Here is a 54,910-nt window from a genome sequence, read left to right as displayed (position 1 = left end):
GCCGGCTTCTGCGCGACGACCCCGCCCGCGTAGCCGACGGCGGCCAGCAGGCACAGGCCGACACCCAGCACCGAGGAACCGCCCCCGCCCGACATCGACACGCCCACGGTGACCGCGCCGGCGAAGGAGACCGCCATCCCGGCGAGCAGCCGCGGCGGCATCGGGTCGCCGAGCAGCCGGGCGCCCAGCAGGGCGATGAGGAGCGGCCCCACGTTCACCACGAGGGCCGCGGTGCCCGCGTCCACCTCCTGCTCGCCCCAGTTCAGCACCACGCTGTAGAGGCCGAACCAGAGCAGGCCCGATATCGCGACACCGGGCCAGGCGGCGCGCGGCGGCGGTCCCTCGCGCCGGACGAGACACAGGGCGCCCAGCACCGCCGCGCCGACGAGCAGCCGTCCGAGCGCCAGCGCGCCCGGCGAGTACTCCTCGCCCGCGCGGCGGATCGACACGAACGCCGAGGCCCACAGCACGACGGTGACGGTGGCGGCGCCCGCGGCGAGCAGCCCGGCGCGGCGGGACGGGGAGGCGGGGGAGGAGGTCATCATGCTCCGAGTCTCGGGACGGGGTGGGTGTGGATCGTGGACCGGGATCGGGGCCCGGCGAAAGTGGTTTTCGGTCACCGGCCTTGAGGACGGCGGCCTTCAAGCACGGGCTTCAGGCACCGGCTTCAGTGCAGGGCGTCCGCCTCGACGCCGAGCAGGTCCTGGAAGGCCCGTTCCCCGGCGGCGGTCACCTTCACGGCCCGCTCCGAGCCGATCCGTACGCACCACCCGGCGTCCAGCGCGTGCCGGCACAGGGCGGCGCCCGCGACCCCGGCGAGATGCGGCCGGCGTTCGGTCCAGTCGAGGCAGGCGCGGGCCAGCGGCCGGCGCCCGGTCCGCTCCAGCGGGATGCCGGCGGCGGCGAACCAGCCGACGCCCGCGTCGGTCAGGGCGAACCCGGTGTCCTGGCGCAGCAGCCCGCGCGAGGTCAGCGCGTCGGTGAGCGCGATGCCGAGCCGCCCGGCGAGATGGTCGTAGCAGGTGCGGGCGCGGGCCATCGCCGAACCGGCGCCGGCCTCCCGCAGCGTCCGGGGCGCCGGCCGCGCTCCCGGGCTCACCTGTGCCACCAGGTCCTCCACCAGCTGGGCCGTCCGCGCGTCGGCCAGCCGTACGTACCGGTGCCGTCCCTGCCGCTCCTCGGTGAGCAGTCCGCCCGCGACGAGCTTGCCCAGGTGCTCGCTCAGGGTCGACGCGGCGACCCCGGCGTGCCGGGCCAGCTCACCGGCGGTCCAGGCCCGCCCGTCCAGCAGCGCCAGCAGACAGGCCGCCCGGGTCTCGTCGGCGATGAGCGCCGCGAGCCGGGCGAGGGACGGTGCCTGGGGTTCTCTGGAGGCCATACGTCCCAGGATGGGGCACGGACGCTTCGGTGGGGGCCGAAGAGTGCCCCGCCTCAGCTCTCGCCGGTCAGCCGCATGTACTGCTGGGCCAGTCCGTCGAGCAGGGCGGCGAGGCCCGTCTCGAAGGCCCGCTCGTCGACCTTCTCCTGCTGCTCGGCGAGGAGGTGGGCCTGGCCGAGGTGGGGGTAGTCGGCGGGGTCGTAGGCGTCGGCGTCGTCCACGAAGCCGCCGGCGAAGGAGCCGAGCGCCGAGCCCATGATGAAGTACCGCATCAGCGCGCCGATGGAGGTGGCCTGCGAGGCCGGCCAGCCCGCCTCGACCATCGCGCCGTAGACGGCGTCCGCGAGCCGCAGCGCCGCCGGGCGGCGGCCGGGGCCCCGGGCCAGCACCGGGACGATGTTGGGGTGGTCGCGCAGGGCCGCCCGGTAGGAGACCGCCCAGTCGTGCAGCGCCGTCCGCCAGTCCCGGCCGTCCTCGAACATCGACAGATCGACCTGGGCGCTCACCGAGTCCGCGACCGCCTCCAGGATCTCGTCCTTGGTGCGGAAGTGGTTGTAGAGGGACGGGCCGCTGACGCCCAGTTCGGCGGCGAGCCGGCGGGTGGAGAGGGCGGCCAGGCCCTCCGTGTCCACGAGTTCGCGGGCCGTCGCGACGATCCGGTCGTAGCTGAGGAGGGGCTTGCGCGGTCGGGCCATGGCGCACATAGTAGGGCTGCCCGATAGAAACTAGCAGCGTTAGTTTAACGGTGAGGTGTCCGCCGCATGAACCTGGAGCTCAGCGAGGAGCAGTCCGCCGTCCGCCGGCTCGCCCGGGACTTCGTGGACCGCGAGATCGCGCCGAACGCCGTCGCGTGGGACCGCGCGGAGGAAGTGGACCGCTCGATCGTCAAGAAGCTCGGCGAGGTCGGCTTCCTGGGCCTGACGATCGACGAGGAGTACGGCGGCTCCGGCGGCGACCATCTCGCGTACTGCCTGGTCACCGAGGAGCTGGGCCGGGGCGACTCGTCGGTGCGCGGCATCGTGTCGGTCTCGCTGGGCCTGGTCGCCAAGACGATCGCGGCCTGGGGGAGCGAGGAGCAGAAGCGGCGCTGGCTGCCCGGGCTCACCGGGGGCGACCTCGTCGGCTGCTTCGGCCTCACCGAGCCGGGCACCGGCTCCGACGCGGGCAGCCTCGCCACCCGGGCCGTACGCGACGGCGACGACTATGTGATCTCCGGCTCCAAGATGTTCATCACCAACGGCACCTGGGCCGACGTCGTGCTGCTCTTCGCCCGCTCCACCGACGCCCCCGGCCACAAGGGAGTCTCCGCCTTCCTGGTGCCCACGGACACACCCGGCCTGACCCGCCGCACGGTCCACGGCAAGCTCGGCCTGCGCGGCCAGGCCACCGCCGAACTGGTCCTCGACGAGGTCCGCGTGCCCGCGTCCGCCCTGCTGGGCGAGGAGGGCAAGGGCTTCTCCGTCGCCATGTCGGCGCTGGCCAAGGGCCGGATGTCGGTCGCCGCGGGCTGTGTGGGCATCGCCCAGGCCGCGCTGGACGCCGCCGTGCGGTACGCCGGGGAGCGCGAGCAGTTCGGCAAGCCCATCGCCGGGCACCAGCTGGTCCAGGAGCTGATCAGCGACATCGCCGTCGACGTGGACGCGGCCCGGCTGCTGACCTGGCGGGTCGCCGATCTGATCGACCGCGGGCTGCCCTTCGCCGTGGAGTCCTCCAAGGCCAAGCTGTTCGCCTCCGAGGCCGCCGTGCGGGCCGCCAACAACGCCCTGCAGGTCTACGGCGGCTACGGCTACATCGACGAGTACCCGGTGGGCAAGCTGCTGCGCGACGCCCGGGTGATGACCCTCTACGAGGGCACCAGCCAGATCCAGAAGCTGGTCATCGGGCGGGCGCTCACGGGGGTCTCCGCGTTCTGAGCACCGGCTGAGGCGTTCCGCGCACCGGCGGAACGGTTCTGAGCACCGGCTGAACCGTTCTGAGTACGGGCTGAGTACCCCGACGGATACCGGACCGGCCGCGGTGGCCCGAGCATGGGCCCATGAGTGACGCATCGGGCAAGTCCCAGAACACCGCGGCCTTCTACGGGCAGGCCGTCGCCTCCTTCGCCGTCGCCATGGCCGCGACCGCGATCGGCATCTTCAAACTGAACGCCGACGCCTGGGTGCGCGCCTTCCTGGCGATCGCCGTCCTGTACCTCGTCACGTCCGCGTTCACCCTCGCCAAGGTGATCCGCGACCGGCAGGACGCCACCGCGCCGCCCGCCTACCCGCCCTTCCCCAAGCACTGAGCGGAACGCCGGCCACCGCGCGCTAAGCGCCCGCTCACCTGGGGCGGTATGGTGGAGCCTCTGTCAGCGAGAGGGGCGAGTGAGCGATGAGTACGGCGGAGGACACGGCCGGCGGCGAGACGTCGGCGTGGGGTGAGGTCACGCCCGACGCGGCCCGGCGGCTGCTGATCGCCGCCGTGGAGGCCTTCGCCGAGCGCGGCTACCACGCCACGACGACCCGGGACATCGCGGGCCGCGCGGGCATGAGCCCGGCAGCGCTCTACATCCACTACAAGACCAAGGAGGAGCTCCTCCACCGGATCAGCCGCATCGGCCACGAGAAGGCGCTGGACATCCTGCGCACGGCGGCCCGGCGGGAGGGCACCCCGGCCGAGCGGCTCGCCGACGCGGTGGGCTCCTTCGTCCGCTGGCACGCCGGCGGGCGCACCACCGCCCGGGTCGTGCAGTACGAACTCGACTCGCTCGGCCCCGACGCCCGCGCCGAGATCCTCGCCCTGCGCCGGCAGTGCGACGCCGAGGTGCGCGGGATCATCGAGGAGGGCGTGGCGGCCGGCGACTTCGACGTCCTGGACGTCAAGGGCACCACCCTCGCCGTGCTGTCCCTCTGCATCGACGTGGCCCGCTGGTTCAACGTGTCCGGCCCCTGGACGCCGGACGAGGTCGGCGCGCTCTACGCCGACCTCGTGCTGCGGATGGTCGGGGCGTCGAAGTAGCCCCGGTTTTCTACAGGTAGTACCGGGAGACGGACTCGGCCACGCAGACGGGCTTGTCCCCGCCCTCGCGCTCCACGGTGAAGGCGACGCAGACCTGCACACCGCCCGGCACATCCGTGACGTCGGTGATGACGGCGGTGGCGCGCAGCCGTGAGCCGACGGGCACCGGGGCGGGGAAACGCACCTTGTTGGTGCCGTAGTTGACGCCCATCTTCACACCCTCGACCGCGATCAGCTGGGGGCCGAACAGCGGCAGCAGCGACAGCGTGAGGTAGCCGTGGGCGATCGTCGTCCCGAACGGGCCGGAGGCGGCCCTCTCCGGGTCGACATGGATCCACTGGTGGTCGCCGGTGGCCTCCGCGAACGTGTCGATCCGCTTCTGGTCGACCTCCAGCCAGTCGGTGTACCCCAGCTGCTCGCCCACCGCCGCCTTCAGGTCGTCGGCGCCGGTGAAGATCCTCGGCTCTGCCATGTCCAGGCCTCTCGCGTCACATGTCTCGGAAGGGCAACTCTAAGCAACTGCTTAGCATGCTAGGCCGCAGGGTGCCTGTCAACGGACCGGGGGAGTGACACGGTGGGTAGGTTGGGGGCGTGCCCCAGATTCCCGAGAAGATCCACGAACTCACGGTCGGCCAGCTGTCCGCCCGCAGCGGCGCCGCGGTGTCCGCCCTGCACTTCTACGAGTCCAAGGGCCTGATCACCAGCCGCCGCACCTCCGGGAACCAGCGCCGCTACACCCGTGACACCCTGCGCCGGGTCGCCTTCGTCCGGGCCGCTCAGCGCGTCGGCATCCCGCTGGCCACGATCCGGGAGGCGCTCGCCGAACTCCCCGAGGAACGCACGCCCACCCGCGAGGACTGGGCGCGGCTGTCCGAGGCGTGGCGCTCCGAGCTGGACGAGCGCATCAGCCGGCTCAACCGGCTGCGCGACCATCTCACCGACTGCATCGGCTGCGGCTGTCTCTCCCTGGACGGCTGTGTCCTGTCCAACCCGGACGACATCACCGGTGAGCGGCTGACGGGCTCGCGCCTGCTGGCCGAGCAGCGGGGGAACAGACGGCGGCAGGACGCCGAGCGCTCCTGACCGCACGTCACTCCGCTTGCGTCATACGAGAGTTCGCGAGCAGCCTCAGGGCCTCCGTCACCAAGTCGGCGTTGGAGCACGCCCGTTCACCGTCCGGCAGGACCAGTGTGTCCTCCAGGCCGATACGGGTCGCCAGCCCCAGCCGTCCCGCCAGCCGCAGCACCGGCCACGCGCCCCCCTCCTCCCCGTGCAGCAGTACCGGGCGGCCGTGGGCCGGGCCCAGTTCGGCGAGGAGCGCCCGGGCCGTCGTCACCGCGCCGTCCGGGTCGGGGTCGGTCACCTCCGCCAGTACGCGCAGCACACGCGGCCCGAGCGGGGACGCGGCGAACCGCGCGGCGCCGTCCGTGCCGGACCAGATGCCCGCCTCCACGCCCACGCCCCGCTCCAGCAGCGCGGCGGCCACCTCCTCGGCGCCCGGCTCGTGCCAGTTGACCGAGGCGTGGTCGGGCAGGACCGTCCACGCGCGGACGCGTGCCACCCGCGCCGCCGGGTCCGGTTCCGCCCAGGCGCCGGTCGTCACCCCGACCGTCACCCGCACCCGCTCCCGCAGCGCGGTGAGCACGGGCGTGAGCACTCCCGGCGACAGACTGTCCCGGCCGCAGGGGGACTTGGGGTGGACGTGCACATCCGTGGCCCCGGCGGCGACCGCGGAGGCGGCCGACTCCGCGACGGCCGACGGCGTGAGCGGCACGGCCGTACCGTCGCCCGCTCCCCGGGAACCGTTCAGACAGACCTGAAGCATGAACCCGATGGTGCCAGGCGGCACCGACAACGCGAGGACGCGGTCACGCGTCCCGAAGGAGGGGGTGCGGCATCCCCGGCGCACCCCCGACGTGCTGAGAACCCCGACGTATCGAGGACCTCGGACGTGCCGAGGCCCCCCGCGGGGGCTTCCCCCTACGCGGACACGAGCAGTCGCCGTCCGCGGCGCGCCGTCGCCAGCGCTTCCGGTGTGAGCACCGGGCGCGGCACCACGATGCCGCAGTCCGTGCAGACCGGGCCCGACGACGGTTCATGGGCCAGGTCGTACTTCCAGACCAGCCGGTCCCCGTCGCACACCGGGCAGTGCGAGCCCGGTTCGCGCTCCAGCGCGGAGATCAGCTTGCGCAGCACGTCGGCCAGCGGCTCGCGCGGATGCACCCGGGGGTCGTCGCACCAGGCGACGCCGAACCCGCCCCAGGTCAGCCGGTGCCAGTCGTCCACACTGCCCGGCCTGCGCAGTCCGTCGTGCTTCTCCTTCTTGCGACGCTCGGCGAACGCGACCTCGTAGGCCAGCCAGACCGAACGCGCCTCCTCCAACTCCTCCAACGCGGCCACGAGCCGCGCCGGCTCAGGAGAGCGGTCCTCCGGACCGAATCCCGCCCGGGAGCACAAGTGGTCCCAGGTCGCCCTGTGCCCGTACGGAGCGAACCGCTCAAGGCACTTGCGCAGTGAATAACGCCGCAGTGCCAGGTCGCACCGCGGATCGCGCACCTGTCTCGCCAGACTCCGGAAACCTGCCATCGCCCTGCACCTCCGTCACACCTGCACCTGTACTTCGGTCACTTCGGCGACACCGCGCCTCCTTCCCGCGCGGCGTTGACGAATAGACGTATCGACAAGCGATTCGGCTCCATCCGATGTCCGACGACCTCCCCTACGAGTCCTGGCGACCCGAATACCTGACGCATGTTCATCTTCAATCCCGGGGATACCGCCGGTAACGTCCCGGCCCACCCTCGTCGGTAGGAGCTGCCATGCCACGGCGTACCCCACGCAACGCCCCAGCCGCTCTGAGAACTCCCCGCGGATTCCCCGGGTTCCTGAAGGCCGCATCCGTATGCACGTTGATTGCCGGACTTTTGTCGCCTCTTTCCCCGGCGGTGACCCTGTCCGAGGCCGCAGCGGCCGAGCCGGCCGCCATCACCGACCACTGCGGAAGCCGGTGTTCCGACATCCTGCCGCCGGGCCAGAACGGCAACGCGACCCTGGCCCAGATCCTGCTCAACCAGGCGTTCGGCACCCTGCCCGAGCACGCGTCCGACCAGCTCGGGCCCTATGCCGCCCTGGCGAAGGGCCACACGGGCCTCACCGACGCGACGATCAGCTCCTTCTTCGACGACGCCTCCTTCGGCGTCCCCGCCGACCAGGTCGCCTCCACCGTGAAGCCCGGCGGGCGCGACGACGTGACGATCGTGCGGGACAAGAAGACGGGTGTGCCGCACATCATGGGGACGACCCGCTACGGCACGGAGTTCGGCGCCGGCTACGCGGCCGCCCAGGACCGGCTGTGGCTGATGGACGTCTTCCGGCACGTCGGACGCGGCCAGTTGACGTCCTTCGCGGGCGGCGCCCCCTCCAACCAGGGCCTGGAACAGCAGTTCTGGCGCAGCGCGCCCTACACCGAGGCCGAGCTGCGGGCGCAGATCGACAGCGCGGTCGCCAAGGGCGGTGAGCGCGGCCGGCAGGCCCTCGCCGACGCCACCGCCTACCTCGACGGCGTCAACAGCTATATCGACGCCTCCGACAGCGGCCGCTACTTCCCCGGCGAGTACGTCCTGACCGGCCACAAGGACTCGATCACCAACGCCGGCACCATCGAGCACTTCAAGCTGACGGACCTGGTCGCGCTCGCCTCCGTCATCGGCGCCCTCTTCGGCTCCGGGGGCGGCGGCGAGGTCGACAACGCGCTCACCCTGCTCGCCGCGCAGGAGAAGCACGGCGTCGTCGAGGGCACCCGGCTGTGGGAGTCGTTCCGGCAGCGCAACGACCCCGAGGCCGCCGTCACCGTCCACGGCAAGAGCTTCCCGTACGCCACGAAGCCCGCCGACCCGCAGGGCACGGCCCTCCCCGACGCCGGCTCGGTGACCGAGGAGCAACTGGTGTACGACCGGACCGGCAGCGCGGCCGGCGCCGCCGCGGGCGATGCCTCGACGACGGCCGCCGCCACCGCCCTCGGCTCGGCCCGGCGGGGCATGTCCAACGCGCTCGTCGTCAGCGGCGAGCACACCGCGAGCGGGCATCCGATCGCCGTGTTCGGGCCCCAGACCGGCTACTTCGCGCCCCAGCTGCTGCTCCTCCAGGAGATCCAGGGCCCCGGCATCAGCGCGCGCGGCGCCTCCTTCGCGGGCCTGAGCATGTACGTCGAGCTGGGCCGCGGCCAGGACTACGCGTGGAGCGCCACGACCTCGGGCCAGGACATCATCGACACCTACGCCGTCGAGCTCTGCCAGGACGACCACCACTACCTGTACCGCGGCACCTGCACGGCGATGGACCAGGTCGAGCAGAAGAACGCCTGGAAGCCGACGACCGCCGACGGCACCGCCGCGGGCTCGTACACGATGCGGGTGTGGCGGACCAAGTACGGCCCGGTGACGCACCGCGCGACCGTCGGCGGCAAGAAGGTCGCCTACACCAGCCTGCGCTCGTCGTATCTGCACGAGGTCGACTCGATCATCGGCTTCCAGATGCTGAACGACCCCGACTACGTCAAGGGCCCGGCGGACTTCCAGCGGGCCACGCAGCACATCAACTTCACCTTCAACTGGTTCTACGCCGACTCCGCGCACACCGCCTACCACAACAGCGGTGACAACCCGGTCCGGGCGGCCGGCGTCGACCCGGACTTCCCGGTCTGGGCGCGCCCGGCGCACGAGTGGCAGGGCTGGGACCCCGCCGGGAACACCGCGCGGTACACCCCGCCGTCCGAGCACCCCAACTCCGTCGACCAGGACTACTACATCTCCTGGAACAACAAGCAGGCCGCCGACTACAGCACCGCGCCCTGGGGCGACGGCTCCGTCCACCGGGGCGATCTGCTGGACGACCGGGTGCGCGCCCTGGTCGACCGGGGCGGCGTGACGCGGGCCGCGCTGGTCAAGGCGATGGCCGACGCGGGTCTCGCGGACCTGCGCGCCGAGGACGTCCTGCCCGGTCTGCTGCGGGTCGTCACCAGCTCACCGGTGACCGACCCGACGGCCGCCGCGGCGGTGACCAAGCTCCAGGCATGGGTGGCGGCGGGTGCCCGGCGCACCGAGACCTCGGCCGGCTCGAAGAAGTACGCCGACGCCGACGCGATCCGCATCCTGGACGCATGGTGGCCGCGGCTGGTGAAGGCCCAGTTCGAACCCGGGCTCGGCAGCGCCCTCTACACGGCGATGCAGCGCAACCTGCCCGTCGACGAGGCCCCGTCCGCCGGGCACGGCCCCACCGGGTCGCACGCCGGCAGCTCCTTCCAGTACGGCTGGTGGAGCTATGTCGACAAGGACATCCGTGCGGTGCTGGGTGAACCGGTCCGGGGCCCGCTCGACCGCGTTTACTGCGGCGGCGGCAGCCTCAGCGCCTGCCGGGATCTGTTGATCGGCACCCTGAAGGAGGCGGCGGGCCGAACGGCGGCCCAGGTCTACCCGGGCGACGAGCAGTGCGCGGCGGGCGACCAGTGGTGCGCCGACGCGATCGTGCAGCGCACCCTGGGCGGCATCAAGCACGGGAAGATCAGCTGGCAGAACCGGCCGACCTACCAGCAGGTCGTGGAGTTCACCTCGCACCGGTGACCCGGAGAGGCCCCGGCGCGGGGGCCGTGACCCCCGCGCCGGTCGCCTCACCGGTACAGCAGATACTCCCCGCGGACCCGGCGGAAGGCCGCCAGCTCGTGCTGCCAGCCCGCCACCACCTCGTCGGTGTCCGCGCCCGCGTCGATCATCGTGCGCACCTGGGTCGACCCGGTGAGCTTGTCGATCCAGTTGTCCGCGCGCCAGGCGAAGCCGCTCCAGGTCCGCTTCGCCGTCACCAGCAGCGCGACACCCGTGCGCACCGGGTCGAACGCGGCCCGGTCGTGCACATGGAGCTGCACCCCGCCGATGGTCTTCCCCTGGAACTTGGAGAAGGTCGGCGCGAAGTACGCCTCCCGGAACCGCACGCCGGGCAGCTCCAGTTCGTTCACGGCCGCCGCCCAGCGCCGGTCGACGCCCTCCGCGCCGAGCAGTTCGAACGGGCGGGTCGTGCCGCGCCCCTCCGACAGGTTGGTGCCCTCGAACAGACAGGTGCCCGCGTACACGAGCGCGGTGTCCGGGGTGGGCATGTTGGGGCTCGGCGGCACCCAGGGCAGCCCCGAGGCGTCGTAGAAGTCCGAGCGCTTCCAGCCCGTCATCCGCACGGTCTCCAGCGGGACGGGGGTGTCCAGGAACTCCCCGTTGAACAGCAGCGCCAGCTCGGCGACCGTCATGCCGTGCGCCTGCGCGATGGGCTGCCGCCCGACGAAGGTGGCGAACTCCTTGTGCAGGACGGGCCCGAGAGCGGCCCGGCCGGTCACCGGGTTGGGCCGGTCCAGCACGACGAAACGTTTCCCGGCGAGCTGGGCCGCCTCCATGCAGTCGTACAGGGTCCAGATGTAGGTGTAGAAGCGGGCGCCGGCGTCCTGGATGTCGAAGACGACCGTGTCGACGCCGGACGCCGTGAAGATGTCGGCCAGCGGCCGGCCGCTCTTGAGGTAGGTGTCGTAGACCGGCAGGCCGGTGGCCGGGTCGTCGTGGCGGCCCTCCGAGCCGCCCGCCTGCGCGGTGCCGCGGAAGCCGTGCTCGGGGCCGAAGACGGCCGTCAGGTCCACCCGGTCGTCGTCGTGCATGACGTCCACGATGTGGCGGACGTCCCGGGTCACGCCGGTGGGGTTGGTGACGATCCCGACCTTCTGGCCGTCGAGGAGCGCGTAGCCGTCCGCCGCGAGCCGTTCGAAACCGGTGCGCAGCCGCGTGGTGCGCGGTGCCGCCGAGGCCGGGGAGGAGACGGAGGCCGCTGTCGCCGCCGTGGTCGCTGCGAGAAGAGCTCGTCTGGAGAGGCGCATGGGGTGCACCGTATTGCCCGTGCGGAGCGCAGGGAAGGTGCCGGAGCCGGGTGGCGCAAGCCCTTTCACAGCCCTTCCCTGGAACATACCGACCGGTTAGTCTGACCTCGCCAGGAGCCGCAGTCGAAGGAGACCGATGGTGCAAGCCGTGCAGGACGCCGCAGTCGTCGTCACCGGGGCCGGAGGGGGCATCGGCGCCGCGCTGGCCCGGCGGTTCGCGGCCGCCGGGGCCCGGGTCGCCGTCAACGACCTGGACCCCGCGAAGGCGCGGGCGGTCGCCGAGGAGATCGGAGGCCTCGCCGTCCCCGGCGACGCCTCCGCGATCGTCGCCGAGGCCCGTGACGCGCTCGGCGGCACGATCGACGTCTGGTGCGCCAACGCGGGCGTCGCCTTCGCCGGGGACGACCCCGGCGCACCGCTCGACGAGCAGGCGTGGGCGACGTCCTGGGACGTCAACGTCATGGCCCATGTGCGGGCTGCACAGGCCCTGCTGCCCGACTGGCTGGAGCGCGGCAGCGGCCGTTTCGTCTCCACCGTGTCGGCCGCCGGACTGCTCACCATGATCGGCGCCGCGCCCTACGCCGTCACCAAGCACGGCGCCCTCGCCTTCGCCGAATACCTGTCGCTGACGTACCGGCACCGCGGGATCAAGGTCCACGCCATCTGCCCGCAGGGTGTGCGCACCGACATGCTGGACGCCACGGGCAGCGCCGGCGACCTGGTGCTGAAGCCCACCGCCATCGCCCCCGAGGACGTGGCGGACGCCCTGTTCAAGGGCATCGAGGAGGACCGCTTCCTGATCCTCCCGCACCCCGAGGTCGCCGGGTACTACGAGTCGCGGGCCGCCGCCCCCGACCGCTGGCTGGCCGGGATGAACCACCTCCAGCAGCGCTGGGAGGAGGCCCGGTGACCGCCTCCCGCTACGCCGCCAAGCCGTGGCTGGCCCTGCTCACCGAGGCCCAGCGCGCCCCCGTCGCACCGGACGACTCCCTGGTGCACGCCCTGCGCCGGGTCGCCGCCGAGACCCCCGACCGGGTCTGCCTCGCCTACTTCGACGGGCGTCTGACGTACCGCGAGGTCGACGAGCTCAGCGACTCCGTCGCCGGGCACCTCGCCGCCCGCGGCCTGGAGCCCGGCGACCGGGTCGCCATCCTGCTGCAGAACTCCCCGCACTTCGTGCTCGCCGCGCTCGGCGCCTGGAAGGCCGGCGCGATCGTCGTCCCCGTCAACCCGATGTACAAGTCGGCCGAGGTCGGGCACGTCCTGCGGGACGGCGAGGTGGCCGCCCTCGTCTGCTCCGGCCGCGCCTGGGAGACGTATCTGCGCACGACGGCCGCGGACTCCCCGGTGAAGATCGTGCTCACCGCCTGCGAGGCGGACCTCCAGACCCGCGACGACCCCCGGGTGAGCGGCCTCGACCGGCTCCCGGCCCCCGCGGACACCGACGACCTCACCGCCGTCGCCCGCGCCGGGCACCCCGCCCCCGAGGGCCGCGCCCCGGAGCCGTCCGGCACCGCCCTGATCAGCTACACCTCGGGCACCAGCGGCACCCCCAAGGGCGCCACCAACACCCACCGCAACATCCTCTACAACGCCGAGCGGCAGCGGACCGGACTCGAACTGCCCGACCCGCCCGTCTACTTCGCGCTCGCCCCGCTGTTCCACATCACCGGCATGGTCTGCCAGTTCGGCGCCTGCCTGGTCAGCGGGGGCACCCTGGTGCTCGCGTACCGCTTCGAGGCGGGCGTCGTCCTCGACGCCTTCGCGGAACACCGGCCGCACTACACCGTCGGCCCCTCGACGGCCTTCATGGCGCTCGCCGCCCACCCGGCCGTCACCCGCGAGCACTTCGCCTCGTTCCGCATGATCTCCTCCGGCGGCGCCCCCCTCCCGCCGGCCCTGGTCGAGCGGTTCCGGGACGCCCTCGGGCCGTACATCCGCAACGGCTACGGCCTCACCGAGTGCACCGCCCCCTGCGCCTCCGTGCCGCCCGGCCTCGAAGCCCCCGTCGACCCCGCCTCCGGGACCCTCGCCGTGGGCCTGCCGGGCCCCGACACGGTCGTACGGATCGTCGACGACCGGGGCGAGGAGGTGCCCTTCGGCGAGCAGGGCGAGATCGTCGTCCGCGGACCCCAGGTGATCCCCGGCTACTGGCGGCGGCCCGACGCCACCGCCGAGACCTTCCCGGACGGCGAACTGCGCACCGGAGACATCGGGTTCATGGACGCCGACGGCTGGCTGTACGTCGTCGACCGCAAGAAGGACATGATCAACGCGTCCGGCTTCAAGGTCTGGCCCCGCGAGGTCGAGGACGTACTGCACGCCCACCCCGACGTCCGGGAGGCGGCCGTCGTCGGCGTGCCCGACGGCTACCGCGGCGAGACCGTCAAGGCGTACATCAGCCTCCGTCCGGGTGCCGGGACCGACCCCGGTGAACTCGTCGCCCACTGCAGGGAGAGACTGGCCGCCTACAAATATCCGCGGCAGGTGGAGATCCTGCCCGACTTGCCCAAGACGGCTAGTGGGAAGATCCTCCGTCGGGAACTGCGTTCCCGAAGCAACGACGGATAGACACAGCAGGCGCACTTCTCGGAAGGCAGGTGGCGGCACAGTGGCCAGGACGACGGACGGTGACGGCACGCCCGTCCCGCAGCGGCTGCTCGCCGCCGCCACCCGGCTCTTCGCGGAGCAGGGCTACGACCGCACCTCGGTGCAGGAGATCGTGGAGGCGGCCGGCGTCACCAAGGGGGCGCTCTACCACTACTTCGGCTCCAAGGACGACCTTCTGCACGAGGTGTACGCCCGGGTGCTGCGCGTCCAGCAGGAGCGCCTGGACGCCTTCGCGGACGCCGACGAGCCCGTGGAGAAGCGGCTGCGGGGCGCCGCCGCGGACGTGGTGGTGACGACGATCGAGAACCTCGACGACGCCTCGATCTTCTTCCGCTCGATGCACCATCTGAGCCCCGAGAAGAACAAACTGGTGCGCGCCGAGCGCCGGCGCTACCACGAACGCTTCCGTGCGCTCATCGAGGAGGGCCAGCGCACCGGCGTCTTCTCCACGGCGACCCCGGCCGACCTCGTCGTCGACTACCACTTCGGCTCGGTCCACCATCTGTCCACGTGGTACCGGCCCGACGGCCCGCTCAGCCCGCAGGAGGTCGCCGACCACCTCGCCGACCTGCTGCTGCGCGCCCTGCGCCCCTGAACATGCCCGTGCGGGGCCCCGGTGGACTTCCACCGGGGCCCCGCACGCGTGCCGCTACAGGTACTTCTTCAGCTCCCGCCGCGCCAGCGACCGCTGGTGCACCTCGTCCGGCCCGTCGGCGATCATCAGCGTCCGCGCCGAGGCGTACAGCTCCGCGAGCGGGAAGTCCTGGCTGACGCCGCCCGCGCCGTACAGCTGGATCGCCCGGTCGATGATGTCGACGACCGCGCGCGGAGTGGCGATCTTGATGGCCTGGATCTCGGTGTGGGCGCCCCGGTTGCCGACGGTGTCCATCAGCCAGGCCGTCTTCAGCACCAGCAGCCGCAGCTGCTCGACGGTCACCCGGGCGTCCGCGATCCAGTTCTGCACCACGCCCTGCTGGGCGAGCGCCTTGCCGAACGCCGTACGGGACGCCGCCCGCCGGCACATCAGCTCGATCGCCCGCTCGGCCATGCCGATCAGCCGCATGCAGTGGTGGATGCGGCCGGGGCCGAGCCGGGCCTGGGCGATGGCGAAGCCGCCGCCCTCCTCGCCGACCAGGTTGGCCACGGGCACGCGCGCCTGGTCGAAGACCACCTCGGCGTGGCCGCCGTGCGAGTGGTCCTCGTAGCCGAAGACCCGCATCGCGCGCTTGACCGTGACGCCCGGGGTGTCCCGGGGCACCAGCACCATGGACTGCTGACGGCGGATGTCCGCGCCGTCCGGGTCCGTTTTGCCCATCACGATGAAGATCGCGCAGTCGGGGTTCATCGCGCCGGAGATGTACCACTTGCGGCCGGTGATGACGTACTCGTCGCCGTCCCGCTCGATCCGCGTGGTGATGTTGGTGGCGTCGGAGGACGCCACCTCCGGCTCGGTCATCGCGAACGCCGAGCGGATCTCGCCCGCGAGCAGCGGCTCCAGCCACTGCTTCTTCTGCCGCTCGTCGCCGAACTGGGCCAGCACCTCCATGTTCCCGGTGTCCGGCGCCGCGCAGTTCGTCGCGGTGGGCGCCAGATGCGGGGAGCGGCCGGTGATCTCGGCGAGCGGCGCGTACTGGAGGTTGGTGAGACCGGCGCCGTACTCGGTGTCCGGCAGGAAGAGGTTCCACAGGCCCTGCCGGCGGGCCTCGGCCTTCAGCTCCTCCACCACGGCCGGGGTGTCCCACGGCGAGGCCAGCAGGGCGCGCTGCTCCTCGGCCACGGCCTCGGCCGGGTAGACGTGCTCGTCCATGAAGGCCAGCAGTTTCGCGCGGAGTTCCTCGGTGCGCGCGTCGAACGCGAAGTCCATGTCCTCAGCCTTCCTGGATGCCGTCGATGCCGTCGCGGAGCGTGGTCAGACCGTGCTGGATGAAGACGGGGACCAGGTCGCCGATGCGGTCGAAGCCGCGACCGACCGTCTGGCCCAGGGTGTAGCGGTAGTGGATGCCCTCGAGGATCACGGCGAGCTTGAACCAGGCGAACGCCGTGTACCAGGACACCGCCGAGACATCGCGGCCCGACCGCTCGGCGTACCGCTCGATCAGCTCGCGGGGTGAGGGGTGGCCGGGGGCCTCGGCGGTCGTGGAGACCGGGGAGTCGGGCATCCCGAGCGGCATGCCGTACATCACCAGCAGGCCCAGGTCGGTCAGCGGGTCGCCGAGGGTGGACATCTCCCAGTCGAGGATGGCCTTGATCCGGTCGTCGGTGCCGATCAGCACGTTGTCCAGGCGGTAGTCGCCGTGGATCACGGTCGCGGCGGGGGAGTCCGGCAGCCGGCGGCCCAGCGTCGCGTGCAGCTCGTCGATGCCGGCCAGGTCGCGGTTGCGGGAGGCGTCCAGCTGCTTGCCCCAGCGGCGCAGCTGCCGGTCGAGGAAGCCCTCGGGGCGGCCGAAGTCCTCCAGGCCCACCGAAGCGGGGTCCACCGCGTGCAGCCCGACGAGGGTGTCCACCAGGGACAGCACCGCGCCCCGGGTGCGCTCCGGGCCGAGCGGGGCCAGCTGGCCGGCCGTGCGGTACGGGGTGCCCTCGACGAACTCCATCATGTAGAACGGCGCCCCGAGCACCTCCTCGTCCTCGCACAGCAGCAGCGGGCGCGGAACCGGCACACTGGTCGGGTGCAGCGCGCTGATCACGCGGTGCTCGCGCTTCATGTCGTGCGCGGTGGCGAGGACGTGACCGAGCGGCGGGCGGCGTACGACCCAGCGGGAGGTGCCGTCCGAGACGGTGTAGGTGAGGTTGGACCGTCCGCCCTCGATCAGCCGGCCGGTCAGCGGACCCTGCGCCAGACCGGGCAGCTCGCGCTCGAGCAGGCCGCGCAGCCGGTCGAGATCGAGTCCGGGCGGATGGTCGGGGCTCATCGGTGCTCCTCGGGACGGGTGAACGTGACCCGACTTATGATGCCGACCAGTCGGTATGCCGTCCAGAGGGGCGCCCCAACGTGATCGGTCCCACGTCACGGCGGCAGCTCCCCGGGCGGAGCGCCGGGGAGCTGCGGGGTCTGTGGGGCCGGTCGTGCGCCGGTGGGCTCAGTGGTCGTCCCAGTGGCCCTCGTGCGCCGCGTGCCGGTGCCCGTCGTGCAGATAGTCGACGTGGTCGCCGTGCAGGACGCTCTCGTGCCCGCAGCCCTCGCCGTGCCGGTGGGTGTGCTCGCCGTGCGGGACGTGCTCCTCGCTGACGCACTCGTCCCAGTGGCCCGCGTGCTCGCGGTGCAGATGCCCGTCGTGCGCGTAGTCGGTGTGGTCGCCGTGCGGCACCGGGGTGTGCCCGCAGCCGGGACCGTGGGCGTGCGGATGGGCGGCGGAGTGTGCGACGTGCTGGGTGGTCATGGTGCTCACCTTCGGGAGGTGCGGGATCCGACGGCGCCCAGGCTGCCACGCGAACGGCGCATATCAGGGCATTCCGCTTGCGCGGCGAGGTGCCGCCCCGGAGGGTCGGACCCATGAAGGGCATCAGCTACTCACGCTACGGCGGGCCCGATGTGCTCGCATACGGGGAGGTCGACGACCCCCGGGTCGGCCCGGACTCCGTGCTGGTCAAGGTGCGGGCGGCGGCGGTCAACCCGGTCGACTGGAAGTGCCGCGAGGGTCATCTGGACCAGCTGATCGAGCCCGTCTTTCCGGTGGTGCCGGGCTGGGACGTCTGCGGTGTCGTCGTCCAGCCCGGACTCGCCGTCACCGAGTTCCTCGTCGGCGACGAGGTCATCGGCTACGTCCGCCAGGACGTCCTCGCGCACGGCACCTTCGCCGAATACGTCGCCGCGCCCGTGCGCACCCTCGCGCGCAAGCCCCGCAACCTCACCTGGGAGGAGGCGGCCGGACTGCCGCTCACGGGCCTGACCGCCTACCAGGTGCTCACGAAGACCCTCCAGGTCAGACGGGACGAGACCATCCTTGTGCACGCGGCGGCCGGTGGGGTCGGCTCCCTCGCCGTCCAGCTCGCCCGGCACGCGGGCGCCCGGGTGATCGGCACCGCGAGCCCCGGCAACCACGACTTCGTACGCGGACTCGGCGGAGAGCCCGTCGCGTACGGGGACGGGCTGGCCGAGCGGGTCCGGGGGCTCGCGCCGGAAGGGGTGACCGCCGTGTTCGACACGGTCGGCGGCGACGCCCTGAAGATCTCGGCCAACCTGCTGGCCCCCGAGGGACGCCTGGTCTCCATCGCCGACCCCGACGTCGTCGACTACGGGGGCCGCTACCACTTCACCCGCCCCGACCCCGACGACCTGTTCCGGCTCTCCGAACTGGCCGAACAGGGCGTCGTCTCGGTCCGCGTCGCCCGCACGCTCCCCCTGGACCGGGCGGCCGAGGCCCACCGCCTCAGCGAGGAAGGCGGAACCCCCGGCAAGATCGTGGTGACGGTGGACTGGGAAACCGTCATGCCGACGTAGCAGCGGGCAGTCGTGCCGCCGGGGCGGCGCGGGTGGGCGCAGTGGCAGCCGTCCGCGGCTCGGGTCAGCCGTCCGCGCTGCCCCGAGCCGCGGACGGCCTCACAGCAGCAGCCCCGCCCCGCACACCGCCAGCGCCACCGTCACCACAACCGTGGCCGTCGCGTGGCGCGGGGCCAGGGCCCGGGGCTCGGAGAACGCGGCCAGCAGCCGGATCCGGCGGTGGGCGAGCGCCAGGAACCCCAGCCACAGGACACAGCACAGGGCACCGCCGACCGCCCCGCTCACCGAGACCCCGCCCCGCAGCGCGCTCTTCGCGGCGAGCACGGCGGCCACCGTGGCCGCCAGCGTCGTCCGCCGCCACGCCAGCCGCGTCCGCTCGGGCTGGAGCCCGGGGTCCCGTACGGGCCCGGCCGCCGGCCCGCCGCTCATGTGTCCCACCCGACGAGCACCACGAACACCATGGCCACGGCCACCAGCGCGACCACGACCCCGAGCAGCGCCGGGAACCGCGACACCGGAAGGTCCTCGCCCCGGCGCATCGCCCGCTCGCAGCGCACCCAGTGGTTCACCGCGCGCAGCGCGCACAGCACCCCGGCGGCCAGCAGCGCGAGCGCCAGTCCGACCCGCCAGCCCCAGCGCAGGTCGGGCAGGAACTGGTCCACCGCGAAACCGCCGCCGACCAGCGCCAGCGCGGTCCGCAGCCAGGCGAGGAAGGTGCGCTCGTTCGCCAGCGAGAACCGGTAGTCGGGCGTACCGCCCTCCTGCCGGATCCGCTCCGGCGCGAACCACAGCCGGACGTTGCGCACGAGTTCGATCACACGCACGACCCTAACCGGGCGCCGGTCCACCGGCGCGGCCGGTTCCGCCCGCGGGCCGCCCGCAGGTCAGCGGCCCGCCCGGTGCGCCCGCAGCCGCTCGTACGCCGCCAGGCCGTCCGGCACCCACGGCCACTCCGGGAGCCGCCGCTCCAGCTCCTCGTCGGTCAGGAAGCCGTGCCAGGCGACCTCCTCGACCTGGGGGTCCACCGGCGGCGCGCAGCGCACCTCGTACACCGCCGACCACCAGGTCTGCCCGGCGCCGTCGTCGTAGAGGAACTTGAAGAGGAACACGGGCCGGGGCAGGCCGCTCACGCCGAGTTCCTCCTCGGCCTCGCGCAGCGCGGCGTCGTCGTACGACTCGCCCGCGCCGACCACGCCGCCGACGAACATGTCGTAGTGCGAGGGGAAGACCAGCTTGGTGGGGGTGCGCCGGTGCACGAAGAGCCGGCCTTCGGCGTCCCGGGCCTCGATGAAGACGCAGCGGTGACGCAGCCCCCGGGCGTACGCCTCACCGCGCGGGGCCCGCCCGACGACCCGGTCCCGCTCGTCGACGATGTCGAGGATCTCGTCAGCAGCGCTCATGGGGCCATCCAAGCAGGGGCCCCCGGGTAAGCAGGAGGGGCCCCCGAGCAAGCAGGAGGGCCCCCGAGGACTGCGGCGGGTCAGCTCAGCGGAGCCGGGACCACGGCCGCCGCGCGCTTGGTCTGCTGCGCGCCGCACGGCATGGCCTGGTGCGTGCCGAGCAGGATGATGCCGACGACGATGCCCGCGAGGCCCGCCGACTCCCACGCCAGTGCGCCCGCGTCGGTGCGCAGCCGGTCGCCGAGGAAGCCCACCCCGCACAGGATGCCCGCCAGCGGCTGGGCCGCGGTCAGCGCGGGCAGGGACATGCGCAGCGACGCCGTCTCGAAGGCGCTCTGGACGAGCACCAGACCGGTCAGGCCGAGCGCGACGATGGCGTACGGCTGCCAGCTGGTCAGCACCGCGGAGAGGCCGCCGTCCGCGAACCGCTCCCCGGTCATCCGGGTCAGGGCGTCCTGGACGCCGTAGAGAAGCCCCGCGGCCGTGGCGAGCAGGGCGGGGCCGGCGTTGAGCCGGGAGCGTTTCGCGTACCCCGTCAGCAGCAGGGCCGCCCCGACCATGACGCCGATGATCAGCCACTGCCGGAACGAGTCGCCGCTCGCCGAGCCGCCGTGGGGCTGCCCGGCCACGATGAACGCCGTCACACCGCCCGCGAGCAGCGCGAGGCCCGCCCAGCCCTGGCGGCCGAGGGGCTGTTTGGTCTGGCGGCGGGAGAGCATGAGCGCGAAGAGGAGGTTCGTGGCGAGCAGCGGTTCCACGAGGGAGACCTCGCCCTGGCCCAGCGCCGCTGCGCCGAGCGCCATGCCGACCACCATCAGACCGATGCCGCCGAGCCAGCGCGGGACCTTCATCAGGTCGAGCAGCAGCCGGGGGGAGAGATAGTCGTTGAGCGGCGCCCGCTGGGCGACGTTCTGCTGGAGCACGAAGCCGAAGCCCAGACAGGACGCGGCGGCGATGGCGAGTATGAGGATCTGGAGCGACACGCTGCGTACCTCGATCATCCTGCCGGGGGAGGGGGACGGGGTGCGTAGAGGCCGACTGTAGCGACCTCATTCCCGGCATGCGCGTCCTGCAAGTGTGAGGGACCGGGTACCCCGCCGCCATGACCTACGCCACACACTCCCATCAAATCGTGCCAATCCGGACACCCCCCTAGTAACAACTACCCCACAGATCACGCCAGTTGACGCGTGTAACACGCCGACGACTCTTGACGAGGACCCTTGGTGGAGGGTTTGCTGTGCGTGACCACACGATGACAGCCCACGACGCGCTCCCAGGACCCAGACCGGTGTCCCCACCCCCACCCCCCCTCGGCCGCGGCCGCAAGCGCTCCGGCCACACCTTCGACGCGGCACTGGACGACGCCGAGCTCGCCGCCGCCCGTACCGCCCTCTCCCAGGGCCGTTGGCAGACGGTCCGCTCCCTGCTCGCCCGGACGGGCGACGACTGGGACCGCAGAGGACACCGTGTGACCGTCCTCGCCGTCGAGCCCTACTGCGCCGCCTGGACCCGTGACTGGCTGCTCGCCGAGCCCGACTCCGGCGACGCGGCCGTCCTGCTCGCCCACGCCCAGGTGCGGCTCGCGCTGCGCGGGAAGGAGAAGCCGCCCCGCGCCCGTGAGGCCTGCCGTACGGCCGCCGCGCGCCTGCCCGCCGACCCCACCCCCTGGCTGGGCCTGCTCATGCTCGAGAGCGCTCTCGGCACCGAGCCGGAGATGTGGCACTGCTTCGCCGAGATCCGCGCCCGGTACGCCGACCACCACCACGCCCACCATCTGGTGGTCGCCCGGCTCGCCGAGCAGCGGACCGCCGACGGCCCCCTGCACGCGGTGTACGACTTCGCCCTCGACGCCGCGCAGCGGGCCCCCGCCGACTCCCCGCTCGCCGTCCTGCCGGTCGTCGCCCACACCGAACGCTTCCGCGTCCTCGCGGCGACGGGCCACGAACCCCGGGACGCGGCCGCCTCCGGGCACTGGACCGGCCGCCGGGCCCGGCAGGTGATGCGCTCCGCCTTCGACTGGTGGCTGGAGTGGGAGCAGGAGGGCCACCCCCGCCGGCTGATCGACCTGAACTTCCTCGCCCACGCCAAGGTCTGCGAGGGCCGGGGCGCCGAGGCCGCCGCGCTGTTCCACCGCATCGGCGACCACGCCACCCCCTCACCGTGGTCGTACCCCGACCGCGACCCCTACTCCGCCTTCCGCGCCGCCCGCGACACCGCGCTCGGCACGGTCTGAGAGCGGCGGAACCCCATCCAGGACACACCCAGGGCCACCCGACCGACGAAGGACGGACATTCGATGACGACGGGCAGTTCCAGCACCAGCAGCGCCACCGCCGACAGCGGCGGGATCAGTACGTTCAAGGGGCAGGACCGCGCCCTGCGCGCCGACCGGCTGGGCACCACCGGCCTGCTGCTCTCCGTCCTCGCCGCGACCGCGCCCCTCATGGTCGTCGCGGGTGTCATGCCCACGACCTTCGGGGTGATGGGGATCCTCGGACAGCCGCTGCTGTTCGTCATCCTCGGCCTCGTCCTCGCCCTCTTCAGCGTCGGCTACGCCGAGATGAGCCGGCACGTCCACAACGCGGGCGCCTTCTACGCCTACATCTCCCGCGGCCTCGGCGGCACGGCCGGCGCCGGTGCCGCGACGGTCGCGCTCGTCGCCTACAACGCCCTCCAGGTCGGCATCTACGGCATCTTCGGCTTCGAGGTCTCCGGGCTCTTCGCCACCTACCTCGACCTCGAGATCGCCTGGTGGATACCGGCACTGCTCGCCGCGCTCGCCGTCGGCGCGCTGGGCTGGCTCAAGATCGACCTCAACGCGCGCGTGCTCGGTGTCCTGCTGGTCATCGAGGTCGCCCTCGTCGTCATCTTCGACGTCGCCGCGATCGCCGACCCCGCCAAGGAGGGCCTGTCGCTGCACGCCTTCAATCCCGACACCCTCACCGGCGCCGGCATCGGCACCGCCCTGTGCTTCTGCGTCGCCGCGTTCCTCGGCTTCGAGCAGGCGCCCGTCTACGCCGAGGAGACCAGCCGCCCGCACGTCCTCGTGCCCCGGGTGATGTTCCTGGCCATCGGCGGCATCGCGGTGTTCTACACGGTCAGCTGCTGGGCGTACACCGTCGCCACCGGGCCCTCCGCCGTCGTCGGCACCGCACAGGAGCAGAGCGCCGGCATGCTCTTCTTCCTCACCGAGGACCTCATCGGGGAGACCTTCACCGACGTCCTGCACGTGCTGTTCGTGACCGGCATGTTCGCCGCCATGCTCAGCTTCCACAACGTCGTCGCCCGCTACGCCTTCGCCATGGGCCGCGAGGGACTGCTGCCCGCCGCGTTCGGCCGCACCAGCGGAGCCAGCGGCGCCCCCGGCACCGGCTCCCTCCTGCAGACCGGGGTCTCCGTCCTCGCCGTCGCCGCCTTCGCGCTCACCGACGACAAGCCGGCCGGCGACCCCACCGCGCCCGTCCTGCACCTCTTCACCTGGATGGGCAGCCTCGGCGCGCTCGGCGTCACCGCCCTGATGGCCGCCGCCTCGGTCTCCGTGATCGCCTTCTTCGTCCGGCGCGGTGCCGTGGCGGCCCAGTTCTGGCGGCTCGCCGCCTCCGCGCTGTCCGTCCTGGCGCTGCTCTTCATCGTCGTCTACACGGTCAAGGACTTCGACGTCCTGATCGGCGCGGGACCCGGCTCCGCCCTGGCCTGGATCCTGCCCTCGGTCATCCTCCTCGCGCTGGCCGCCGGGGTGGTCCAGGGCCTGCTGCTGCGCTCCCGCGCCCCCGAACGGCACGCCCGCATCGGGCTCGGCAACGAGGCGTTCCAGCTCGACAAGGCCGCGGAGGACACCCCATGACGGCCGCCCTCCGCGAGAGATGACGGAACTCTGACGAACACCCGCGATCCCTGGCCCCGCCCGGGCCGCGGGTGTTCGAATGAGAAGGTGAACCCCGAACAGCCCGGCGCCCCCGAGGACGACGGCGAGGAACAGGGCAGGCCCGTCGGCCGCCGCGTGCTCCTCGGCACCCTCGGACTCGGCGTCCTCGGCGTGGTCACCGCGCCCACCCTGCAACGCGGCCTGGAGTCCTTCCTCGCCGGAGCGTCCGACAAGGACCCCACCGGCCTGACCGACCTGCTGCCCAACGGCGGCGGCTTCCGCTACTACTCGGTCACCTCCTCCGTCCCCCGCAAAGGCGCCACCGACTACCGCCTGACCGTCGGCGGCCTCGTCGACCGCCCCCGCTCCTACTCGTTGGCCGACCTGCGGGCCCTCCCGCAGACCCGGCTGGTCCGCGACGTCCAGTGCGTCACCGGCTGGCGGGTCCCCGCCACCCCCTTCGAAGGCGTACGGCTGTCCGAGCTGCTCGACGCCGCCGGAGTGCGCCCCGGAGCAGGCGCCGTGCGCTTCACCTGCTTCGACGGCGCCTACTCCGAGAGCCTCACCCTCGACCAGGCCCGCCGCTCCGACGTCCTGGTCGCCCTGCGCATGCGGGACGAGGACCTGAGCCACGCCCACGGCGGCCCCGCGCGCCTCTACGTCGCCCCCATGTACTTCTACAAGTCCGCCAAGTGGCTCTCCGGCATCACGGTCACCCGGGACGTGCGGCCCGGCTACTGGGAGGAGCGGGGCTACGACGTCGACGCCTGGGTCGGCGGCTCGAACGGACGGGACGATGACCCCACGACTTGACACACCGCGCCCGGCCACCGACGTCCGACGCTTCACCCCGGCCGCACGCCGGGTCCACCGGGCCACCGCCGCGCTGATGGGTGTGTGCGTGGTGACGGCGGCCTGCCTCTACGTCCCGCAGCTCGCCGAGCTCGTGGGCCGCCGCGAACTGGTGGTCCGCGTCCACGAGTGGTCGGGCCTCGCCCTGCCGGTGCCCGCCCTGGCCGGCCTCGCCTCCCGCGCCTTCCGCCGCGACCTGCGCCTCCTCAACCGCTTCGGCCCCCACGACCGGACCTGGCTCCGCGCCGCCCTGCGCCGCGACCGCCGCCACGGCTCCCGCCCCGCGGGCAAGTTCAACGCCGGCCAGAAGATCTACGCCAACTGGCTCGCCGGCGCGACCCTGGTGATGCTCGGCACCGGCCTGCTGATGTGGTTCACCGACCTCACCCCACTGCGCCGGCGCACCAGCGCCACCTTCGTCCACGACTGGCTCGCCCTCACCCTGGGCATCGTCCTGGCCGCCCACATCGGCATGGCCCTGGCCGACCCAGAAGCCCGCCGAGGCCTACGCACAGGCCTGGTCACCCGCGCCTGGGCCGACCGGGAACACTCCTTGTGGCGCCCGTGAGGCCTCGCCCGCGGCAGCCGTAGCACGCCCCCGCGCGGCCTATCGCCCGGTCACGTCCAGCGACCCCAGCCCGGGTGCCTCACCCCCGGCCGGTCGCTCCGTCTCGCCCTCCTGGGCGGGGCCCGCGTCGGGGGCCGGGTCCGGGCCGGTGGGCGCGGTCGGTGGGGGCGGGACCGTGAAGGCCTGGGGGAGGCGGACCTCGGTGCCGCCGTACCGGACGGTCACGTCCGCCGTGCCCGGGTCCAGCGCCGGCACCACGACGGACAGGACCACCGTGCCGCCGCCGCGGGGGCCGAGGAGCGGGGCGCCCGGCACCTGGCGGCCGCCCACCGTCACCGTCACCGCCCCCGGCAGCTCGGCCGGGTCGAAGTACGGGTCCGTCAGCTCGATGCCGATCACGTCGGCGGGGCGTGCCGTGCCGTCGCCGCCCGTGTCGACCCCGGTGATCCGGTAGCCGCACGCCGGGGTTCCGCCCGCCGAGGGGCGCAGCCGGACCGTGGTGCCGGGGTTGCGCCGGTGGAAGTCGAGGAGGCCGCCCAGTACGGCGTAGGCGGCGCGTCCTTTGCAGGACTGGACCGCACCCGCCAGGGCCGCGTGGTCCCGGCTCGCCTGTTCCCAGTCGCCGCCCTCGCCCCGTACGGCCAGACAGGCGGAGGACAGGGCCCGCAGCAGCGTCCACTCGTCGCCGGCCGCCCCCTCCGGGGCACCATTCAGAGCGGTGCCGCACGCGGCGGGGTCCCGGAGCCGGTCGTAGGCGCTCGCCGGGTCGGCGGTGCCGTCGGCGTCGGGTGAGCCGGGGCCGGGCGGCAGCCAGGCCGGTGCCGCGACGCGGGTCGGGGACGGGGCTGGCGCGGGATCCGCGGAGCGGCGTACCGAACCGCCGCCCGCGACGGCACCGGGGACACCGGTGAGCGCGGGTGCGCCGATGTGCCCGTCGGGGCGCTGACGGGCCGCGGGGGAGGAGGAGGGCGAGGCCGGACTCGTAGAGGGCTCGGCCGTCACCGCCGGACCGCCACCGCCCCCGCCGTCCGCGCGGTCGCCGCCCGTGTCCGTGAAGGCGGCGGCGGCCACCGCCACCGCGCCGACGAACAGCAGCCCCGAGATGCGCATCCCGAGGGAAACCGCCATGACACCCCCCCCGACGTCCGTGCCCCCGACGGCCGCGGCGGCCTCCGGGGGATCACCACATCATCGGTGTCTTCGCGCTCCGGGGGAAGTCATGAAGACGTCGGGAGCAGGCCCACCCGCCCCTCGACACCGGTGACGCCGTGTCGAGGAGCGGGTGGGGCCCGAGTCGCCGTACCGCTACAGGATGAGCGAGAGCAGCAGGACCGTGCCGCCGGCCACGACCGAGATGATCGTCTCCATGACGGACCAGGTCTTGATGGTCTGGCCGACGTTCAGCCCGAAGTACTCCTTCACCAGCCAGAACCCGGCGTCGTTGACATGGCTGAAGAACAGCGAGCCGGCGCCGATGGCCAGGACGAGCAGGGCCGTGTGCGTGGTCGACATGTCGGCCGCGAGCGGGGCGACCAGACCGGCCGCGGAGACCGTCGCCACCGTCGCCGAACCCGTCGCCAGCCGGATCGCCACCGCGATCAGCCAGGCCAGCAGCAGCGCGGGGATCGACCAGTCCTTGGAGATGTCCAGGACCATCTGGCCCACACCGGTGTCGATCAGCGTCTGCTTGAAGCCACCGCCCGCACCGACGATCAGCAGGATGCCCGCGATCGGCGCGAGGCCCTTCTCGACCAGCGGCGAGATGCGCTCCTTGCCGAACCCGGCCGGCGCCAGCAGCGTGAAGATGCCGACGATCACGGAGGCGAGCAGGGCGATCAGCGGCGAGCCGACGACGTCGAAGACCCGCTGGACGGTGTTCTCCGGGTCGTCCACGACGATGTCGACCAGCGCCTTGGACAGCATCAGGACGACCGGCAGCAGGATCGTCGCCAGGGTGGCGCCGAAGCCGGGACGCTTCTTCAGGTCCTCGGTGACACGCTGCGGGATCATCCGCTCCGGCGCCGGGACGTCCACCCAGCGCGCGGCGAACTTCGAGAACACCGGACCGGCGATGATCACGGTCGGTATCGCGACCAGGACACCGAGGGCCAGCGTGACGCCCAGGTTGGCGCCGACCGCGTCGATCGCGACCAGCGGACCGGGGTGCGGCGGGACCAGGCCGTGCATCACGGACAGACCGGCCAGCGCCGGGATGCCGATACGCATCAGCGAGTAGTTGCCGCGCTTGGCGACCATCAGCACGACGGGGATCAGCAGGACGACGCCGACCTCGAAGAACAGCGGCAGTCCGATCACGGACGCGATCAGCACCATCGCCCACGGCATCGAACGGCCGCCGGTCTTCGCGAGGATCGTGTCGACGATCTGGTCGGCGCCCCCGGAGTCGGCGAGCATCTTGCCGAGGATGGCGCCCAGGGCGATCAGTACGCCGACGCCCGCCACCGTGGAGCCGAGGCCGGTGGTGAAGCTGGCGATGACCTTGTCCAGCGGTGCCCCGGCGATCGCACCGAGCACCAGCGACCCGAGGGTCAGGGACAGGAAGGCGTGGAGCTTGAACTTGGTGATGAGCAGCACGATGACGGCGATGCCCAAGAGGACGGCGACACCGAGCTGAGCGTGTCCCGCCGAGGTGATGGGCTCGACGGGGTCCGCTGCCAGCATCTCGACGCTGAGTCTGGTCACGGGGATTTCCCTTGCAGGTACGGGGGGTGGGGAGGGGAGGGTTACGCGGTCGGCTCGGGGAGCGCCGACAGAGCCCTGGCGGCCCGTTCGGTGATCTCCTCGGGGGTACCGGCCACATCCACGGCGACTCCCGCCTCGTCCTCCTGGAGCGGCTGGAGGGTGGCGAACTGGGAGTCGAGCAGCGCGGTCGGCATGAAGTGCCCCTGCCGGTGCGACATCCGGTCCTCGATCACCGCGCGGTCACCCGCGAGGTGCACGAACACGACGTCCGGTGCGGCGGCCCGCAACCGGTCGCGGTACGAGCGCTTCAGCGCCGAGCAGCTGACCACTCCGCCGAGCCCGGCCCTTCGGTGCGCCCAGGCGCCGATGGCGTCGAGCCACGGCCACCTGTCGTCGTCGTCGAGCGGAGTGCCGGCCGACATCTTGGAGATGTTGGCCTCGGAGTGGAAGTCGTCGCCCTCGGCGTAGGGAACGCCGAGACGGGCCGCGAGCAGGGGACCGATGGTGGTCTTCCCGGTGCCCGCGACGCCCATGACCACGACGACATGGGGGGTGTTCATCGCTGCCTCACTGTCTGTCCTCGTCGACACGTGATGTCGACCGACACTGAAACCCATTAGGTACGACTAATCAAGAGTGTGTGACATATAAGTCTGACTTTTTGTTCCCGTGATCCGGCCCGTACGCTGAGTGCATGAGCACAACGGGCCGGGGGCTGCACGGCCGAGTACTGGACTCCCTCGGCCCCGCGATCACCGCGGGCGAGTACCCGCCGGGCAGTGTCCTGCGTACGGACGAACTCGCCCAGCGCTTCGACGTCTCACGCTCCGTGATGCGCGAGGCGGTACGCGTCCTGGAGTCCATGCACCTGGTCGAGTCCCGCCGCCGCGTCGGCGTCACCGTCCGCCCCAAGGCGGAGTGGAACGTCTACGACCCCCAGGTCATCCGCTGGCGGCTGGCCGGCGCCGACCGCCCCCACCAGCTCCGCTCGCTCACCGTGCTGCGCTCCGCCGTCGAACCCGTGGCCGCGGGCCTCGCCGCCAAGCACGCCACGGCCGAGCAGTGCGCCGAACTCACCGAGTGCGCCCTCGGCATGGTCGCCCACTCGCGCGGCCACCAGCTGGAGGGCTATCTCTTCCACGACGTCGCCTTCCACCGCGTCATCCTCAACGCCTCCGGCAACGAGATGTTCGCCCGGCTCGGCGACGTCGTCGCGGAGGTCCTGGCCGGCCGCACCCATCACGAGGTCATGTTCGAGGACCCCGACCCGGCGGCGGTCACCCTGCACGTCCAGGTCGCCGAGGCGGTCCGCGAGGGCGACGCCGTCCGCGCCGAGCACCTCACCCGCGAGATCACGGTCGGCGCCCTCCAGGAACTCGACATCCTGGCCCCGTAGCCGCCCTAGTCCAGGAACTCCCCGTCCACGTACACCCAGGCACCGTCCACCCGCTCGAACCGGCTGCGCTCATGCAGCGACCCGCCGCGGTACGACGCCCGGAACGTCACCGTCCCCGTGGTGTGGAACGCCGAGCCGTCCGTGGCCCCGAGGATCTCCAGGCCGGTCCACCGCATCCCGGGATCCAGCTCCAGCCGCCCCGGCCGCGTCCGCGGATGCCAGGTGCGCAGCAGATACGGCACATCGCCCCGCACGAACGCGCTGTACCGCGACCGCATCAACGCCTCGGCGGTCGGCGCGGCGCCCGCACCGGAGTGGAACCGCCCGCAGCACGCCTCGTAGGAACCGGAAAGCCCACACGGACACCCGCCCGTGGACCGGGACGGGGAGGCGGGACGAGCGGCACGTCGGGACATGGCCCCCATTGTGCCGGGGCCGCCGCGGGCACGCGGAACCGCCCCGGAACGACGAACAGCCCCTCACCAGGAGGGGCTGTCCGATCTGTGTCCGAGGGGGGACTTGAACCCCCACGCCCGATAAAGGGCACTAGCACCTCAAGCTAGCGCGTCTGCCATTCCGCCACCCGGACAAGGTGTCTGTCGCGCGGGTCTCCCTCGCGGCGACAGAGAAAACACTACCAGGCTTTCGAGGGGTCCCCGATCACCCCCCGGGGCGGCGTGAACGGCGTGTGACGAGGCGCGGCCGGTCTTGGGCCGCGCCCGGCGGAGAGAGAGGATGAGGGGGACCCACCAGCAGTGACACCGCGGGAGGAAGCAGCGTGAGCGAGACGGACACGACCAGGAACGTCACCGGCGAGGACGAGGTCGTGGACCTCTGCCGCGAGCTGATCCGCATCGACACCAGCAACTACGGCGACCACTCCGGCCCCGGCGAGCGCGCGGCGGCCGAGTACGTCGCCGAGAAGCTCGCCGAGGTGGGTCTGGAACCGAAGATCTTCGAGTCGCACCCGGGACGCGCCTCCACCGTGGCGCGCATCGAGGGCGAGGACCCGTCCCGGCCCGCCCTGCTCATCCACGGACACACCGACGTCGTACCGGCCAACGCCGACGACTGGACGCACCACCCGTTCTCCGGTGAGATCGCCGACGGCTGTGTGTGGGGGCGCGGCGCCGTCGACATGAAGGACATGGACGCGATGACCCTCGCGGTCGTCCGCGACCGGCTGCGCAGCGGCCGCAAGCCCCCGCGGGACATCGTCCTCGCCTTCCTCGCCGACGAGGAGGCGGGCGGCACCTACGGCGCCCGGTTCCTCGTCGACAAGCACCCCGACCTCTTCGAGGGCGTCACGGAGGCCATCAGCGAGGTCGGCGGATTCTCGTTCACGGTGAGCGAGGAGCGGCGGCTCTACCTGATCCAGACGGCCGAGAAGGGCATGCACTGGATGAAGCTGACCGTGGCCGGCACCGCCGGGCACGGCTCGATGATCCACCGGGACAACGCCATCACCGAGCTGTCGGAGGCCGTCGCCCGCCTCGGCCGCCACAAGTTCCCCGTCCGGGTCACCAAGACCACCCGCGCCTTCCTCGACGAGCTCGGCGACGCGCTCGGCACCGAGCTCGACCCGGAGGACATGGAGGGCACCCTCGCCCGGCTCGGCGGCATCGCGAAGCTCATCGGCGCCACCCTCAGCAACACGGCCAACCCCACCCAGCTGAACGCCGGCTACAAGGTCAACGTCATCCCCGGCGAGGCCACCGCCCACGTCGACGGCCGCTTCCTGCCCGGACACGAGGAGGAGTTCCTGGCCGACCTCGACCGCATCCTCGGCCCGAACGTGCGCCGCGAGGACGTGCACGCCGACAAGGCCGTCGAGACCGGCTTCGACGGAGCCCTCGTGGCCGCGATGCAGTCCGCGCTGGTCGCGGAGGACCCGGCGGCCAAGGCCATCCCGTACATGCTCTCCGGCGGCACCGACGCCAAGTCCTTCGACGACCTCGGCATCCGCGGCTTCGGTTTCGCCCCGCTGAAGCTGCCCCCGGAGCTGGACTTCGCCGGCATGTTCCACGGCGTCGACGAGCGCGTCCCGGTCGACGGCCTGCGGTTCGGCGTGCGCGTGCTCGACCGGTTCATCGACGCCTCGTAGACGCCTCGCAGGACGGCCCCTAATTCGTCCAGGCGTACAGCATGTGATCTCAACGGGTGAACACGCTCATAGGGTCGTAGCTCTATTCACCGCTCCTCGTTACAGGTGATGCGATCAGCAAGTGAGATCGCATTGCCAACAAGGAGGAACAATGATCAAGAAGGTCGTCGCTGCTGCGGCTGCCACCGGTGGGCTGGTTCTCGCGGGCGCGGGCCTGGCCGTTGCCGACTCCGGTGCCCAGGGTGCCGCCGTGCACTCCCCGGGCATCCTGTCCGGCAACGTCGTTCAGGCTCCGATTCACGTCCCCGTGAACGTCTGCGGCAACACGGTCTCCGTGATCGGGCTGCTGAACCCCGCCTTCGGCAACACCTGCATCAACAAGTGACGTTGTGTCTCGCCCTGTGACCAGGGCTGAGCCGTCGGCCGATCTCCCGACGTGTCCTCTCGGAACAAGGTCGAAGGCAGGTATTCAGCAATGCGACAGGTCACCCGCAAGGGCCTGATGACCGTGGCGGCGGCGACCGGGGTCATCGCGGCCGCGGGCGGCGCCGCGCACGCCACCGGCTCGGGTGCGCACGGCTCCACGTCCCACTCGCCCGGCGTGCTGTCGGGCAACACGGTGCAGGCGCCGGTGCACGTGCCGGTCAACGTCTGCGGCAACACCGTCAACGTGGTGGGCATCCTCAACCCCGCGATGGGCAACAGCTGCGCCAACCAGGGCGGCTCCGGCGCCGAGGCCGACGGGCACGCCAGTGACTCGCCGGGTATCGGCTCCGGCAACCACGTCCAGGCGCCGGTGCACGTACCGGTCAACGTCTGCGGCAACACGGTCGACGTCATCGGCATCGGCAACGCGGCCGAGGGCAACGACTGCGCCAACGGCGGCGGCCACCAGAACCCGCCCGGTTCGCCCGAGGAGCCGGGCAACCCCGGCAACCCGGGGACTCCGGGCAACCCCGGGAACCCTGGTGAGCCGGGCAACCCTGGCAACCCCGGTGAGCCGGGCAACCCGGGTGAGCCCGGCAACCCGGGGGAGCCCGGCAACCCCGGTACGCCCGAGGAGCCGAACACCCCGGGCGGCGGCTCGCACGGCAACCAGCCGGGCGCCCACTTCGTCACCCAGCCCCAGGGCGGCGCCGAGCTCGCCGCGACCGGCAGCGACCTCCCGATGGGCCTCGTCCTGCCCGTCGGCGCCGGCGCGCTGCTCGCGGGCGCGGTCCTGTACCGCAAGGCCCGGCAGTCGGCATGAGGCCCAAGGTCCAGGGCCAGGGCTAGGGACCAGGTTTTAAGAGACCGGCGCGAACACAGCGGGCCCCGTCCATGCGGGGCCCGCTTCGATTGTCCGTCTTGTCGGATCCGTCCGGTCTGGATCGTCTTGGCTTGATCCGTCTTTTCTGTGATTCAGGTCACCAGGTGGCCCGCACCTGGCGAATGATCCGGCGACGCAGCCGCACCCTGCGGCTGCCGTCGCGCAGCAGACTCAGGCGGTCCAACTCCCAGTGTCCGTACTCGGCATGGTCCGTCAGCAGTCGTGTGGCGTCCTTGCGGGAGACCCCGCGCGGCACGTACACGTCGACAAATTCGTATTCCGGCATCGCATCTATTGTGCGGGCTGGGGCCCGGTACGGATAGCGTCTGCACTATGTCTGATGCTGTGCAGCCCACCGCTGCCGAGGTACGCGCCGCCGCCGAGGCTGTCAAGACCGCGCTCGACCGCCACCTGGCGGCCGTCGAACGCCGGTCGGGTGAGGACGACCCTGCCGTCTACGAGGCGTTCAACGAACTGGCCGCCGCCGCCGAGGTCTACGACGAGCTGCTCTACGACCGCTACGACGAGGTCACCCCGTTCGAGATCCCCGGCGCCGAGGACGCGCTGCCCCCGTACACGGGCCCCGAGGAGCCGAGCGCGGTGAGCGTGTTGATCCGGCGCGACTACTCCGTGGTGGAGCCGCAGCGGCTGCGGGCCCAGGCCGAGCGGATCGAGGCGGCGGACTTCGAGGACGGCGCGGACACGGAGGCCTCGGGCACCGTGCACGGAGCGCTGGGGGTGCTGTTCGGCGAGTTCGAACCGGACGAGATCGCTTCCCGGCACAAGGAGTTCGGCCTGGAGGAGGGCGACTCGACGCTCTGGGTGATCGCGTCGGACGAACAGGCCGACCCCGGCGAGTGGCTTGAGGCGCCCTTCGAGGGCGCCGACCCGCAGCGGGTGATCTGCCGCTTCGACGTGAGCACCGTCTTCGACGACGACCTGGACGACGTCGATGTCGACGACGAGGACGACGACGAGGTCGAATCGGTCGAGGTCGAAGCGGTCGAGGACGACGAGGTCGAGCCCTTGGACGCGGACCGGCGCTGACGGACACCCCGCGATACCCCGCACAGACGACGACGGCGGCCACGGAGACACCCTCCGTGGCCGCCGCCGTCGTCGTGGGCGGACCGTCAGGCCGGCGTCGGCACCTGCGGCCGCAGCAGCGCCGGCAGCCGGGTCGTGCGCGGCTTCGCCGGGATCTCGGCGACGGCCCGGGGCAGGGCCTGTTCCACGCCGTGGACGACGGACAGATGCCGGTCGGCGCGGCTGAAGGCCGTGTAGACCCAGGGGCGGCTCAGCGCCTGGGTCGCGTCACCGGGCAGGACGACGACCGCCGCCGGCCAGCGGCCTCCTGCGGCCTGGTGCGCGGTGAGCGCCCAGCCGTGCCGCACGGACTGCTCCACCCGCTCCTTCGGTACGAGGACGTCCTCGCCCGCGCAGGTGAGCCGCAGCCCCTCGGCGTCGGCCCCGACCACCCGTCCCGGCACCGTACGGCCCGGCGCGGGGGAGTAGGCGACGCGGTCCCCGGGGTCGAAGCCGCCGAAGCGGCCAGGACCGGGGTTGAGCCGCGCCTTCAGGGCGGCGTTGAGCGCGCGGGTACCGGCGGCGCCGCCGTGCCCCGGCGTGATCACCTGGGTCTCCTCGGGCGGGACGCCGAACGCCCGCGGCACCGAGTCCGCGACGAGCTGCACCGTGCGGTGCACGGCCTCGCCCGCATCCCGGACCGGCACGATGACGACCTCCTTGCCGGGGGCCTCCACCTGGTTCAGCTCGCCGATGCCGATGCCCGACACCAGCTCGCCCAGCGGGCCGGGGTCCGGCCGCCGTGAGGCGAGCTGAGGGCAGACACGCGCCGCCAGCAGATCGGCGAACACCCGTCCAGGGCCCGCCGACCACAGCACTCCGGGGTCCCCGGCCAGCACCAGCCGGGCCCCGTCGGGCAGCGACTCGGTCAGCAGAGCCGCCGTCTCGACATCGAGGAGCGGCGCGTCCAGCACGATCAGCAGATCGAGGTCGAGGGCCCCGTCCGCGTCCCGGCCGGGACCCTCCGCTCCGGAGAGCAGCCCGGCGACCGTCGCCACGGTCCGCGCAGCCTCGCCCTCCGCTGCCTCACCCTCCACCGCCCCGCGCGCCAGGGCCGCGAAGCGGTCCCGGCCGACCGGGGTGTGCGCTGCCGCCCAGGCCCGCAGCCCGAGCGAATCCGCCGCCCGCAGCAGAGCCGCCGGCTCGGCCAGCGACGCCTCCCCGCCGGTGTGCAGGACCAGGCCGTGCGCGGCGACCGCGCGGATCAGCTCGGCGGCGGAGCCCGCACCGGACGCCGCGCGCTCCCAGTCCTCGGCAGCACCGTCCTGCTTGGGCACGGAGTTGATCAGCCGGGCCAGTCCGTCGGCGAGGCTCTCCTCCGCGAGGGCGTACCGCTCCAGGCCGACGAGGACGCGGACGGGCCGCTCCTCCTCCCCGTCCTCGTCCGCCTCGCCGTTCGTCACGGCGAGGGCACCGGGCTCGTCCAGGGCGTCCTGGAAGGCCAGCGCGTCGCCCTCGGCCAGCGTGTCCTGCACGGCCGCGTCCGGGTCGGGCACCCCCTGCCGGGCCAGTGCGGCCGTCAGCGCGGGCAGCTCCAACGCCGTGTGCCCGGCCAGCGCCGCCTGCTCCAGCAGCCAGCCGGTGACCGCCCGCCCGCGCCGCTCGTCGTCCGGCGCGCACTCGGCGCCGAGCAGCGCCCGCGCGAACCCGTCCGCCTGCTCGGGCCGTACGCCCGCGACCCGCAGCAGCTGCCACGGGTCCTCCCGCAGCGCCTGCGCGGCCGTCTCTCCGAGGGCAGCCGCCACCTGCGGCGCCAGCGCTTCGGGGGCGCCGCCCTCGGCCAGCACGCCCCGCACCGCCTCGACGCTCTCCGGCGCGGGCCCCGCGGGCGCGGCCGGCTCGGCCACGGGCTCGGGCCGGCGCACCGGCTCGGGGGCGGGGCGGCGCGGCGGCTCCGGCTCGCTGAACACGGTGGCCGCCGGCTTGGCGCCGCTCTCCACGGCCCGTACCGCGGCCAGCAGGTCCGCGGCCTTCCCGCTGAGCTTGGCCCCGGCGGCCACGGGCCCCTGCTTCTCGGCCTTGCGCCGCTCGATCCGCTCGCGCTCCAGGCGCTGGGCGGCGAGCTCGGCCTCGGCCTCCGACAGCTTCTTCGCCTCGGCACCGTCCGCCGTATCCGCCGCGTCCGCCGATGCGGTGCCCTCCGTCTCAGCGGCGCCGACCGGCTCGTCGCCGGTCGCCGGCGTCTCCGGCTCGGCGTCCTCCGTGGTCTCGGGCGGCTCCGTGCTCACAGCGTGCTCCAGTCGTGATCGGGATAGCGGTGCACGGGCGCGGAGACGTCGTCGAGCGCCCGGCAGATCTCGTCAGGAAGACTAAGGTCCTCCACTGACAACGCGGCCGTGAGCTGCTGCGCGGTGCGCGCGCCTATCACGGGCGCGGTCACCCCGGGCCGGTCCCGGACCCAGGCCAGGGCGACCTGGAGCGGGGAGACCGCGAGCCCGTCGGCGGCGGTCTGCACGGCGTCCACGATGCGGCTCGCCGTGTCGTCGAGGTACGGGGCGACGAACGGCGCCAGATGCTCGGAGCCGCCGCGCGAGTCCGGCGGTGTGCCGTTGCGGTACTTGCCGGTCAGCACGCCACGGCCCAGCGGTGACGACGGCAGCAGCCCCACGCCCAGGTCGAGCGCGGCGGGCAGCACCTCGCGCTCCACGCCCCGCTGCAGCAGCGAGTACTCCAGCTGTGTGCTCGCCAGCCGGGTCCGGGTGCCCGGCGCCGCGAGCTGCCATGTGGCCGCCTTGGCGAGCTGCCAGCCGCAGAAGTTGGAGACGCCGACATATCGGGCGCGGCCGGTGGACACCGCCAGGTCGAGCGCGTGCAGCGTCTCGTCGAGCGGGGTGTGCGGGTCGTAGGCGTGGATGTGCCAGATGTCGACGTACTCGGTGCCGAGGCGGGCCAGCGAGGCGTCCAGCGCGGAGAGCAGATGGCCGCGGGAGCCGTCGAACCGGCGGTCGGGGTCGGGCACACTGCCGGCCTTCGTCGAGATGACCAGGTCCCGGCGCGGGACCAGCCCCTCCATGAGCCGGCCCAGCAGATACTCCGCCTCCCCGTCGCCGTACACGTCGGCGGTGTCCACGAGGGTGCCGCCGGCCTCCCAGAACGTCTTCAGGAGGTCCGCGGCGTCGTGCTCGTCGGTGTCCCTGCCCCAGGTGAGGGTGCCGAGCCCGATGCGGGACACGCGCAGGCCGGTGCGGCCGAGATGCCTCTGCTCCATGAACGCCGAGATTACTGGCCAGAACCTGACCTGTGGGGGCCTGTGGATGACCAGTTTCGGCGAGGTGGGGGCGGCCGGCCGGGCGACGCCCGCCACACCGCCCTCCCCGTGACCCGCCCCCCGCGCTAAGGTCCCTCCCACACAGGACGTTACTGATCGGTAAGAGGAGTCGGCCATGCAGCTCGGGATCAACCTCGGCTACTGGGGTGCCGGAATGGACGCGGACAATCTCGCCGTCGCGCAGGAGGCCGACCGGCTCGGGTACGCCGTGTGCTGGGCCGCCGAGGCGTACGGCTCGGACGCGGCCACCGTGCTCAGCTGGGTCGCCGCCCAGACCGAGCGCATCGACGTCGGCTCCGCGATCTTCCAGATCCCGGCCCGCCAGCCCGCGATGACCGCCATGACCGCCGCGACCCTGGACTCCCTGTCCGGTGGCCGCTTCCGGCTCGGCCTCGGCGTCTCCGGCCCGCAGGTCTCCGAGGGCTGGTACGGCGTCAAGTTCGACAAGCCGCTGGCCCGCACCCGTGAGTACGTCGAGATCGTCCGCAAGGCGATGACCCGCGAGCGCCTCTCCTTCGAGGGCGAGCACTGGACCCTGCCCCTCCCCGGCGGCCCGGGCAAGCCCCTCAAGCTCACCGTGCACCCGCAGCGCGAGCACATCCCGCTGTACATCGCCGCGATCGGCCCGAAGAACCTCGAGCAGACCGGTGAGATCGCCGACGGCGCCCTGCTGATCTTCCCGTCCGCCGACCACCTCGAGGACACCGCCGTCAAGCACATCCGCGCCGGCCGCGAGAAGGCGGGCAAGACCCTCGAGGGCTTCGACGTCTGCCCGACCGTCCCGCTCGCCGTGGGCGACGACAAGGACGTGACCACCCTCGCCGACACCTTCCGCCCCTACACGGCGCTGTACGTCGGCGGCATGGGCAGCCGCAAGCAGAACTTCTACAACCAGCTCGCCCAGCGCATGGGCTACGAGCGGGAGGCCGCCGAGATCCAGGACAAGTACCTGTCCGGCGACAAGCAGGGCGCGGCCGCCGCGATCCCGCACGACCTGATCGACCAGACCACCCTGCTCGGCTCGGTGGACCGCATCGCCGACCGGATGAAGGCCTACGCGGCCGCCGGGGTCACCACCCTCACCCTCGCCCCGGCCGGCTTCACCCTCGACGAGCGGCTGGCCTCGCTGCGCGCCGGCGTCGAGGCCCTGGAGCGCGCCGGCCTGGCCTGACCCCGGGGGGCCGGTCCCCGGACATTCCTACGGCCGTGGTGGGGGCTCGGGGGTCTTCCCCGCCACGGCCGTCGTCCGGAACAACGCGCGCGTACCCCGGGTGGTTACGCCCCCGGAGCCACCCGCGCGTCATTCATTCGGCCCAGTTGTCCGACACAGCTGTTGCAGCACCACTCTCACCGCATTTGACTCGTTCTTTGCGGAATCCTGCGGCGTCCTGAGAGAGGTGCCCCACGATGCTTTCGGCCAAGAGTCTGTTCCAGGAGATCCTCGACAACGACGAGTCGTTCCGGCTGTTCTGCTCCATCGCGGCCAGCGGCGAGTCCCAGGGCGGCTGGGAGAACGCGCGCATCGCCGCGCTCGTCCCCCCGAGCGAGCGCGCCCTCGCCCCCAAGATCACCCGGCACGGCGCCGACGAGGACAAGCACGGGCGGATCTTCAACGCCCTGCTGAAGAAGCGCGGCCTCGAACCGGTGCCCGTCCCGCCCGAGACCGACTACACGATGCTGCTGGAACGGCACGGCATCGGCCTCGCCCACGACAAGCTCAAGAGCGACCAGCCGCTCACCGTGCAGGACATCGTCACCTACCTCGCGCACAGCAGGGTCACCGAGCAGCGCGCCTCCGAGCAGATGGACCTGCTGCGCAAGCACTTCGCCGACCACCCCGACATCGGCCGCGCGGTCCGGATGATCTCGGGCGACGAGGACAACCACCTCGCCTACTGCCACGAGGAACTGCTGCGCTACGCCGCCCAGGGACACGGCCGGGCCATCCAGCGCACCCTGCGCGAGTGCGCCCTCGCCGAGATCCGGATCTACCGGGACGTCAGCCTCGCCGTCATGGACCACATGGGCCGCATCCTGGGCTGGTCCCGCCCCAAGGCCGCCGTGCTCGCCGCCGGCATCCACGCGGTGTACGCCTGGGAACGGCTCGCGGGCTGGCGGCGCATGGTGTCGCTGGAGATGCCGGAACGCCGCGACGCGCTCGGCGGACCGGCCACCTCGGCACCCGAGTTCGCCTGACCGCTACAGCCAGCCCCGCCGCTTGAACGTCCGGTACAGCGCGACCTCCAGGGCGGCCATGACCACGAGCAGCACCGGGTACGACCACCGCCAGGTCAGCTCGGGCATGTGCTCGAAGTTCATGCCGTAGATCCCCGCGAGCAGCGTGGGGAGCGCGGCCATGGCCGCCCACGAGGAGATCTTGCGCATGTCGTCGTTCTGCCGCACACCCGTCTGCGCCAGATGCGCCGACAGGACGTCCGAGACCAGCCGGTCCAGGCCCTCCACGGACTCGTTCACCCGCGTGAGGTGGTCGCTGACGTCCCGGAAGAACGGCTGCGCCTCGTCGCGCACGAACGGCACCTCCGTGGCGGCCGGCCCGGTCCGGGCGAGCCGGGCCAGGGGCTGCGCCAGCGGGCCCGTCGCCCTGCGGAACTCCAGGACCTGCCGTTTGAAGGCGTAGATGCGCGAGGCCGTGTTCCGTGAGCCGCTCGTCTCCGGCGAGAACACCTCCGCCTCCAGCTCCTCCAGGTCGACGCCCAACTCCACGGCGACCTCGAGATAGTGGTCGACCACGGCGTCGGCGACCGCGTACAACACCGCCGTCGGGCCGTGCCGCAGCATCTCCGGATCCTGCTCCAGACGCTCGCGGACCGCCCCGAGCGGGGCCTCGTCGCCGTGCCGGACCGTCACCACGAAGGAGTCGCCGATGAACAGCATCACCTCACCCGCGGTGACCACATCGCTGTTCGGTTCGTAGGCGACCGGCTTGAGGACCATGAACAGCGAGTCGTCGTACACCTCCATCTTCGGCCGCTGGTGAGCCTTCAGTGCGTCCTCCACGGCCAGCGGATGCAGCCCGAACTCCTCGGCGACCTTGTCGAACTCGTCCTCGGCCGGCTCGTGCAGGCCGATCCACACGAAGGCGTCGTCCCGCAGTCGGCACATGTCGAGGGCGTCGGAGAAGTCCCGAGGGGGCCCCTCCGCACGACGCCCGTCACGGTAGATGGCGCAGTCGACGATCACAGAGTGTGTTCTCCCGTCATCCGGTCCCGGGTGCGTCCGCGCGTATGCCTACGCTGGACGGCATGCCCACGCTGATCCTGGTCCGCCACGGACGTTCCACCGCCAATACCGAAGGGGTGCTCGCCGGCTGGACGCCCGGCGTCGCCCTCGACGAGCGCGGGGCCGCGCAGGCCGCCGCGCTGCCCGGCCGGCTCGCCGCCCTGCCGATCGCCGAGATCGTCAGCAGCCCCCTGCAGCGCTGCCAGGAGACGATCCGCCCGCTCCTGGACGCCCGCCCCGGCCTCACGGCGCACACCGAGGAACGCATCGGCGAGTGCCACTACGGCGACTGGACCGGCCGCAAGCTCGCCGACCTCAAGGACGAGCCGCTGATGGACGTCGTCCAGTCCCATCCCACCGCGGCCGCGTTCCCCGGCGGCGAGTCGATGCGGGCCATGCAGACCCGCGCCGCCGAGGCCGTCCGCGAGTGGAACGCGCGCGTGGAGCGCGACCACGGCACCGACGCCGTCTATGTCATGTGCTCGCACGGCGACATCATCAAGTCGCTCGTGGCGGACGCACTCGGTCTTCATCTCGACCTCTTCCAGAGGATCTCCGTTGAACCGTGTTCCATCACCGCGATCCGTTACACCCGTCTGAGGCCGTTCCTCGTGCGTCTCGGGGACACCGGCGACTTCGCGTCCCTCGCCCCCCGCGAGGAGCCCGCGGCCGGTGACGCCGCCGTCGGAGGCGGCGCGGGCGCACCGTGATCGTCCGGCGCAGTAGGGTGAAGCGGTCGAAGCAGCGCCCCCCGCACCACCCGTGACTTCCACGAACCGCCGTACTCACGACCCCCATGGAGACAGGACGTGTCCCGTCAGGTGTTCCTCTACGACCCCCCGGACCGTTTCGTGGCCGGCACGGTCGGACTGCCCGGACGCCGTACGTTCTTCCTCCAGGCCACCGCAGGCCCCCGGGTGACCAGCGTGGCCCTGGAGAAGACGCAGGTCGCCGCCCTCGCCGAGCGCATGGACGAACTGCTCGACGAGGTCGTACGGCGCAGCGGGGGCAGCGCGGCCGTTCCCGCCATGGCCCCCAGCGAGATCGCCGACACCGACCCGCTGGAGACCCCCGTCGAGGAGGAGTTCCGCGTCGGCACCATGGCCCTGGCCTGGGACGGCGAGGAACAGCGCATGATCGTCGAGGCGCAGGCCCTGGTGGAGCTCGACGCCGAGACCGAGGAGGACCTCGCGGAGGCCGAGGAGCGGCTCCTCCAGGACGAGGAGAACGGCCCCCCGATGCTGCGCGTCCGGCTCACCGGCGCCCAGGCCAGGGCCTTCGCCAAACGCGCCCTCGACGTCGTCAACGCCGGGCGGCCGCCGTGCCCGCTGTGCAGCCTCCCGCTCGACCCGGAAGGACACGTATGTCCGCGCCAGAACGGATACCGCCGCGGAGCGTGACCCCCGTGGACCTGCTCACCGACGGTGAGCTGACGGTACGCGGCCGCATCCGCGAGGCGTCCAACGCCGCGCTGCTGTGCACCGTCGCCCTCGACGGCCGTGAGGCGTCCTGCGTGTACAAGCCGGTCGCCGGCGAGCGGCCGCTGTGGGATTTCCCGGACGGCACCCTCGCCCAGCGCGAGGTCGCCGCGTACGCGGTCTCCGAGGCGACCGGCTGGGGGCTCGTACCGCCCACCGTGCTCCGCGACGGCCCGTACGGCGAGGGCATGGTCCAGCTGTGGATCGACGTGGCACCCGAGGCGGAACTGCTCGCCCTGGTGGACGGGGAGGAGCCCGAGCCGGGCTGGAAGGCGATCGGCTTCGCCGAGGTCGGCGAGGGCCGCACCGCCCTCCTCGTGCACGCCGACGACGAACGGCTGCGGCGGCTCGCCGTCCTCGACGCCGTGATCAACAACGCCGACCGCAAGGGCGGGCATCTGCTGCCGACCGCGGACGGCCGGCTCCACGGCATCGACCACGGCGTCACCTTCAACGTCGAGAACAAGCTGCGGACCCTGCTGTGGGGCTGGGCGGGGGAGCCGCTCACCGACGACGCCCTGCGGGTCCTGCGCACCCTGGACGAGGCACTCAGGGACGGCGGCCCGCTCGCGGCGCGCCTCGCACGGCTCATCACCCCCGCCGAGGTGGACGCCACCCGCGCGCGGGTCGCCGATCTCCTGACCACCGGTGTCCACCCGCAGCCCGGCGGCGACTGGCCCGCCATCCCCTGGCCCCCCGTCTAGCTTCCCGACCGGGCGGCCGGCAGCACACCGGCCGCCCACACGCAAGAACGCCTTACCGGCCATCCGGACCGGTCCGGTTCGTATACGGAACATCCGTCCGGTTAGGCTCATGACATGCATGCCTGGCCCGCTTCTGAGGTCCCCGCCCTGCCTGGTCAGGGCCGCGACCTGAGGATCCACGACACCGCGACCGGCGGCCTCGTCACCCTCGACCCCGGTCCCGTCGCCCGTATCTACGTCTGCGGCATCACCCCGTACGACGCCACCCACCTGGGGCACGCGGCGACCTACAACGCGTTCGACCTCGTGCAGCGCGTGTGGCTCGACACCAAGCGCCAGGTCCACTACGTCCAGAACGTCACCGACGTCGACGATCCGCTCCTGGAGCGGGCCGAGCGCGACAGCGTCGACTGGGTGGCCCTCGCCGAGAAGGAGACTGCCCTCTTCCGCGAGGACATGACGGCCCTGCGGATGCTGCCGCCGCGCCACTACATCGGCGCCGTCGAGGCCATACCCGGGATCGTCCCGCTGGTCGAACGCCTCCGCGAGGCCGGCGCCGCCTACGAGCTCGACGGCGACATCTACTTCTCCGTCGAGTCCGACCCGCACTTCGGCCAGGTCTCCCATCTGGACGCCGCCGCGATGCGGCTGCTGTCCGCCGAGCGCGGCGGCGACCCGGACCGCCCGGGCAAGAAGAACCCCCTCGACCCGATGCTGTGGATGGCCGCCCGCCCGGGCGAGCCCAGCTGGGACGGCGGCTCGCTCGGCCGGGGCCGCCCCGGCTGGCACATCGAGTGCGTCGCCATCGCCCTCGACCACCTCGGCATGGGCTTCGACGTCCAGGGCGGCGGCTCCGACCTCGCCTTCCCGCACCACGAGATGGGCGCCTCCCACGCCCAGGTGCTGACCGGCGAGTTCCCCATGGCCAAGGCGTACGTCCACGCCGGCATGGTCGCCCTGCACGGCGAGAAGATGTCCAAGTCCAAGGGCAACCTCGTCTTCGTGTCCCAGCTGCGCCGTGACGGCGTCGACCCGGCCGCGATCCGGCTCGCCCTGCTCGCCCACCACTACCGGGCCGACTGGGAGTACACCGACGACGTGCTCCGGGACGCCGTCGCCCGCCTCGACCGCTGGCGCGCCGCCGTGTCCCGGCCCGACGGACCGCCCGCCGAGGCGCTCGTCGAGGAGATCCGCGACGCCCTCGCGAACGACCTGGACGCGCCCACCGCGCTCGCCGCGGTCGACCGCTGGGCCGCCGCGCAGCAGGAGCACGGTGGCACGGACATCGGCGCCCCCGGCGTCGTCTCCCGCGCCGTGGACGCGCTCCTGGGCGTCGCCCTGTAGCCGGGCGGAACACGAAGGAGGGCGGTGCGCGCAGGCGCACCGCCCTCCTTCGTTCACCCGTGGACCTCAGTCCTCCGACGACTCGTCGTCGGCGTCCGTGTCCGTACTGTCCTTCCCGCCCGGCCGCGGCGGCTTCGGCGGACGCGTACGGCCACCTGGGCCACCCGGGCCCTCGCGGCGGAACGGCGGTCCCGACGGGCCGTCCTGGCCGTCGGTGGCGTGCCCGCCGGCCGTCGGCCCGCCGCCGTCCCGGCGGCGCAGATAGCGCTCGAACTCGCGGGCGATCGCCTCGCCCGACGCCTCCGGCAGCTCCGCGGTGTCCCGGGCCTCCTCCAGCGACTGCACATACTCGGCGACCTCGCTGTCCTCCGCGGCCAGCTGGTCCACACCGACCTGCCAGGCGCGCGCGTCCTCGGGCAGCTCACCCAGCGGGATACGCACGTCGATCAGGTCCTCGAGCCGGTTCAGCAGCGCCAGCGTCGCCTTCGGGTTGGGCGGCTGCGACACATAGTGCGGCACCGCCGCCCACAGCGACACCGCCGGCACCCCGGCGTGCGTGCAAGCTTCCTGGAGGATGCCCACGATGCCTGTCGGGCCCTCGTACTTGGTCTCCTCCAGATCCATCCGGCGCGCCAGATCCGGGTCGGAGGTGGTCCCGCTGATCGGGACCGGACGGGTGTGCGGGGTGTCACCGAGCAGGGCGCCCAGGATGACCACCAGCTCCACGCCCAGCTCGTGCGCGAAGCCGAGCAGCTCGTTGCAGAACGAGCGCCAGCGCATGGACGGTTCGATCCCGCGCACCAGCACGAGGTCGCGCGGCTTGTCACCGCCGACGCGGACCACCGACAGCCGGGTCGTCGGCCACGTGATCTTGCGCACTCCGGCGTCCATCCACACCGTGGGCCGGTTCACCTGGAAGTCGTAGTAGTCCTCGGCGTCCAGCGCCGCGAACACCTCGCCCTTCCACTCCCTGTCCAGATGCGCGACCGCGGTGGAGGCGGCGTCGCCGGCATCGTTCCAGCCCTCGAACGCGGCCACCATGACCGGGTCGATCAGCTCGGGAACCCCCTCGAGCTCGATCACCCAGCGCCTCCTTCCGACGTGCCCTCGCCTGACGAACCAACCTTACGGCGTGCGGCGGGGGCGCCCGCAGCCCCCTCGTACGGGGGATGCGGGATCACTGCCCCGATCCCCACCCGGGAACACCCCCGGCAGAGATCCGACGTCACAGCGTCGAACGCAGCCACTGCTCCACGCTCGCGATGTGCACGGTCGCCCACGACCGCGCCGCCTCCGCGTCCCGGTCCCGCAGCGCCGCGAGGATCGCCCGGTGCTCGTGCAGGGTCCGGGCGACCGCGTCCTGCTGGGTGAGCCCCCGCCAGATCCGGGCCCGCGTCGTCGGCCCCGACAGCCCGTCCACCAGCGAGCAGAGCACCGAGTTGCCCGACGCCCGCACGATGCCCCGGTGGAACTCCAGGTCGTTCGCGACGAGTTCCTCCACCGACGGGGCGTCACCGAGCCGGTCCAGCTCACCGGCCAGCGCGTCGAGCTGCTGCTCGCCGATCCGGGCCGCCGCCATCGCCGTGGCCGCCGGCTCCAGGATGCGGCGCACCGCCAGGAACTCCAGCACGGTGTCGTCGCGGTGGAAGTCGACGACGAAGCTCAGCGCCTCGAGCAGCAACTGCGGGTCCAGGCTGGTCACATACGTCCCGTCGCCCTGCCGGACGTCCAGGATGCGGATCAGCGACAGCGCCCGCACCGCCTCCCGCAGCGAGTTGCGGGACAGCCCCAGCGCGGCCGCGAGTTCGCTCTCCTTCGGCAGCCGGTCCCCGGGGCGCAGCGCGCCGGAGACGATCATCGCCTTGATCTTCTCGATCGCCTCGTCGGTGACCGCCATGGCCGCCCTCCCCCTCGTCCGCCCCACGCCCCACGAGACCTCCGATGTCTCGGCCCACATTATGTACGGGGTCAGGGCAGCGCGAAGGGGCGGCTCCATCGGCGAGGAGCCGCCCCTCCGGTCGTGGCCGGCCCCGGTGCGGAAGGGGCCGCCCTCACACGGTCCGGCGTGGTCAGGGGAGTGGCCGGACCCGACGCGGCGGACTGCTCATCCGGCGAAAACCGCCCGCCGCGCGCGAGGTCACTTCTTGTCGAGCAGGTCCTGCACCTTCGCGCGGACGTCGTCCGTGGCCAGGCCCCGGATCGTCAGCGTCGTCCGGCGGCGCAGCACGTCGTCCGCCGTCTCCGCCCACTCGTTGTCCCGGGCGTAGACGACCTGCGCCCAGATCTCCGGGGCGTCCGGGTGGACACGCTCGCCCAGCTCCGGGTTCTCGTTGGCGATACGGGCGATGTCGAAGGCCAGCGAACCGTAGTGCGTGGCCAGGTGCCGGGCGGTGTCGGCCGCCATCCGCGGACCCGGAGCAGGGCGGTCGGTCAGCAGCCGGTGCGCGACCGCGCGCGGGTTCGCGATACCGGGCAGCGGCAGCTTCTTCGGCAGCGCGGAGACCGGCTCGAAGTCGTCGCCCAGCGGGGCGCCCGGCAGCGACTCCAGCTTCTTCATGATGGTCCGGCCGATGTGCCGGAACGTCGTCCACTTGCCGCCCGCCACGGACAGCATCCCGCCGCGTCCCTCGGTCACGACCGTCTCGCGCTTGGCCTTCGCCGTGTCACCGGGGCCGCCCGGCAGCACCCGCAGACCCGCGAAGGCGTACGTGATCAGATCGCGGTCGAGCTGCTGGTCGCGGACGGAGAACGCGGCCTCGTCGAGTATCTGGGCCGTGTCCTTCTCGGTGACCGCGACGTCCGCCGGGTCGCCCTCGTACATCTCGTCGGTGGTGCCCAGCAGCAGCATGTCCTCCCACGGCAGGGCGAACGTGATGCGGTACTTGTCGATCGGGGTGGCCAGCGCCGCCTTCCAGGGCGAGGTCCGCTTCAGGACCAGGTGGGCGCCCTTCGACAGCCGGATCGACGGGGCCGCGTTCGGGTCCTCCATCTTGCGCAGGTGGTCGACCCAGGGGCCGGTCGCGTTCAGCACCAGCCGGGCGTTCACCCCGAACTCGTCGCCGGACAGCCGGTCCCGCAGATCGGCGCCGGTCACCCGGCCCTGCGTGAAGCGCAGTCCGGTGACCTCGGCGTGGTTCAGCACGACGGCACCGGACTCGACGGCCGCGCGGACCGTCATCAGCGCCATGCGCGCGTCGTTCATCTGGTCGTCGCCGTACACGGCCACGGCCTTCAGGTTCTCGGTGCGCAGCTCCGGCACGTCCTGCGCCGCCTTGGCGGGGGACAGGAGGTGGCCGACGCCGTCACCGAAGGCGGAGAGCGCGGAGTAGGCGAAGACGCCCGCCCCGAGCTTCGCGGCGCCGTGCGGCCCGCCCTTGTACACGGGGAGGTAGAAGGTCAGCGGGTTCGCCAGGTGGGGGGCCACCTGGCGGGAGACCGCACGGCGCTCGAAGTGGTTCTCCGCCACCAGCTTCACCGCGCCGGTCTGCAGGTAGCGCAGACCGCCGTGAAGAAGCTTGGAGGAGGCGGAGGAGGTGGCGCCGGCGAAGTCACCGGCGTCGACCAGGGCCACCCTGAGGCCGGACTGCGCGGCGTGCCAGGCGGTGGAGATGCCCAGGATGCCGCCGCCGATCACGAGGAGGTCGTACGACGCCTTGGAGAGCTGCTCCCGGGTCTCGGCGCGGCTCGGGTGGGAGCCGGAGGCCGGGTGCGTACCGAGGGCAGGCACGGACTGCAGGGTGGTCTGACTGGTCATGTCGGGTTATTGCTCCTCATCAGAGTTCGAGAGCTGGCGAGGGCTGTGCTCAGCTCTCGTCGTCCTCGATCCAGCCCATGGTCCGCTCGACGGCCTTGAGCCAGTTCTTGTACTCACGGTCGCGGGTCTCCGCGTCCATGCGGGGGGTCCACTCGGCGGCCCGGCGCCAGTTGGCGCGCAGTTCGTCCGTGCTGGACCAGAAGCCGACGGCGAGACCGGCGGCGTAGGCGGCACCGAGGCAGGTGGTCTCGGCGACCATCGGGCGCACCACGGGGGCGTCCAGGAAGTCCGAGAGGGTCTGCATCAGCAGGTTGTTGGAGGTCATGCCGCCGTCGACCTTGAGGGCCACCAACTCGTCGCCGGAGTCCTTGACCATGGCGTCGGCGATCTCCCGGGTCTGCCAGGCGGTGGCCTCCAGGACGGCGCGCGCGAGGTGCGCCTTGGTGACGTAGCGGGTCAGACCGGCGATCACACCGCGGGCGTCGGAACGCCAGTGCGGGGCGAACAGGCCGGAGAAGGCCGGCACGAAGTAGGCGCCGCCGTTGTCCTCGACCGAGAGCGCGAGCGTCTCGATCTCGGCTGCGGTGGAGATCAGCCCCATCTGGTCGCGCATCCACTGCACCAGGGAGCCCGTGACGGCGATCGAGCCCTCCAGGGCGTAGACCGTGTCCTGGTCGCCGATCTTGTAGCCGACGGTGGTCAGCAGCCCCGCGTAGGAGTTGATGATCTTGTCACCGGTGTTCATCACCATGAAGGTGCCGGTGCCGTACGTCGACTTGACCTCGCCCTCGGCGAAACAGGTCTGGCCGAACAGGGCCGCCTGCTGGTCGCCGAGCGCGGAGGCGACCGGGATGCCGCCGAGCAGGTCGCCCAGCTTGCCGCCGGTGACCTCGCCGTAGATCTCCGCGGAGGACCGGATCTCGGGCAGGATCTGCAGCGGCACGCCGATCGACTCGGCGATCTTGTCGTCCCACTCCATGGTGTGCAGGTTCATCAGCATGGTGCGGGACGCGTTCGTGACGTCGGTGACGTGCTTGCCGCCGTTGACACCGCCGGTCAGGTTCCAGATGACCCAGGTGTCCATGGTGCCGAAGAGGATGTCACCGGCCTCGGCGCGCTCCTTGAGGCCCTCGACGTTGTCCAGCAGCCAGCGGGCCTTGGGACCGGCGAAGTAGGAGGCGAGGGGCAGACCGGTCTCGCGGCGGAAGCGGTCCTGCCCGACGTTGCGGCCGAGCTCACGGCACAGGGCGTCGGTGCGGGTGTCCTGCCAGACGATGGCGTTGTGGACGGGCTCACCGGTGTTCTTGTCCCACAGCACGGTGGTCTCGCGCTGGTTGGTGATGCCGATGGCCTTGATGTCGTCCCGGGTGATGCCGGCCTTCTCGATGGCTCCGGCGACGACCTCCTGGACGTTGGTCCAGATCTCCGTGGCGTCGTGCTCGACCCAGCCCGGCTTCGGGAAGATCTGCTCGTGCTCCTTCTGGTCGACGGAGACGATGCGGCCGTCGCGGTCGAAGACGATGCAGCGGGAGGAGGTCGTGCCCTGGTCGATCGCGGCGATGAAGGGGCCGGCGGTGTGGGCGTCGGTCACAGTTAGCTCCTGGAGGTTCCGTGGTTATGGGGCTTTACGTACGGCGTGCGCCGAGAGTTTCGGTGCGTCTCACCCGGACGGGTGAAGCGCTCCTTCTAGGCGAAGGCGACGTTGTAGATGCCTGCCGCGATGGCGCCGCCGACGAGCGGGCCGACCACCGGGATCCAGGCGTAGCCCCAGTCGGAGCCCCCCTTGTTGGGCAGGGGCAGAAGGGCGTGGACGATTCTCGGACCGAGGTCACGGGCCGGGTTGATCGCGTACCCGGTCGGGCCGCCGAGCGACAGACCGATGGACACGACCACGAACGCGGTGATCAGGGCACCCAGGGTGCCGAGGCCCTTGCCGCTGTCGTTGAGGCCCTGGGTGAGGACCGCGAGCACCAGCACCACGGTGCCGATGATCTCCGTGATCAGGTTCTGCACGACGTTGCGGATCTCGGGACCGGTGGAGAAGACGCCCAGGACGGGACCGGCGCCCTTCTCCTGCGCCTCGACGGCCTTGGCGGTCGTGGCCTGCGCGCCCGGGCCGCCGACGATGTCCTTGTCGGTGAGGTGGGCGTGGAACTGTCCGGCGTAGGCGGCCCACACCAGCGCCGCGCCGATCATGGCGCCGAGGAGCTGTCCGGCGAAGTACGTCGGGACGTCGCCCCAGGCGTTGTCCTTGATCGCGATGCCGATGGTGACGGCCGGGTTGAGGTGGGCGCCGGAGAGCGGTGCCGAGGTGTAGACCGCCGTGAGCACCGCGAAGCCCCACCCGAAGGTGATGGCGAGCCAGCCGGCGTTACGGGCCTTGGAGGCCTTCAGCGTGACAGCGGCGCAGACGCCGCCGCCGAGCAGGATGAGTATGGCGGTACCGATGGTCTCGCCGATGAAGATGTCGGAGCTGGACACCCGCGACTCCTTTGTCCTTCGTCCAGGGGAAGCCGAACCCCGGGTCCCTCCGGTGGTTCGCGTTGCTCTCGGGATGAGAGCGATGCCGGCCTCTGGCGTTGTCCCACTCTAGCGCGTATTGCCGGTAGGTGTTCGACAATGCCGACCGATGGACGGGAGTCTTGCCCCGGCGTCAGGTGTGCGTCAAGGGTCCTGTTACCGAATGCTCGATCGTTATCGGCTGTGTTGATTTATCGATAACCAAGGTGTGCGCGTACCGGCGCGTAGGAGGCACGCTGCGTGGTCGGCGGGGACTCACGCGCGAACATGCGGAGGCCCGGAACGCCGTACGGCGCCCCGGTCGTCGTGTCTCATCGGCTGAGCCCGGCCGTGAGCAGGCCGGGCCGTGCCACCGGGCTCAGAACCGCCCGGCGCCCAGATCCCGCGACACCGCGCGGGCACAGTCCCGTACCGCAGCGATCAGCTCCGGGCGCAGCTCGCCCTCGCGGCACAGCCGCTCCACCGCGCCGGTGATGCCCACCGCGCCCACCGGCATACGGCGCCGGTCGTGGATGGGGGCGGCGACCGACGCGACGCCCTCCCAGGTCTCCTCGACGTCCGCGGCGTACCCGCGCGCGCGGGTCATGTCGAGCAGATGCTCGAAGTCGTCCAGGTCGCACACCGTGCGCTCGGTGAACGCCTTGCGGCCGGCCTCGATGGCCTCGCTGTGCGCGACCGGGTCGTACGCCGACAGCACCTTGCCCAGGGCGGTGGAGTGCAGCGGCTGCATGGCCCCTATCTCCAGCACCTGCCGGCTGTCGTCCGGGCGGAAGACGTGGTGCACGATCAGTACGCCCTGCTGGTGCAGCACGCCCAGGTAGACGCTCTCCCCGCTGGAGCGGGCCAGGTCGTCCGTCCAGACCAGCGCACGGGCGCGCAGCTCGTGGACGTCCAAATAGGTCGTGCCCAGACGCAGCAGCTCGGCGCCCAGCTGATAGCGCCCGGACGCCTCGTCCTGCTCGACGAACCCCTCCTGCTGGAGGGTGCGCAGGATCCCGTGGGCGGTGCCCTTGGCGAGGCCCAGGGAGGAGGCGATGTCCGACAGGCCGAGGCGCCGCTCACCGCCCGCGAGCAGCCGCAGCATCGCGGCCGCCCGTTCGAGCGACTGGATGTTCCGTGCCATCGCCGTACTGCCTCCGTCCCCTTCGACCGTCGACCTACACGACGTCGCTGCCGTCGTTCGGCAATGTCGAACACTACCGGTCCATGTCGACGCTCCGCTAATGGTCCGTCGGACTTCATCCATCCGGACCGCGACACACGTATACCGGGTGCCGCCCCCACGCCGTCCGCGTCCCGCCCCGTGGACGCCCCGACCATCGCGCCGCGCTCCCGGCTACGCTGGCGAGGTGCGCCCGCCGCGGAACCTGCCCTGCGGGCGCAAAGCCGACAGCCGTCGCACTCCAGGGAGCCCTTTCATGGCCTCGTTGCCACCGACCCCTTCCGCCGACAGCCGGACCCGTGTGTCCGCTCTCCGTCAGGCCCTCGCCACCCGAGTGGTCGTCGCCGACGGAGCGATGGGCACCATGTTGCAGGCCCAGGACCCCACACTCGAGGACTTCCAGAATCTCGAGGGCTGCAACGAGATCCTGAACGTGACCCGGCCGGACATCGTCCGCTCCGTGCACGAGGCGTACTTCGACGCGGGCGTGGACTGCGTCGAGACGAACACCTTCGGCGCCAACCACGCCGCGATGGCCGAGTACGACATCCCCGAACGGGTCTTCGAGCTGTCCGAGGCCGGCGCCCGTATCGCCCGGGAGACCGCCGACGCCTTCGCCGCCCGCGACGGGCGCGACCGCTGGGTGCTGGGCTCCATCGGCCCCGGCACCAAGCTCCCCACCCTCGGCCACATCGGCTACACCACCATCCGTGACGCGTTCCAGCAGAACGCCGAGGGCCTGATCTCCGGTGGCGCCGACGCGCTCATCGTCGAGACCACCCAGGACCTGCTGCAGACCAAGGCCGCCGTCATCGGCGCCCAGCGCGCCCGCGAGCTGTCCGGCCTGGACCTTCCGATCATCGTCTCCGTCACCGTCGAGACCACCGGCACCATGCTGCTCGGCTCCGAGATCGGCGCCGCCCTGACGGCCCTGGAGCCGCTCGGCATCGACATGATCGGCATGAACTGCGCCACCGGCCCCGCCGAGATGAGCGAGCACCTGCGCTATCTCTCCCGGCACTCGCGCATCCCGCTGTCGTGTATGCCGAACGCCGGCCTCCCTGTCCTCGGCAAGGACGGCGCCACCTACCCGCTGACCGCGCCCGAGCTGGCGGACGCCCACGAGACCTTCGTCCGCGACTACGGGCTGTCCCTGGTCGGCGGCTGCTGCGGCACCACGCCCGAGCATCTGCGCCGGCTCGTCGAGCGGGTCCGGGACCTCGCCCCGACCGAGCGGACCCCGCAGCCCGAGCCGGGCGCCGCCTCGCTCTACCAGACCGTCCCGTTCCGGCAGGACACCTCCTACCTGGCCATCGGCGAACGCACCAACGCCAACGGCTCCAAGAAGTTCCGCGAGGCCATGCTGGACGGCCGCTGGGACGACTGCGTGGAGATCGCCCGCGAGCAGATCCGCGAGGGCGCGCACATGCTCGACCTGTGCGTGGACTACGTCGGCCGCGACGGCGTCGCCGACATGCGCGAACTCGCCGGGCGGTTCGCGACCGCCTCCACCCTGCCGATCGTGCTGGACTCCACCGAGGTCGACGTCATCCGGGCCGGCCTGGAGAAGCTTGGCGGACGCGCCGTCATCAACTCCGTCAACTACGAGGACGGCGACGGCCCCGAGTCCCGCTTCGCCCGCGTCACCGCACTGGCCCGCGAGCACGGCGCCGCGCTGATCGCGCTGACCATCGACGAGGAGGGGCAGGCCCGCACCCCCGAGAAGAAGGTCGAGATCGCCGAACGGCTGATCGACGACCTCACCGGGAACTGGGGCATCCACGAGTCGGACATCCTCATCGACACCCTGACCTTCACCATCTGCACCGGTCAGGAGGAGTCCCGCAAGGACGGCATCGCCACCATCGAGGCCATCCGCGAACTCAAGCGCCGCCACCCCGACGTCCAGACCACGCTCGGCCTGTCCAACATCTCCTTCGGCCTCAACCCGGCCGCCCGCATCCTGCTCAACTCCGTCTTCCTGGACGAGTGCGTGAAGGCCGGCCTGGACTCGGCGATCGTGCACGCCAGCAAGATCCTGCCGATCGCCCGCTTCAGCGAGGAAGAGGTGCAGACGGCCCTCGACCTCATCCACGACCGGCGCGCCGAGGGCTACGACCCGCTGCAGAAGCTGATGGCGCTGTTCGAGGGCGCCACCGCCAAGTCCCTCAAGGCCGGCAAGGCCGAGGAACTGGCCGCGCTGCCGCTGGACGAGCGCCTCAAGCGGCGCATCATCGACGGCGAGCGCAACGGCCTGGAGGCCGACCTCGACGCGGCCCTGCAGGACCGGCCCGCCCTGGACATCGTCAACGAGACGCTGCTGGACGGCATGAAGGTCGTCGGCGAGCTGTTCGGCTCCGGGCAGATGCAGCTGCCGTTCGTGCTGCAGTCCGCCGAGGTCATGAAGGCCGCCGTCGCCTACCTCGAACCGCACATGGAGAAGACCGACGACGAGGGCAAGGGCACCATCGTGCTGGCCACCGTCCGCGGCGACGTCCACGACATCGGCAAGAACCTCGTGGACATCATCCTGTCCAACAACGGCTACAACGTGGTCAACCTGGGCATCAAGCAGCCCGTCTCCGCGATCCTGGAAGCCGCCGAGGAGCACCGCGCCGACGTCATCGGCATGTCCGGTCTCCTGGTGAAGTCCACCGTGATCATGAAGGAGAACCTGGAGGAGCTGAACCAGCGCGGCCTCGCCGCCGACTACCCGGTCATCCTCGGCGGCGCCGCCCTGACCCGCGCCTACGTCGAACAGGACCTGCACGAGGTCTACGAGGGCGAGGTCCGCTACGCCCGCGACGCCTTCGAGGGCCTGCGCCTGATGGACGCCCTCATCGGCGTCAAGCGGGGCGTGCCCGGCGCCAAGCTCCCCGAGCTCCGGCAGCGCCGGGTGCGGGCCACTGCGCAGACCGTGGTCGAGGAGCGGCCCGAGGACGGGCCCGTGCGCTCCGACGTCGCCACCGACAACCCCGTGCCCGAACCGCCGTTCTGGGGCACCCGCGTCAGCAAGGGCATCCAGCTCAAGGAGTACGCCTCCTGGCTGGACGAGGGCGCCCTCTTCAAGGGCCAGTGGGGGCTGAAGGAGTCCCGCGCCGGTGACGGGCCGTCGTACCAGGAACTCGTCGAGACCGAGGGCCGGCCCCGGCTGCGCGGTCTGCTCGACCGTCTCCAGACCGACAACCTCCTCGAGGCGGCCGTCGTCCACGGCTACTTCCCGTGCGTGTCCAAGGACGACGACCTGATCGTCCTCGACGAGCACGGCAACGAACGGACCCGCTTCACCTTCCCCCGCCAGCGCCGCGGCCGCCGCCTGTGTCTCGCGGACTTCTTCCGCCCGCAGGAGTCCGGCGAGACGGACGTCGTCGGCTTCCAGGTCGTCACCGTCGGCTCCCGCATCGGCGAGGAGACCGCCCGGCTCTTCGAGGCCAACGCCTACCGCGACTACCTCGAACTGCACGGCCTGTCCGTCCAGCTCGCCGAAGCCCTCGCCGAGTACTGGCACGCGCGCGTGCGCTCGGAACTGGGCTTCGCCGGCGAGGACCCGGCCGCCATCGAGGACATGTTCTCCCTGAAGTACCGGGGCGCCCGCTTCTCCCTCGGCTACGGCGCCTGCCCCGACCTGGAGGACCGCGCGAAGATCGCCGACCTGCTGCGGCCCGAGCGCATCGGCGTCCACCTCTCCGAGGAGTTCCAGCTGCACCCCGAGCAGTCCACGGACGCCATCGTGATCCACCACCCGGAGGCCAAGTACTTCAACGCACGCTGACGCCCGCGCCGGGGCCCGTGCGACCGGTGTGCCGGGAGGCACATCGGGTGTA

General features: G+C 72.2%; 53 protein-coding genes and 1 tRNA gene (1 of these 54 running past the window's edge). 25 read left to right on the top strand and 29 right to left on the bottom strand.

The genetic code is table 11. From position 1 onward, the window contains the following. From KBY32_RS29455 to KBY32_RS29445, 3 genes are all read right to left on the bottom strand, one after another. Nucleotides 1–545, bottom strand: the 5' portion of a protein-coding gene (locus KBY32_RS29455; RefSeq protein WP_055622816.1) for a DMT family transporter. Its footprint begins 406 nt before the window's first position; only the first 545 of its 951 coding nucleotides appear in the window; its start codon is at nucleotides 543–545; its stop codon lies off the left edge, out of view. Between the two features lie 122 nt (nucleotides 546–667). Beyond that, nucleotides 668–1,378, bottom strand: coding sequence for a helix-turn-helix transcriptional regulator (locus KBY32_RS29450; RefSeq protein ID WP_210982238.1), 711 nt, complete (start codon nucleotides 1,376–1,378; stop codon nucleotides 668–670). Nucleotides 1,379–1,431: 53 nt separating this feature from the next. Beyond that, a complete protein-coding gene (locus KBY32_RS29445; RefSeq protein ID WP_210982237.1) occupies nucleotides 1,432–2,073 on the bottom strand; it encodes a TetR/AcrR family transcriptional regulator in 642 nt (213 codons plus the stop codon). 66 nt (nucleotides 2,074–2,139) lie between these two features. On the opposite strand from KBY32_RS29445, the gene KBY32_RS29440 reads away from it, so the two are divergent. The 3 genes from KBY32_RS29440 (at nucleotide 2,140) to KBY32_RS29430 (ending at nucleotide 4,375) form a co-directional block, all read left to right on the top strand. After that, complete coding sequence (locus KBY32_RS29440; protein WP_210982236.1) at nucleotides 2,140–3,291, top strand: acyl-CoA dehydrogenase family protein; 1,152 nt, start codon at nucleotides 2,140–2,142, stop codon at nucleotides 3,289–3,291. Nucleotides 3,292–3,413: 122 nt separating this feature from the next. Then, entirely contained in the window at nucleotides 3,414–3,662 is a 249-nt protein-coding gene (locus KBY32_RS29435; protein ID WP_055622820.1) for a YiaA/YiaB family inner membrane protein, read from the top strand. Nucleotides 3,663–3,748: 86 nt separating this feature from the next. Then, nucleotides 3,749–4,375, top strand: a complete 627-nt coding sequence (locus KBY32_RS29430; protein WP_055622821.1) for a TetR/AcrR family transcriptional regulator — start codon at nucleotides 3,749–3,751, stop codon at nucleotides 4,373–4,375. 10 nt (nucleotides 4,376–4,385) lie between these two features. Here the strand turns inward: KBY32_RS29430 and KBY32_RS29425 are convergent, their stop codons facing one another. After that, complete coding sequence (locus KBY32_RS29425) at nucleotides 4,386–4,847, bottom strand: MaoC family dehydratase (protein WP_055622822.1); 462 nt, start codon at nucleotides 4,845–4,847, stop codon at nucleotides 4,386–4,388. Between the two features lie 119 nt (nucleotides 4,848–4,966). Here KBY32_RS29425 and soxR point away from each other — a divergent pair, with 119 nt between their 5' ends. Further along, nucleotides 4,967–5,458 (top strand): redox-sensitive transcriptional activator SoxR, encoded by a 492-nt coding sequence (gene soxR / locus KBY32_RS29420; RefSeq protein ID WP_210982235.1) that lies wholly within the window; start codon nucleotides 4,967–4,969, stop codon nucleotides 5,456–5,458. A gap of 7 nt (nucleotides 5,459–5,465) precedes the next feature. Here the strand turns inward: soxR and KBY32_RS29415 are convergent, their stop codons facing one another. Beyond that, nucleotides 5,466–6,200: a 3-keto-5-aminohexanoate cleavage protein gene (locus KBY32_RS29415; protein WP_210982234.1), complete on the bottom strand. Its 735-nt coding sequence runs from the start codon at nucleotides 6,198–6,200 to the stop codon at nucleotides 5,466–5,468. Nucleotides 6,201–6,355: 155 nt separating this feature from the next. Beyond that, entirely contained in the window at nucleotides 6,356–6,961 is a 606-nt protein-coding gene (locus tag KBY32_RS29410; RefSeq protein WP_108706124.1) for a hypothetical protein, read from the bottom strand. A 233-nt stretch (nucleotides 6,962–7,194) separates the two neighbouring features. Between KBY32_RS29410 and KBY32_RS29405 the strand changes: the two genes are divergently transcribed. Continuing rightward, the gene (locus tag KBY32_RS29405; protein ID WP_210982233.1) at nucleotides 7,195–9,993 is read left to right on the top strand and encodes a penicillin acylase family protein; all 2,799 of its coding nucleotides are present in this window, start codon (nucleotides 7,195–7,197) and stop codon (nucleotides 9,991–9,993) included. Nucleotides 9,994–10,040: 47 nt separating this feature from the next. On the opposite strand, the gene KBY32_RS29400 is transcribed toward KBY32_RS29405, so the two are convergent. Continuing rightward, on the bottom strand, nucleotides 10,041–11,279 hold the full coding sequence (locus tag KBY32_RS29400) for an exo-beta-N-acetylmuramidase NamZ domain-containing protein (RefSeq protein WP_210982232.1): 1,239 nt from the start codon (nucleotides 11,277–11,279) through the stop codon (nucleotides 10,041–10,043). 136 nt (nucleotides 11,280–11,415) lie between these two features. On the opposite strand from KBY32_RS29400, the gene KBY32_RS29395 reads away from it, so the two are divergent. The 3 genes from KBY32_RS29395 to KBY32_RS29385 are packed head-to-tail and all read left to right on the top strand — an operon-like array spanning nucleotide 11,416 to nucleotide 14,484. Beyond that, nucleotides 11,416–12,189 carry an SDR family oxidoreductase gene (locus tag KBY32_RS29395; protein ID WP_210982231.1) on the top strand — a complete coding sequence of 258 codons (774 nt, stop codon included), beginning with the start codon at nucleotides 11,416–11,418 and terminating at the stop codon, nucleotides 12,187–12,189. After that, nucleotides 12,186–13,850 (top strand): class I adenylate-forming enzyme family protein, encoded by a 1,665-nt coding sequence (locus tag KBY32_RS29390; RefSeq protein WP_210982230.1) that lies wholly within the window; start codon nucleotides 12,186–12,188, stop codon nucleotides 13,848–13,850. The genes KBY32_RS29395 and KBY32_RS29390 overlap by 4 nt, the downstream gene beginning before the upstream one ends. Nucleotides 13,851–13,890: 40 nt before the next feature. Beyond that, entirely contained in the window at nucleotides 13,891–14,484 is a 594-nt protein-coding gene (locus KBY32_RS29385) for a TetR/AcrR family transcriptional regulator (RefSeq protein ID WP_055622830.1), read from the top strand. A gap of 54 nt (nucleotides 14,485–14,538) precedes the next feature. On the opposite strand, the gene KBY32_RS29380 is transcribed toward KBY32_RS29385, so the two are convergent. The 3 genes from KBY32_RS29380 to KBY32_RS29370 all read right to left on the bottom strand — a co-directional run bounded on the left by KBY32_RS29380 (nucleotide 14,539) and on the right by KBY32_RS29370 (nucleotide 17,269). Further along, entirely contained in the window at nucleotides 14,539–15,753 is a 1,215-nt protein-coding gene (locus tag KBY32_RS29380) for an acyl-CoA dehydrogenase family protein (RefSeq protein WP_115506300.1), read from the bottom strand. Between the two features lie 4 nt (nucleotides 15,754–15,757). Beyond that, nucleotides 15,758–16,801 (bottom strand): phosphotransferase family protein, encoded by a 1,044-nt coding sequence (locus KBY32_RS29375; RefSeq protein ID WP_055622832.1) that lies wholly within the window; start codon nucleotides 16,799–16,801, stop codon nucleotides 15,758–15,760. A gap of 168 nt (nucleotides 16,802–16,969) precedes the next feature. Further along, the gene (locus KBY32_RS29370) at nucleotides 16,970–17,269 is read right to left on the bottom strand and encodes a hypothetical protein (RefSeq protein ID WP_210982229.1); all 300 of its coding nucleotides are present in this window, start codon (nucleotides 17,267–17,269) and stop codon (nucleotides 16,970–16,972) included. A gap of 113 nt (nucleotides 17,270–17,382) precedes the next feature. On the opposite strand from KBY32_RS29370, the gene KBY32_RS29365 reads away from it, so the two are divergent. Continuing rightward, nucleotides 17,383–18,330 carry an NADP-dependent oxidoreductase gene (locus KBY32_RS29365; RefSeq protein ID WP_210982228.1) on the top strand — a complete coding sequence of 316 codons (948 nt, stop codon included), beginning with the start codon at nucleotides 17,383–17,385 and terminating at the stop codon, nucleotides 18,328–18,330. Nucleotides 18,331–18,429: 99 nt separating this feature from the next. Here KBY32_RS29365 and KBY32_RS29360 read toward each other — a convergent pair whose 3' ends face one another. The 4 genes from KBY32_RS29360 to KBY32_RS29345 form a co-directional block, all read right to left on the bottom strand. Beyond that, nucleotides 18,430–18,759, bottom strand: a complete 330-nt coding sequence (locus KBY32_RS29360) for a DUF202 domain-containing protein (RefSeq protein WP_210982227.1) — start codon at nucleotides 18,757–18,759, stop codon at nucleotides 18,430–18,432. Further along, a complete protein-coding gene (locus KBY32_RS29355; protein WP_055622955.1) occupies nucleotides 18,756–19,148 on the bottom strand; it encodes a YidH family protein in 393 nt (130 codons plus the stop codon). Before KBY32_RS29355 ends, KBY32_RS29360 begins: the two co-directional genes overlap by 4 nt. A gap of 66 nt (nucleotides 19,149–19,214) precedes the next feature. Next, nucleotides 19,215–19,730: an NUDIX hydrolase gene (locus KBY32_RS29350; RefSeq protein ID WP_210982226.1), complete on the bottom strand. Its 516-nt coding sequence runs from the start codon at nucleotides 19,728–19,730 to the stop codon at nucleotides 19,215–19,217. 80 nt (nucleotides 19,731–19,810) lie between these two features. Continuing rightward, entirely contained in the window at nucleotides 19,811–20,713 is a 903-nt protein-coding gene (locus KBY32_RS29345; RefSeq protein ID WP_115506305.1) for a DMT family transporter, read from the bottom strand. A 308-nt stretch (nucleotides 20,714–21,021) separates the two neighbouring features. On the opposite strand from KBY32_RS29345, the gene KBY32_RS29340 reads away from it, so the two are divergent. The 4 genes from KBY32_RS29340 (at nucleotide 21,022) to KBY32_RS29325 (ending at nucleotide 25,018) form a co-directional block, all read left to right on the top strand. Continuing rightward, nucleotides 21,022–21,966 carry a hypothetical protein gene (locus tag KBY32_RS29340; RefSeq protein ID WP_210982225.1) on the top strand — a complete coding sequence of 315 codons (945 nt, stop codon included), beginning with the start codon at nucleotides 21,022–21,024 and terminating at the stop codon, nucleotides 21,964–21,966. Between the two features lie 63 nt (nucleotides 21,967–22,029). Beyond that, nucleotides 22,030–23,577, top strand: coding sequence for an APC family permease (locus KBY32_RS29335; protein ID WP_210982224.1), 1,548 nt, complete (start codon nucleotides 22,030–22,032; stop codon nucleotides 23,575–23,577). 87 nt (nucleotides 23,578–23,664) lie between these two features. Next, the gene (locus tag KBY32_RS29330; RefSeq protein WP_210982223.1) at nucleotides 23,665–24,411 is read left to right on the top strand and encodes a molybdopterin-dependent oxidoreductase; all 747 of its coding nucleotides are present in this window, start codon (nucleotides 23,665–23,667) and stop codon (nucleotides 24,409–24,411) included. Continuing rightward, nucleotides 24,395–25,018 (top strand): cytochrome b/b6 domain-containing protein, encoded by a 624-nt coding sequence (locus KBY32_RS29325; RefSeq protein ID WP_210982222.1) that lies wholly within the window; start codon nucleotides 24,395–24,397, stop codon nucleotides 25,016–25,018. The genes KBY32_RS29330 and KBY32_RS29325 overlap by 17 nt, the downstream gene beginning before the upstream one ends. A gap of 39 nt (nucleotides 25,019–25,057) precedes the next feature. On the opposite strand, the gene KBY32_RS29320 is transcribed toward KBY32_RS29325, so the two are convergent. The 3 genes from KBY32_RS29320 to KBY32_RS29310 form a co-directional block, all read right to left on the bottom strand. Continuing rightward, nucleotides 25,058–26,146: a hypothetical protein gene (locus KBY32_RS29320; protein ID WP_210982221.1), complete on the bottom strand. Its 1,089-nt coding sequence runs from the start codon at nucleotides 26,144–26,146 to the stop codon at nucleotides 25,058–25,060. 177 nt (nucleotides 26,147–26,323) lie between these two features. Continuing rightward, nucleotides 26,324–27,721, bottom strand: a complete 1,398-nt coding sequence (locus KBY32_RS29315; RefSeq protein ID WP_210982220.1) for a GntP family permease — start codon at nucleotides 27,719–27,721, stop codon at nucleotides 26,324–26,326. 41 nt (nucleotides 27,722–27,762) lie between these two features. Further along, a complete protein-coding gene (locus tag KBY32_RS29310) occupies nucleotides 27,763–28,281 on the bottom strand; it encodes a gluconokinase (protein ID WP_055622843.1) in 519 nt (172 codons plus the stop codon). A gap of 134 nt (nucleotides 28,282–28,415) precedes the next feature. On the opposite strand from KBY32_RS29310, the gene KBY32_RS29305 reads away from it, so the two are divergent. Next, on the top strand, nucleotides 28,416–29,117 hold the full coding sequence (locus KBY32_RS29305; protein WP_055622844.1) for a FadR/GntR family transcriptional regulator: 702 nt from the start codon (nucleotides 28,416–28,418) through the stop codon (nucleotides 29,115–29,117). A 5-nt stretch (nucleotides 29,118–29,122) separates the two neighbouring features. On the opposite strand, the gene KBY32_RS29300 is transcribed toward KBY32_RS29305, so the two are convergent. Both KBY32_RS29300 and KBY32_RS29295 read right to left on the bottom strand, forming a co-directional pair. Then, nucleotides 29,123–29,533: a YchJ family protein gene (locus tag KBY32_RS29300; protein WP_210982219.1), complete on the bottom strand. Its 411-nt coding sequence runs from the start codon at nucleotides 29,531–29,533 to the stop codon at nucleotides 29,123–29,125. 88 nt (nucleotides 29,534–29,621) lie between these two features. Continuing rightward, nucleotides 29,622–29,706: transfer RNA gene (locus tag KBY32_RS29295), tRNA-Leu, on the bottom strand. A gap of 189 nt (nucleotides 29,707–29,895) precedes the next feature. Here KBY32_RS29295 and KBY32_RS29290 point away from each other — a divergent pair. From KBY32_RS29290 to KBY32_RS29280, 3 genes are all read left to right on the top strand, one after another. Then, complete coding sequence (locus tag KBY32_RS29290) at nucleotides 29,896–31,221, top strand: M20/M25/M40 family metallo-hydrolase (protein ID WP_055622846.1); 1,326 nt, start codon at nucleotides 29,896–29,898, stop codon at nucleotides 31,219–31,221. 151 nt (nucleotides 31,222–31,372) lie between these two features. Then, nucleotides 31,373–31,606, top strand: a complete 234-nt coding sequence (gene chpH / locus KBY32_RS29285) for a chaplin ChpH (RefSeq protein ID WP_055622847.1) — start codon at nucleotides 31,373–31,375, stop codon at nucleotides 31,604–31,606. A gap of 90 nt (nucleotides 31,607–31,696) precedes the next feature. Next, on the top strand, nucleotides 31,697–32,470 hold the full coding sequence (locus tag KBY32_RS29280) for a chaplin family protein (protein WP_210982218.1): 774 nt from the start codon (nucleotides 31,697–31,699) through the stop codon (nucleotides 32,468–32,470). Between the two features lie 157 nt (nucleotides 32,471–32,627). Here KBY32_RS29280 and KBY32_RS29275 read toward each other — a convergent pair whose 3' ends face one another. Then, on the bottom strand, nucleotides 32,628–32,816 hold the full coding sequence (locus KBY32_RS29275; protein WP_005485166.1) for a DUF5703 family protein: 189 nt from the start codon (nucleotides 32,814–32,816) through the stop codon (nucleotides 32,628–32,630). A 47-nt stretch (nucleotides 32,817–32,863) separates the two neighbouring features. On the opposite strand from KBY32_RS29275, the gene KBY32_RS29270 reads away from it, so the two are divergent. Then, nucleotides 32,864–33,577 carry a hypothetical protein gene (locus KBY32_RS29270; RefSeq protein WP_210982217.1) on the top strand — a complete coding sequence of 238 codons (714 nt, stop codon included), beginning with the start codon at nucleotides 32,864–32,866 and terminating at the stop codon, nucleotides 33,575–33,577. An 86-nt stretch (nucleotides 33,578–33,663) separates the two neighbouring features. Here KBY32_RS29270 and KBY32_RS29265 read toward each other — a convergent pair whose 3' ends face one another. Together KBY32_RS29265 and KBY32_RS29260 are read right to left on the bottom strand one after the other, a co-directional pair. Continuing rightward, a complete protein-coding gene (locus tag KBY32_RS29265; RefSeq protein ID WP_210982216.1) occupies nucleotides 33,664–35,844 on the bottom strand; it encodes a helix-hairpin-helix domain-containing protein in 2,181 nt (726 codons plus the stop codon). Further along, nucleotides 35,841–36,824, bottom strand: coding sequence for an aldo/keto reductase (locus KBY32_RS29260; RefSeq protein WP_055622851.1), 984 nt, complete (start codon nucleotides 36,822–36,824; stop codon nucleotides 35,841–35,843). The genes KBY32_RS29265 and KBY32_RS29260 overlap by 4 nt, the downstream gene beginning before the upstream one ends. 175 nt (nucleotides 36,825–36,999) lie before the next feature. On the opposite strand from KBY32_RS29260, the gene KBY32_RS29255 reads away from it, so the two are divergent. Together KBY32_RS29255 and KBY32_RS29250 are read left to right on the top strand one after the other, a co-directional pair. Further along, nucleotides 37,000–38,055 carry an LLM class F420-dependent oxidoreductase gene (locus KBY32_RS29255; RefSeq protein ID WP_210982215.1) on the top strand — a complete coding sequence of 352 codons (1,056 nt, stop codon included), beginning with the start codon at nucleotides 37,000–37,002 and terminating at the stop codon, nucleotides 38,053–38,055. A 236-nt stretch (nucleotides 38,056–38,291) separates the two neighbouring features. Next, nucleotides 38,292–39,080: a hypothetical protein gene (locus KBY32_RS29250; RefSeq protein WP_055622853.1), complete on the top strand. Its 789-nt coding sequence runs from the start codon at nucleotides 38,292–38,294 to the stop codon at nucleotides 39,078–39,080. 3 nt (nucleotides 39,081–39,083) lie between these two features. Here KBY32_RS29250 and corA read toward each other — a convergent pair whose 3' ends face one another. Then, complete coding sequence (gene corA, locus KBY32_RS29245) at nucleotides 39,084–40,085, bottom strand: magnesium/cobalt transporter CorA (protein WP_210982214.1); 1,002 nt, start codon at nucleotides 40,083–40,085, stop codon at nucleotides 39,084–39,086. Nucleotides 40,086–40,147: 62 nt separating this feature from the next. Here corA and KBY32_RS29240 point away from each other — a divergent pair, with 62 nt between their 5' ends. The 4 genes from KBY32_RS29240 to mshC all read left to right on the top strand — a co-directional run bounded on the left by KBY32_RS29240 (nucleotide 40,148) and on the right by mshC (nucleotide 43,650). Then, complete coding sequence (locus KBY32_RS29240) at nucleotides 40,148–40,834, top strand: histidine phosphatase family protein (RefSeq protein WP_210982213.1); 687 nt, start codon at nucleotides 40,148–40,150, stop codon at nucleotides 40,832–40,834. A 99-nt stretch (nucleotides 40,835–40,933) separates the two neighbouring features. Beyond that, the gene (locus KBY32_RS29235) at nucleotides 40,934–41,524 is read left to right on the top strand and encodes a DUF3090 domain-containing protein (protein WP_055622856.1); all 591 of its coding nucleotides are present in this window, start codon (nucleotides 40,934–40,936) and stop codon (nucleotides 41,522–41,524) included. After that, the gene (locus KBY32_RS29230; RefSeq protein ID WP_210982212.1) at nucleotides 41,488–42,306 is read left to right on the top strand and encodes an SCO1664 family protein; all 819 of its coding nucleotides are present in this window, start codon (nucleotides 41,488–41,490) and stop codon (nucleotides 42,304–42,306) included. Before KBY32_RS29235 ends, KBY32_RS29230 begins: the two co-directional genes overlap by 37 nt. Before the next feature lie 114 nt (nucleotides 42,307–42,420). Continuing rightward, nucleotides 42,421–43,650, top strand: a complete 1,230-nt coding sequence (mshC, locus tag KBY32_RS29225; RefSeq protein WP_210982211.1) for a cysteine--1-D-myo-inosityl 2-amino-2-deoxy-alpha-D-glucopyranoside ligase — start codon at nucleotides 42,421–42,423, stop codon at nucleotides 43,648–43,650. A 66-nt stretch (nucleotides 43,651–43,716) separates the two neighbouring features. On the opposite strand, the gene KBY32_RS29220 is transcribed toward mshC, so the two are convergent. The 6 genes from KBY32_RS29220 to KBY32_RS29195 all read right to left on the bottom strand — a co-directional run bounded on the left by KBY32_RS29220 (nucleotide 43,717) and on the right by KBY32_RS29195 (nucleotide 51,047). Beyond that, nucleotides 43,717–44,733 carry a PAC2 family protein gene (locus KBY32_RS29220; protein ID WP_055622859.1) on the bottom strand — a complete coding sequence of 339 codons (1,017 nt, stop codon included), beginning with the start codon at nucleotides 44,731–44,733 and terminating at the stop codon, nucleotides 43,717–43,719. Between the two features lie 142 nt (nucleotides 44,734–44,875). Next, the gene (locus KBY32_RS29215) at nucleotides 44,876–45,547 is read right to left on the bottom strand and encodes a FadR/GntR family transcriptional regulator (protein ID WP_210982210.1); all 672 of its coding nucleotides are present in this window, start codon (nucleotides 45,545–45,547) and stop codon (nucleotides 44,876–44,878) included. 240 nt (nucleotides 45,548–45,787) lie between these two features. Beyond that, entirely contained in the window at nucleotides 45,788–47,404 is a 1,617-nt protein-coding gene (locus KBY32_RS29210) for a glycerol-3-phosphate dehydrogenase/oxidase (RefSeq protein ID WP_108706091.1), read from the bottom strand. A 49-nt stretch (nucleotides 47,405–47,453) separates the two neighbouring features. After that, entirely contained in the window at nucleotides 47,454–48,995 is a 1,542-nt protein-coding gene (glpK, locus tag KBY32_RS29205) for a glycerol kinase GlpK (RefSeq protein ID WP_210982209.1), read from the bottom strand. A 95-nt stretch (nucleotides 48,996–49,090) separates the two neighbouring features. Continuing rightward, entirely contained in the window at nucleotides 49,091–49,885 is a 795-nt protein-coding gene (locus KBY32_RS29200; RefSeq protein ID WP_055622863.1) for an MIP/aquaporin family protein, read from the bottom strand. 397 nt (nucleotides 49,886–50,282) lie between these two features. Beyond that, nucleotides 50,283–51,047, bottom strand: a complete 765-nt coding sequence (locus KBY32_RS29195) for an IclR family transcriptional regulator (protein WP_055622864.1) — start codon at nucleotides 51,045–51,047, stop codon at nucleotides 50,283–50,285. Nucleotides 51,048–51,342: 295 nt separating this feature from the next. On the opposite strand from KBY32_RS29195, the gene metH reads away from it, so the two are divergent. Further along, a complete protein-coding gene (gene metH, locus KBY32_RS29190) occupies nucleotides 51,343–54,858 on the top strand; it encodes a methionine synthase (RefSeq protein ID WP_210982208.1) in 3,516 nt (1,171 codons plus the stop codon). Nucleotides 54,859–54,910 lie beyond the last annotated feature (52 nt).

This window comes from Streptomyces sp. RK62 (assembly GCF_018070255.1).
Classification (GTDB): domain Bacteria; phylum Actinomycetota; class Actinomycetes; order Streptomycetales; family Streptomycetaceae; genus Streptomyces; species Streptomyces nigra.
The sequence above is the reverse complement of the archived record's forward strand: the minus strand, read 5'-3'. Positions and strand labels throughout refer to the sequence as shown.

What these genes read in the sequence shown, in the direction of transcription:
- KBY32_RS29430 (WP_055622821.1), top strand. Translation starts at nt 3,749, where the DNA reads ATGAGTACGGCGGAGGACACGGCCGGCGGCGAGACGTCGGCGTGGGGT.
- KBY32_RS29445 (WP_210982237.1), bottom strand. Translation starts at nt 2,073, where the DNA reads ATGGCCCGACCGCGCAAGCCCCTCCTCAGCTACGACCGGATCGTCGCG.
- KBY32_RS29325 (WP_210982222.1), top strand. Translation starts at nt 24,395, where the DNA reads ATGACCCCACGACTTGACACACCGCGCCCGGCCACCGACGTCCGACGC.
- KBY32_RS29425 (WP_055622822.1), bottom strand. Translation starts at nt 4,847, where the DNA reads ATGGCAGAGCCGAGGATCTTCACCGGCGCCGACGACCTGAAGGCGGCG.
- KBY32_RS29280 (WP_210982218.1), top strand. Translation starts at nt 31,697, where the DNA reads ATGCGACAGGTCACCCGCAAGGGCCTGATGACCGTGGCGGCGGCGACC.
- KBY32_RS29450 (WP_210982238.1), bottom strand. Translation starts at nt 1,378, where the DNA reads ATGGCCTCCAGAGAACCCCAGGCACCGTCCCTCGCCCGGCTCGCGGCG.
- KBY32_RS29305 (WP_055622844.1), top strand. Translation starts at nt 28,416, where the DNA reads ATGAGCACAACGGGCCGGGGGCTGCACGGCCGAGTACTGGACTCCCTC.
- KBY32_RS29350 (WP_210982226.1), bottom strand. Translation starts at nt 19,730, where the DNA reads ATGAGCGCTGCTGACGAGATCCTCGACATCGTCGACGAGCGGGACCGG.
- KBY32_RS29415 (WP_210982234.1), bottom strand. Translation starts at nt 6,200, where the DNA reads ATGCTTCAGGTCTGTCTGAACGGTTCCCGGGGAGCGGGCGACGGTACG.
- KBY32_RS29405 (WP_210982233.1), top strand. Translation starts at nt 7,195, where the DNA reads ATGCCACGGCGTACCCCACGCAACGCCCCAGCCGCTCTGAGAACTCCC.
- KBY32_RS29255 (WP_210982215.1), top strand. Translation starts at nt 37,000, where the DNA reads ATGCAGCTCGGGATCAACCTCGGCTACTGGGGTGCCGGAATGGACGCG.
- KBY32_RS29360 (WP_210982227.1), bottom strand. Translation starts at nt 18,759, where the DNA reads ATGAGCGGCGGGCCGGCGGCCGGGCCCGTACGGGACCCCGGGCTCCAG.
- mshC (WP_210982211.1), top strand. Translation starts at nt 42,421, where the DNA reads ATGCATGCCTGGCCCGCTTCTGAGGTCCCCGCCCTGCCTGGTCAGGGC.
- KBY32_RS29410 (WP_108706124.1), bottom strand. Translation starts at nt 6,961, where the DNA reads ATGGCAGGTTTCCGGAGTCTGGCGAGACAGGTGCGCGATCCGCGGTGC.
- metH (WP_210982208.1), top strand. Translation starts at nt 51,343, where the DNA reads ATGGCCTCGTTGCCACCGACCCCTTCCGCCGACAGCCGGACCCGTGTG.
- KBY32_RS29400 (WP_210982232.1), bottom strand. Translation starts at nt 11,279, where the DNA reads ATGCGCCTCTCCAGACGAGCTCTTCTCGCAGCGACCACGGCGGCGACA.
- KBY32_RS29260 (WP_055622851.1), bottom strand. Translation starts at nt 36,824, where the DNA reads ATGGAGCAGAGGCATCTCGGCCGCACCGGCCTGCGCGTGTCCCGCATC.
- KBY32_RS29435 (WP_055622820.1), top strand. Translation starts at nt 3,414, where the DNA reads ATGAGTGACGCATCGGGCAAGTCCCAGAACACCGCGGCCTTCTACGGG.
- KBY32_RS29300 (WP_210982219.1), bottom strand. Translation starts at nt 29,533, where the DNA reads ATGTCCCGACGTGCCGCTCGTCCCGCCTCCCCGTCCCGGTCCACGGGC.
- KBY32_RS29440 (WP_210982236.1), top strand. Translation starts at nt 2,140, where the DNA reads ATGAACCTGGAGCTCAGCGAGGAGCAGTCCGCCGTCCGCCGGCTCGCC.
- chpH (WP_055622847.1), top strand. Translation starts at nt 31,373, where the DNA reads ATGATCAAGAAGGTCGTCGCTGCTGCGGCTGCCACCGGTGGGCTGGTT.
- KBY32_RS29195 (WP_055622864.1), bottom strand. Translation starts at nt 51,047, where the DNA reads ATGGCACGGAACATCCAGTCGCTCGAACGGGCGGCCGCGATGCTGCGG.
- KBY32_RS29270 (WP_210982217.1), top strand. Translation starts at nt 32,864, where the DNA reads ATGTCTGATGCTGTGCAGCCCACCGCTGCCGAGGTACGCGCCGCCGCC.
- KBY32_RS29380 (WP_115506300.1), bottom strand. Translation starts at nt 15,753, where the DNA reads ATGGACTTCGCGTTCGACGCGCGCACCGAGGAACTCCGCGCGAAACTG.
- KBY32_RS29365 (WP_210982228.1), top strand. Translation starts at nt 17,383, where the DNA reads ATGAAGGGCATCAGCTACTCACGCTACGGCGGGCCCGATGTGCTCGCA.
- KBY32_RS29240 (WP_210982213.1), top strand. Translation starts at nt 40,148, where the DNA reads ATGCCCACGCTGATCCTGGTCCGCCACGGACGTTCCACCGCCAATACC.
- KBY32_RS29375 (WP_055622832.1), bottom strand. Translation starts at nt 16,801, where the DNA reads ATGAGCCCCGACCATCCGCCCGGACTCGATCTCGACCGGCTGCGCGGC.
- KBY32_RS29250 (WP_055622853.1), top strand. Translation starts at nt 38,292, where the DNA reads ATGCTTTCGGCCAAGAGTCTGTTCCAGGAGATCCTCGACAACGACGAG.
- KBY32_RS29370 (WP_210982229.1), bottom strand. Translation starts at nt 17,269, where the DNA reads ATGACCACCCAGCACGTCGCACACTCCGCCGCCCATCCGCACGCCCAC.
- KBY32_RS29320 (WP_210982221.1), bottom strand. Translation starts at nt 26,146, where the DNA reads ATGGCGGTTTCCCTCGGGATGCGCATCTCGGGGCTGCTGTTCGTCGGC.
- KBY32_RS29210 (WP_108706091.1), bottom strand. Translation starts at nt 47,404, where the DNA reads ATGACCAGTCAGACCACCCTGCAGTCCGTGCCTGCCCTCGGTACGCAC.
- KBY32_RS29215 (WP_210982210.1), bottom strand. Translation starts at nt 45,547, where the DNA reads ATGGCGGTCACCGACGAGGCGATCGAGAAGATCAAGGCGATGATCGTC.
- KBY32_RS29275 (WP_005485166.1), bottom strand. Translation starts at nt 32,816, where the DNA reads ATGCCGGAATACGAATTTGTCGACGTGTACGTGCCGCGCGGGGTCTCC.
- KBY32_RS29310 (WP_055622843.1), bottom strand. Translation starts at nt 28,281, where the DNA reads ATGAACACCCCCCATGTCGTCGTGGTCATGGGCGTCGCGGGCACCGGG.
- KBY32_RS29230 (WP_210982212.1), top strand. Translation starts at nt 41,488, where the DNA reads ATGTCCGCGCCAGAACGGATACCGCCGCGGAGCGTGACCCCCGTGGAC.
- KBY32_RS29335 (WP_210982224.1), top strand. Translation starts at nt 22,030, where the DNA reads ATGACGACGGGCAGTTCCAGCACCAGCAGCGCCACCGCCGACAGCGGC.
- KBY32_RS29395 (WP_210982231.1), top strand. Translation starts at nt 11,416, where the DNA reads ATGGTGCAAGCCGTGCAGGACGCCGCAGTCGTCGTCACCGGGGCCGGA.